Origin of the sequence: Ottowia sp. (assembly GCF_046348305.1) — a bacterium.
Lineage (GTDB): Bacteria > Pseudomonadota > Gammaproteobacteria > Burkholderiales > Burkholderiaceae_C > Ottowia.
On sequence record NZ_JAXMEM010000003.1, the window covers coordinates 735,961 to 791,693 of the forward strand.

General features: G+C 68.9%; 53 protein-coding genes and 2 tRNA genes (2 of these 55 only partly in view). 34 read left to right on the plus strand and 21 right to left on the minus strand.

What is annotated here, in order from left to right:
* Positions 1–408, plus strand: partial view of a DsbA family oxidoreductase gene (locus tag U1F38_RS03520; RefSeq protein WP_409985654.1) — the 3' portion only. It extends 246 nt beyond the left edge of the window; only the last 408 of its 654 coding nucleotides appear in the window; the start codon falls outside the window, past its left edge; the stop codon is at positions 406–408.
* Between the two features lie 25 nt (positions 409–433).
* Here U1F38_RS03520 and U1F38_RS03525 read toward each other — a convergent pair whose 3' ends face one another.
* The 5 genes from U1F38_RS03525 to U1F38_RS03545 form a co-directional block, all read right to left on the minus strand.
* Complete coding sequence (locus U1F38_RS03525) at positions 434–1,273, minus strand: zinc-dependent peptidase (RefSeq protein ID WP_409985655.1); 840 nt, start codon at positions 1,271–1,273, stop codon at positions 434–436.
* A 4-nt stretch (positions 1,274–1,277) separates the two neighbouring features.
* Positions 1,278–2,075 carry a UDP-2,3-diacylglucosamine diphosphatase gene (locus U1F38_RS03530; protein WP_409985656.1) on the minus strand — a complete coding sequence of 266 codons (798 nt, stop codon included), beginning with the start codon at positions 2,073–2,075 and terminating at the stop codon, positions 1,278–1,280.
* 10 nt (positions 2,076–2,085) lie between these two features.
* Positions 2,086–2,592: a peptidylprolyl isomerase gene (locus U1F38_RS03535; RefSeq protein WP_409985657.1), complete on the minus strand. Its 507-nt coding sequence runs from the start codon at positions 2,590–2,592 to the stop codon at positions 2,086–2,088.
* A gap of 11 nt (positions 2,593–2,603) precedes the next feature.
* Positions 2,604–3,284 (minus strand): peptidylprolyl isomerase, encoded by a 681-nt coding sequence (locus tag U1F38_RS03540; RefSeq protein ID WP_409985658.1) that lies wholly within the window; start codon positions 3,282–3,284, stop codon positions 2,604–2,606.
* Between the two features lie 94 nt (positions 3,285–3,378).
* On the minus strand, positions 3,379–3,927 hold the full coding sequence (locus U1F38_RS03545) for a tetratricopeptide repeat protein (protein ID WP_409985659.1): 549 nt from the start codon (positions 3,925–3,927) through the stop codon (positions 3,379–3,381).
* A 183-nt stretch (positions 3,928–4,110) separates the two neighbouring features.
* On the opposite strand from U1F38_RS03545, the gene cysS reads away from it, so the two are divergent.
* The 3 genes from cysS to U1F38_RS03560 all read left to right on the plus strand — a co-directional run bounded on the left by cysS (position 4,111) and on the right by U1F38_RS03560 (position 7,375).
* The gene (gene cysS / locus U1F38_RS03550) at positions 4,111–5,487 is read left to right on the plus strand and encodes a cysteine--tRNA ligase (protein ID WP_409985660.1); all 1,377 of its coding nucleotides are present in this window, start codon (positions 4,111–4,113) and stop codon (positions 5,485–5,487) included.
* Positions 5,488–5,533: 46 nt separating this feature from the next.
* On the plus strand, positions 5,534–6,184 hold the full coding sequence (locus tag U1F38_RS03555; protein WP_409985661.1) for a DNA-3-methyladenine glycosylase family protein: 651 nt from the start codon (positions 5,534–5,536) through the stop codon (positions 6,182–6,184).
* 216 nt (positions 6,185–6,400) lie between these two features.
* Positions 6,401–7,375 carry an acetyl-CoA carboxylase carboxyltransferase subunit alpha gene (locus tag U1F38_RS03560; protein ID WP_409985662.1) on the plus strand — a complete coding sequence of 325 codons (975 nt, stop codon included), beginning with the start codon at positions 6,401–6,403 and terminating at the stop codon, positions 7,373–7,375.
* 3 nt (positions 7,376–7,378) lie between these two features.
* On the opposite strand, the gene U1F38_RS03565 is transcribed toward U1F38_RS03560, so the two are convergent.
* Positions 7,379–7,672, minus strand: coding sequence for a YkvA family protein (locus tag U1F38_RS03565; RefSeq protein WP_409985663.1), 294 nt, complete (start codon positions 7,670–7,672; stop codon positions 7,379–7,381).
* A gap of 128 nt (positions 7,673–7,800) precedes the next feature.
* Here U1F38_RS03565 and tilS point away from each other — a divergent pair, with 128 nt between their 5' ends.
* The 4 genes from tilS to U1F38_RS03585 all read left to right on the plus strand — a co-directional run bounded on the left by tilS (position 7,801) and on the right by U1F38_RS03585 (position 10,621).
* Positions 7,801–8,799: a tRNA lysidine(34) synthetase TilS gene (tilS, locus tag U1F38_RS03570; protein WP_409985664.1), complete on the plus strand. Its 999-nt coding sequence runs from the start codon at positions 7,801–7,803 to the stop codon at positions 8,797–8,799.
* Between the two features lie 72 nt (positions 8,800–8,871).
* The gene (locus tag U1F38_RS03575; RefSeq protein WP_409985665.1) at positions 8,872–10,143 is read left to right on the plus strand and encodes an aspartate kinase; all 1,272 of its coding nucleotides are present in this window, start codon (positions 8,872–8,874) and stop codon (positions 10,141–10,143) included.
* Positions 10,144–10,180: 37 nt separating this feature from the next.
* Positions 10,181–10,273 (plus strand) — tRNA-Ser (locus U1F38_RS03580).
* 159 nt (positions 10,274–10,432) lie between these two features.
* Entirely contained in the window at positions 10,433–10,621 is a 189-nt protein-coding gene (locus U1F38_RS03585) for a stability determinant (RefSeq protein ID WP_409985666.1), read from the plus strand.
* Positions 10,622–10,700: 79 nt separating this feature from the next.
* Here the strand turns inward: U1F38_RS03585 and U1F38_RS03590 are convergent, their stop codons facing one another.
* Complete coding sequence (locus tag U1F38_RS03590) at positions 10,701–10,934, minus strand: cold-shock protein (RefSeq protein ID WP_409985667.1); 234 nt, start codon at positions 10,932–10,934, stop codon at positions 10,701–10,703.
* A 215-nt stretch (positions 10,935–11,149) separates the two neighbouring features.
* Here U1F38_RS03590 and clpS point away from each other — a divergent pair, with 215 nt between their 5' ends.
* The 5 genes from clpS to U1F38_RS03615 all read left to right on the plus strand — a co-directional run bounded on the left by clpS (position 11,150) and on the right by U1F38_RS03615 (position 17,574).
* Positions 11,150–11,494 (plus strand): ATP-dependent Clp protease adapter ClpS, encoded by a 345-nt coding sequence (clpS, locus tag U1F38_RS03595; protein ID WP_409985668.1) that lies wholly within the window; start codon positions 11,150–11,152, stop codon positions 11,492–11,494.
* A gap of 92 nt (positions 11,495–11,586) precedes the next feature.
* Positions 11,587–13,920 (plus strand): ATP-dependent Clp protease ATP-binding subunit ClpA, encoded by a 2,334-nt coding sequence (gene clpA, locus U1F38_RS03600; protein WP_409985669.1) that lies wholly within the window; start codon positions 11,587–11,589, stop codon positions 13,918–13,920.
* Positions 13,921–14,141: 221 nt separating this feature from the next.
* Positions 14,142–14,522: a VOC family protein gene (locus U1F38_RS03605; RefSeq protein ID WP_409985670.1), complete on the plus strand. Its 381-nt coding sequence runs from the start codon at positions 14,142–14,144 to the stop codon at positions 14,520–14,522.
* A 122-nt stretch (positions 14,523–14,644) separates the two neighbouring features.
* A complete protein-coding gene (gene sbcB / locus U1F38_RS03610) occupies positions 14,645–16,105 on the plus strand; it encodes an exodeoxyribonuclease I (protein ID WP_409985671.1) in 1,461 nt (486 codons plus the stop codon).
* A gap of 32 nt (positions 16,106–16,137) precedes the next feature.
* Entirely contained in the window at positions 16,138–17,574 is a 1,437-nt protein-coding gene (locus tag U1F38_RS03615) for a carotenoid oxygenase family protein (RefSeq protein ID WP_409985672.1), read from the plus strand.
* 25 nt (positions 17,575–17,599) lie between these two features.
* Here U1F38_RS03615 and serB read toward each other — a convergent pair whose 3' ends face one another.
* Both serB and U1F38_RS03625 read right to left on the minus strand, forming a co-directional pair.
* Positions 17,600–18,331 carry a phosphoserine phosphatase SerB gene (serB, locus tag U1F38_RS03620; protein ID WP_409985673.1) on the minus strand — a complete coding sequence of 244 codons (732 nt, stop codon included), beginning with the start codon at positions 18,329–18,331 and terminating at the stop codon, positions 17,600–17,602.
* 65 nt (positions 18,332–18,396) lie between these two features.
* Positions 18,397–18,990 carry a TetR/AcrR family transcriptional regulator gene (locus U1F38_RS03625; protein WP_409985674.1) on the minus strand — a complete coding sequence of 198 codons (594 nt, stop codon included), beginning with the start codon at positions 18,988–18,990 and terminating at the stop codon, positions 18,397–18,399.
* Positions 18,991–19,078: 88 nt separating this feature from the next.
* Between U1F38_RS03625 and U1F38_RS03630 the strand changes: the two genes are divergently transcribed.
* Positions 19,079–19,738 (plus strand): NAD(P)H-dependent oxidoreductase, encoded by a 660-nt coding sequence (locus U1F38_RS03630; protein ID WP_409985675.1) that lies wholly within the window; start codon positions 19,079–19,081, stop codon positions 19,736–19,738.
* Here U1F38_RS03630 and U1F38_RS03635 read toward each other — a convergent pair.
* The 5 genes from U1F38_RS03635 to mfd all read right to left on the minus strand — a co-directional run bounded on the left by U1F38_RS03635 (position 19,672) and on the right by mfd (position 25,610).
* Entirely contained in the window at positions 19,672–20,286 is a 615-nt protein-coding gene (locus U1F38_RS03635) for a hypothetical protein (protein WP_409985676.1), read from the minus strand. The two genes, U1F38_RS03630 and U1F38_RS03635, sit on opposite strands and share 67 nt — an antisense overlap.
* Positions 20,256–20,744, minus strand: coding sequence for a GAF domain-containing protein (locus U1F38_RS03640; RefSeq protein WP_409985677.1), 489 nt, complete (start codon positions 20,742–20,744; stop codon positions 20,256–20,258). The genes U1F38_RS03635 and U1F38_RS03640 overlap by 31 nt, the downstream gene beginning before the upstream one ends.
* 13 nt (positions 20,745–20,757) lie before the next feature.
* Positions 20,758–21,339 (minus strand): VOC family protein, encoded by a 582-nt coding sequence (locus tag U1F38_RS03645; RefSeq protein ID WP_409985678.1) that lies wholly within the window; start codon positions 21,337–21,339, stop codon positions 20,758–20,760.
* Positions 21,340–21,454: 115 nt separating this feature from the next.
* On the minus strand, positions 21,455–22,036 hold the full coding sequence (locus tag U1F38_RS03650) for a c-type cytochrome (protein WP_409985679.1): 582 nt from the start codon (positions 22,034–22,036) through the stop codon (positions 21,455–21,457).
* A 97-nt stretch (positions 22,037–22,133) separates the two neighbouring features.
* A complete protein-coding gene (gene mfd / locus U1F38_RS03655; protein ID WP_409985680.1) occupies positions 22,134–25,610 on the minus strand; it encodes a transcription-repair coupling factor in 3,477 nt (1,158 codons plus the stop codon).
* 232 nt (positions 25,611–25,842) lie between these two features.
* Between mfd and U1F38_RS03660 the strand changes: the two genes are divergently transcribed.
* From U1F38_RS03660 to ispF, 3 genes are all read left to right on the plus strand, one after another.
* The gene (locus U1F38_RS03660; protein ID WP_409985681.1) at positions 25,843–28,173 is read left to right on the plus strand and encodes a xanthine dehydrogenase family protein molybdopterin-binding subunit; all 2,331 of its coding nucleotides are present in this window, start codon (positions 25,843–25,845) and stop codon (positions 28,171–28,173) included.
* A 73-nt stretch (positions 28,174–28,246) separates the two neighbouring features.
* Positions 28,247–28,951, plus strand: a complete 705-nt coding sequence (ispD, locus tag U1F38_RS03665; protein ID WP_409985682.1) for a 2-C-methyl-D-erythritol 4-phosphate cytidylyltransferase — start codon at positions 28,247–28,249, stop codon at positions 28,949–28,951.
* Positions 28,948–29,460 carry a 2-C-methyl-D-erythritol 2,4-cyclodiphosphate synthase gene (gene ispF, locus U1F38_RS03670; RefSeq protein WP_409985683.1) on the plus strand — a complete coding sequence of 171 codons (513 nt, stop codon included), beginning with the start codon at positions 28,948–28,950 and terminating at the stop codon, positions 29,458–29,460. The genes ispD and ispF overlap by 4 nt, the downstream gene beginning before the upstream one ends.
* An 83-nt stretch (positions 29,461–29,543) precedes the next feature.
* On the opposite strand, the gene U1F38_RS03675 is transcribed toward ispF, so the two are convergent.
* Together U1F38_RS03675 and ompR are read right to left on the minus strand one after the other, a co-directional pair.
* The gene (locus U1F38_RS03675; protein WP_409985684.1) at positions 29,544–31,019 is read right to left on the minus strand and encodes an ATP-binding protein; all 1,476 of its coding nucleotides are present in this window, start codon (positions 31,017–31,019) and stop codon (positions 29,544–29,546) included.
* A 30-nt stretch (positions 31,020–31,049) separates the two neighbouring features.
* A complete protein-coding gene (ompR, locus tag U1F38_RS03680) occupies positions 31,050–31,781 on the minus strand; it encodes a two-component system response regulator OmpR (RefSeq protein WP_409985797.1) in 732 nt (243 codons plus the stop codon).
* Between the two features lie 192 nt (positions 31,782–31,973).
* On the opposite strand from ompR, the gene U1F38_RS03685 reads away from it, so the two are divergent.
* The 13 genes from U1F38_RS03685 (at position 31,974) to U1F38_RS03745 (ending at position 47,350) form a co-directional block, all read left to right on the plus strand.
* On the plus strand, positions 31,974–32,291 hold the full coding sequence (locus U1F38_RS03685) for a hypothetical protein (protein ID WP_409985685.1): 318 nt from the start codon (positions 31,974–31,976) through the stop codon (positions 32,289–32,291).
* Between the two features lie 118 nt (positions 32,292–32,409).
* Positions 32,410–33,336, plus strand: coding sequence for an alpha/beta fold hydrolase (locus U1F38_RS03690; protein ID WP_409985686.1), 927 nt, complete (start codon positions 32,410–32,412; stop codon positions 33,334–33,336).
* The gene (locus U1F38_RS03695) at positions 33,333–35,543 is read left to right on the plus strand and encodes a RelA/SpoT family protein (RefSeq protein WP_409985687.1); all 2,211 of its coding nucleotides are present in this window, start codon (positions 33,333–33,335) and stop codon (positions 35,541–35,543) included. Before U1F38_RS03690 ends, U1F38_RS03695 begins: the two co-directional genes overlap by 4 nt.
* 221 nt (positions 35,544–35,764) lie before the next feature.
* On the plus strand, positions 35,765–36,736 hold the full coding sequence (locus U1F38_RS03700) for an IS110 family transposase (RefSeq protein ID WP_409985785.1): 972 nt from the start codon (positions 35,765–35,767) through the stop codon (positions 36,734–36,736).
* A gap of 177 nt (positions 36,737–36,913) precedes the next feature.
* Positions 36,914–36,990 (plus strand) — tRNA-Val (locus U1F38_RS03705).
* Positions 36,991–37,072: 82 nt separating this feature from the next.
* Positions 37,073–37,549 (plus strand): VOC family protein, encoded by a 477-nt coding sequence (locus tag U1F38_RS03710; protein ID WP_409985688.1) that lies wholly within the window; start codon positions 37,073–37,075, stop codon positions 37,547–37,549.
* A gap of 125 nt (positions 37,550–37,674) precedes the next feature.
* Positions 37,675–39,504 (plus strand): FAD-dependent oxidoreductase, encoded by a 1,830-nt coding sequence (locus U1F38_RS03715; protein WP_409985689.1) that lies wholly within the window; start codon positions 37,675–37,677, stop codon positions 39,502–39,504.
* Positions 39,501–41,330, plus strand: coding sequence for a 2-oxoacid:acceptor oxidoreductase subunit alpha (locus U1F38_RS03720; protein WP_409985690.1), 1,830 nt, complete (start codon positions 39,501–39,503; stop codon positions 41,328–41,330). Before U1F38_RS03715 ends, U1F38_RS03720 begins: the two co-directional genes overlap by 4 nt.
* Positions 41,327–42,382 carry a 2-oxoacid:ferredoxin oxidoreductase subunit beta gene (locus U1F38_RS03725; RefSeq protein ID WP_409985691.1) on the plus strand — a complete coding sequence of 352 codons (1,056 nt, stop codon included), beginning with the start codon at positions 41,327–41,329 and terminating at the stop codon, positions 42,380–42,382. Before U1F38_RS03720 ends, U1F38_RS03725 begins: the two co-directional genes overlap by 4 nt.
* A 95-nt stretch (positions 42,383–42,477) precedes the next feature.
* Positions 42,478–42,972, plus strand: a complete 495-nt coding sequence (locus tag U1F38_RS03730) for a MarR family winged helix-turn-helix transcriptional regulator (RefSeq protein ID WP_409985692.1) — start codon at positions 42,478–42,480, stop codon at positions 42,970–42,972.
* A complete protein-coding gene (locus tag U1F38_RS03735) occupies positions 42,969–44,420 on the plus strand; it encodes an efflux transporter outer membrane subunit (protein WP_409985693.1) in 1,452 nt (483 codons plus the stop codon). The genes U1F38_RS03730 and U1F38_RS03735 overlap by 4 nt, the downstream gene beginning before the upstream one ends.
* A 100-nt stretch (positions 44,421–44,520) precedes the next feature.
* Positions 44,521–45,720 (plus strand): efflux RND transporter periplasmic adaptor subunit, encoded by a 1,200-nt coding sequence (locus U1F38_RS03740; protein WP_409985694.1) that lies wholly within the window; start codon positions 44,521–44,523, stop codon positions 45,718–45,720.
* A 79-nt stretch (positions 45,721–45,799) separates the two neighbouring features.
* Positions 45,800–47,350 carry a DHA2 family efflux MFS transporter permease subunit gene (locus tag U1F38_RS03745; protein ID WP_409985695.1) on the plus strand — a complete coding sequence of 517 codons (1,551 nt, stop codon included), beginning with the start codon at positions 45,800–45,802 and terminating at the stop codon, positions 47,348–47,350.
* Positions 47,351–47,443: 93 nt separating this feature from the next.
* Here U1F38_RS03745 and rsxB read toward each other — a convergent pair whose 3' ends face one another.
* Together rsxB and U1F38_RS03755 are read right to left on the minus strand one after the other, a co-directional pair.
* A complete protein-coding gene (rsxB, locus tag U1F38_RS03750; RefSeq protein WP_409985696.1) occupies positions 47,444–48,106 on the minus strand; it encodes an electron transport complex subunit RsxB in 663 nt (220 codons plus the stop codon).
* Between the two features lie 184 nt (positions 48,107–48,290).
* Positions 48,291–49,640, minus strand: a complete 1,350-nt coding sequence (locus U1F38_RS03755; RefSeq protein WP_409985697.1) for a polyhydroxyalkanoate depolymerase — start codon at positions 49,638–49,640, stop codon at positions 48,291–48,293.
* A gap of 183 nt (positions 49,641–49,823) precedes the next feature.
* Between U1F38_RS03755 and U1F38_RS03760 the strand changes: the two genes are divergently transcribed.
* From U1F38_RS03760 to U1F38_RS03770, 3 genes are read left to right on the plus strand one after another with little or no spacing between them, the layout of a single operon-like run.
* On the plus strand, positions 49,824–50,630 hold the full coding sequence (locus tag U1F38_RS03760; protein WP_409985698.1) for an MlaE family ABC transporter permease: 807 nt from the start codon (positions 49,824–49,826) through the stop codon (positions 50,628–50,630).
* A gap of 32 nt (positions 50,631–50,662) precedes the next feature.
* Positions 50,663–51,634 (plus strand): MlaD family protein, encoded by a 972-nt coding sequence (locus U1F38_RS03765; RefSeq protein WP_409985699.1) that lies wholly within the window; start codon positions 50,663–50,665, stop codon positions 51,632–51,634.
* Positions 51,631–52,296, plus strand: a complete 666-nt coding sequence (locus U1F38_RS03770) for a hypothetical protein (protein WP_409985700.1) — start codon at positions 51,631–51,633, stop codon at positions 52,294–52,296. Before U1F38_RS03765 ends, U1F38_RS03770 begins: the two co-directional genes overlap by 4 nt.
* A 225-nt stretch (positions 52,297–52,521) precedes the next feature.
* Here U1F38_RS03770 and rsgA read toward each other — a convergent pair whose 3' ends face one another.
* A complete protein-coding gene (gene rsgA, locus U1F38_RS03775; RefSeq protein ID WP_409985701.1) occupies positions 52,522–53,655 on the minus strand; it encodes a ribosome small subunit-dependent GTPase A in 1,134 nt (377 codons plus the stop codon).
* Complete coding sequence (locus tag U1F38_RS03780; protein WP_409985798.1) at positions 53,652–54,944, minus strand: M48 family metallopeptidase; 1,293 nt, start codon at positions 54,942–54,944, stop codon at positions 53,652–53,654. The genes rsgA and U1F38_RS03780 overlap by 4 nt, the downstream gene beginning before the upstream one ends.
* 104 nt (positions 54,945–55,048) lie before the next feature.
* On the opposite strand from U1F38_RS03780, the gene orn reads away from it, so the two are divergent.
* Entirely contained in the window at positions 55,049–55,639 is a 591-nt protein-coding gene (gene orn, locus U1F38_RS03785; protein WP_409985702.1) for an oligoribonuclease, read from the plus strand.
* Positions 55,640–55,661: 22 nt separating this feature from the next.
* On the opposite strand, the gene U1F38_RS03790 is transcribed toward orn, so the two are convergent.
* A protein-coding gene (locus U1F38_RS03790) for a hypothetical protein (protein WP_409985703.1) crosses the window boundary here: on the minus strand, positions 55,662–55,733 show its 3' end. It continues 633 nt past the right edge of the window; 72 of the gene's 705 nt are visible here — the last part of the coding sequence; its start codon lies off the right edge, out of view; it ends in the stop codon at positions 55,662–55,664.

The following is a 55,733-nucleotide window of genomic DNA, read 5'->3' on the forward strand; positions in this document are numbered from 1 at the left end:
CGCGGCGCGGCGGTGGGCTTTGCCTTCAACCCCGACGGGCGCGGGCGCATCGTCAACACCTTCAACGCCCATCGCTTGCTGCACTGGGCCGGGCTGGATGGCGTGGACAAGCAACTCGCGCTCAAGCGCGCCTTGCTGGAGGCCTATCACGCCCGCGCCGAGCGGGTCGATCACGACGAAGTGCTGCTGGCGGCCGTGCGCGCAGCGGGCCTGGACGAGGCGCGGGCGCGGCAGATTTTGGCGGGCGAGGAGTTTGCCGACGCAGTGCGCGCGGCCGAGCGGCGCTGGCAGATGGCGGGCATTCAGTCGGTGCCGGCGGTGGTCATCAACCAGCGCCACCTGATCTCGGGCGGGCAGCCGCCGGAGGTGTTCGAGCAGGCGCTGCGGCAGATCGCGGCGGCGCAATAGCTCTTGATTTGATAGCTGTCTGCGTTTATTGAACGGGCGCTGCCGGCTCTTTTTGCTTGAAGAACTCGCGCAAGCTGGCCGCGAGCGCCGGAAACTCCTGCGCAAAGCGCTCGGGCTCGACGAAGTGGGCCTCGCAGGCCACGGCAAAAAACTCGGCGGGGGCACTGGCGCCGTAGGCGTCCAGCCAGGGCAGGGGCTCGCCAAAGCGCTCGGCGCGGATCACCTGCTCGCGAAATGCGTGGTAGGCCGGCGCCCAGGTGCGGGCCCAGTGCGCCGCCGCTTCGCGTGCGCTGCGCGCGCCCATGAAGCCGCGTGGCAGCGGCGGCGCGCCGCGGGCGCCGCCGGCCTGCATGTCCATCTTGTGCACGAACTCGTGGATCACCACGTTGCTGGCCGCGCCCATGCCTTCGCCCTGCACCGCCGGCCAGCTCAGCATGACGGGGCCGTCCTGCATGGCCTCGCCGCTCAGCACCTCGGCATAGTGGTGCACTACGCCGGCGTGGTCCATCACCTGGCGGGGAGCGACGGCGTCGGCCGGGTGCATGACGATGCCGACGAAGTCGTCGTACCAGCCGAGCGCGTCCTCGGGGGTGTCGGGTGGCCCCAGGTGCAGCAGTGGCAGACAGGCTTGCGCGGCCACGGCCACGGCCATGGCGTCGGTGATGCGCAGGCCGTGCGCGCCGCTGAATTCCTTGTGCGCCAGAAAGTACGTGGCCAGGCGCCGCAGCCGGGCCTGGTCGCCCGCGCTCAAGCGTTGCAAGAAGGCGTAGTGCACCAGCGTGGCCTGCCACAGCCGCTCGGGAATGGGCTTGGGCGGGCGCACCGTGCGGCGCCACCAGCGGGCGAGGGCGGGCAGCAGGGGCAAGGCGCTATCCCGCCGCGTCGGGGTCCAGACGCGTGCGGGCGCCGTCCGCCGAGAGGCGCAGCACCTGGGCGCGGTGCGTGCGCGCGTCGATGTGCCAATCGCTCAGCACCACCTGCGTGAGCGCGTGCCCGTCGGCGCCGGTGCCCAGGGCGTGGTCGGCCGGCTGGTGCGTGTGGCCGTGGATCAGCATGGGCGCGTCGGCCGCTTGCAGCCATTGGCGCGCCAGCTCGGCGTTGGTGTGGGCGTAGTCAGCGGGTGCGGTGGCGGCGTGGTGGGCCTCGCTGTGCTCGCGCATCTGGCGCGCGATGGCCTGGCGCTCGGGCAGGGGGCGGGCCAGGAAGGCGCGCTGCCAGTCGCTGCTTCGCACCTGCTGGCGAAACTGCTGATAGGCCACGTCATCGGTGCACAGCAGGTCGCCGTGGCTGAGCACGATGCGCTGCGCGCCCAGCACCAGCACGGTCGGGTCGTCGGCCAGGTCGCGCATGCCGTGGCGCGCCAGGAAGTCGCTGCCCACCAGAAAGTCGCGGTTGCCGCGCATGAAGGCCAGGTCGGCCGGGCAGGCGTCCAGCACGCCGCCGCAGTGCGCCTCGAAGCTGCCGGGCGCGGCGGCGTCATCGCCGACCCAGACCTCGAACAGATCGCCCAGGATGATGACCGCGTCGGCGCGGGTCTGCGCCATGTAGCGCGCCCAGGCCTCGAAGGTGGCGGGCTCCTCGGGCTTGAGGTGCAGGTCGGAGATGAAATCGACCGTGCGCCAATGATCGGGTGCGTGCAGCAAGCCGAATGGGGGCACGGCCGTCATGGGGTGACGTTCAGACCTTCACGGCCTTTTCAATGACCACATCCTCGCGCGGCACGTCGTCGTGAAAGCCCTTGCGCGTGGTGGGCAGGGCCCGGATGGCGTCCACCACCTCCTGGCCCTTGACGACCTTGCCGAACACGGCGTAGCCCCAGCCTTGCGCGGTGGGGGCCTTGAAGTCGAGGAAGTCGTTGTCCACCGTGTTGATGAAAAACTGCGCGGTGGCCGAGTGCGGGTCGCTGGTGCGGGCCATGGCCACGGTGTAGCGGGCGTTTTTCAGGCCGTTGTCGGCCTCGTTGGTGACGGGCGCCTGGGTGGGCTTTTGCTTCATGCCGGGCTCGAAGCCGCCGCCCTGGATCATGAAGTTCTTGATGACGCGGTGAAACACCGTGTTGTCGTAGTGGCCGTTCTGCACATACGACAGGAAGTTGGTCACGGACTTGGGCGCTTTCTCGTGATCGAGTTCGAGCGTGATGACGCCGTGGTCCTTGATGTGCAGTTCGACTTGGGGCTTGCTCATGGAAACGTTTCTCAGTTGATGAGGGTGGCGGATTGGATGACGACCGGCTTTTGCGGCACGTCGGTGGGGAAGGGGCCGCCGGCGCCGGTGGGCTCGTCGCGGATCTTGTCGATGGTGTCCATGCCGCTCACGACCTTGCCGAACACGGTGTAGCCGAACAGGGCGGGGTGGTTTTCGACCTGGGCGCGCGGAATGTCCTTTTGCAGCTGGCCCTGGTATTCAAAGGTGACCGGGTCGCCCGCGGGCAGGATGACCGGGTCCAGCCGCGGGTTGTCGACCACGTTGATGAAGAACTGGGCCTTGGCCGAGTGCGGATCACTGGTGCGCGCCATGGCGAGGGAGCCGCGCACGTTCTTCAGGCCCTTGGCCAGTGCTTGCCGGCCCTCATGGATGACCGAGGCGCGCGTGGGCTTTTCCTTGTAGTTGGCGTCGAAGCCGCCGCCTTGCACCATGAAGTTCTTGATCACGCGGTGGAAGATGGTGCCGTCGTAGTGCTTGTCCTTGACGTACTGCAGGAAGTTGGCCACCGTCTTGGGCGCGGCATCGGGATAGAGCTCGACCACGAAGTCGCCGTCGGTGGTGACGAACTTGACTTTCGGGTCGGCGGCCAGCGCGGGCAGGGCGGTGGCCAGGGCGGCGGTGGCCAGCGCGGTGGCGGCCAGGCGGTTGAGCAAGCGGCGGGACAGGGTCATGACAGGGGTTTGAAGGAGAAAAAAGGACCGTGATTGGTGCGCGGCGCGGGGGCGCAAGTTCCCGGCGGGGGTCAGCCTGCGCTCCAGCCCACGCTCATTGCGCGGGCCGGGCGTTGTCGCCCCATTGGCCTTGCAGGGCTTCGATCTTGGCCGGCAGCTTCGGGTCGCCCGCGCCGTGCTGGCGCGCGCGCTGCAGGGACTGCAGGGCTTCGCGCGCCTGCACGTCGCCCAGGTTCTCCAGCGCGGTGGCGTAGTCGGGCTGAATGCGCAAGGCGTTCTGCAGCGCCTCGCGGGCCTGGCCCAGCTGTCCGCGGCCGGCGTAGAGCACGGCCAGGTTGTTCCAGGGCTCGGCCAGCTCGGGGTAGTCGCGCGTCAGTTGCAGCAAGATGGCCTGCGCCTCGTCCGGCTTGCCCGTGCGGCCCAGCACGTTGGCCTTGATGAAGCGCATCTGCGGATCGCGCGGGTGCGCGGCGATGTACTTGTCGGCCAGCTCGAGCGCCTCCTGGGTTTGCCCCGCGCCTTGCAGGCGCTGCACTTCGGCATAGTCGTCGGCGGCCCCGGCGCTGCCGGCGCCCAGCGCGCACGCGGCCAGCAGCAGGGCGGCCAGGCGGCGGGGCAGGGGCGGGAATGGGTGCGGTGGCATCGGCGGGCGGGCTCCGACGAGGCATCGACGGGCAGGTTCTATACTGCGGGCCATTGTAGCCAAGCAGGTCGATTGCGCGCCCATGCCACCGCGAGCCGCGCTTTCCCTCTTGACGGGCAGGCTGTGGCGTCCGACCATGTGCCCAATGGGCTCGCCTGCCCTCTGCGGTTTTCAGATTTCTCCATGACCCTACGGATTTACAACACGCTCTCGCGTGGGCTGGAAGTGCTTTCGCCCATCGAGCCCGGCCATGTGCGCATGTACGTGTGCGGCATCACGGTGTATGACCTGTGCCACATCGGCCACGCGCGCTCGGCCGTGGCCTTCGACGTGGTCCAGCGCTGGCTGAAAGCCAGTGGCCTGCGCGTCACCTTCGTGCGCAACATCACCGACATCGAGGACAAGATCATCCGCCGCGCGCTGGACAACGGCGAGACCATCCGCCAGCTGACCGACCGCATGATTGCCGAGATGTACCGCGACTTCGACGCGCTGGGCATCGAGCGCCCCACGCACGACCCGCGCGCCACCGACTACGTGCCGCAGATGCTGTCCATCATCGGCCGCTTGCAGGACAAGGGGCTGGCCTATCAGGCCGCCAGCGGCGACGTGAACTACGCGGTGCGCAAGTTTGCCGGCTACGGCAAGCTGTCGGGCAAGACGCTGGATGAACTGCAAGCCGGCGAGCGCGTGGCGGTGGATGACGGCAAGCACGACCCGCTGGACTTCGTGCTCTGGAAGTCCGCCAAGCCCACCGAGCCCGAGGGCGCCAAGTGGGACAGCCCCTACGGCCTGGGCCGGCCCGGCTGGCACATCGAGTGCTCGGCCATGAGCTGCGCGCTGCTGGGCGAGACCTTTGACATCCACGGCGGCGGGGCCGACCTCACGTTCCCGCACCACGAAAACGAGATCGCGCAAAGCGAAGGTGCCAGCGGCCAGCCCTTGGCGCGCTTGTGGATGCACAACGGCTTTGTCAACATCGACAACGAGAAGATGTCCAAGTCGCTGGGCAACTTCTTCACCATCCGCGAGGTGCTGGAGCAGTTCGACGCCGAGACGATCCGCTTCTTCATCGTGCGCGCGCATTACCGCAGCCCGCTGAATTACAGCGACGTGCACCTGCAGGACGCACGCGCGGCGCTGCGCCGCCTGTACACCGCGCTCGATGCCGTGCCGGCGGCCGAGGTGGCGATCGACTGGTCCAACGCGCATGCCGCCCGCTTCAAGGCGGCGATGGACGAGGACTTCGGCACGCCCGAGGCGGTGGCGGTGCTGTTTGAATTGGCCAGCGAGGTCAACCGCGCGCGCCGGCCCGGAGACGCGGGCCTGCTCAAGGCACTGGGCGGCTGCCTGGGCCTGCTGCAAGCCGACCCCAAGACTTTTTTGCAGGCCGGCAGCGCGCTGGATGCGGCGGCGATTGCGGCGCAGATCGAAGCGCGCGCCGCCGCCAAGAAGGCGAAGAATTTTGCCGAAGCCGACGCCATCCGCGCCGCGCTGCTGGCCGCCGGCATCGTGCTCAAGGACTCGCCCACGGGCACCACCTGGGAGGCGGTTCAGTGACCAATCTCATCAGCATGATTGGCCGCTTGCGCTGATGGAGATTGCGATGGCAGCTGCAAAAAAACAAGCAACCGCGTTGGAGACGCCCGCCTACTGGGCCGACGCCTGCGCGCACCTGACCAAGCGCGACCGGGTGTTGCGCCGGCTGATCCCGCATTTCGGCGACGCCTGCCTGAGCTCGCGCGGCGACGCCTTCATCACGCTGGCGCGCTCCATCGTGGGCCAGCAGATTTCGGTCAAGGCGGCGCAGTCGGTGTGGCAGCGCTTCGAGGCGCTGCCCCGGCGCATGACGCCGGCGGCGGTGCTCAAGCTCAAGGTGGACGACATGCGCGCCGCGGGCCTGTCGGCGCGCAAGGTCGAATACCTGGTGGACCTGGCGCTGCACTTCGACGCCGGCAAGATCCATGTGGGCGACTGGGTGGGCATGGACGACGAGGCCATCATCGCCGAGCTGGTGGCCATTCGCGGCATCGGCCGCTGGACGGCCGAGATGTTTTTGATGTTCCACCTGCTGCGCCCCGACGTGCTGCCGCTGGACGACGTGGGCCTGCTCAAGGGCATCAGCACCAATTATTTTTCGGGCGAGCCCGTCAGTCGCAGCGAGGTGCGCGAGGTGGCCCAGGCCTGGGCGCCCTGGCGCAGCGTGGCCACGTGGTACATGTGGCGCTCGCTCGAGCCCCTTCCAGTGGCGTATTGAGCACACCCCCGTTGCTCCACTCGCTGCGCGATGTTGCGCTTCCCCCCTCAAGGGGGCTTCGCCAGTGACCGGGGAGACCCCGGCCACGGCGATCGCTGGTATGGCCTGCTCCGCGACCATCGGGCTCTTGCCGCTACGTTCGCCGCAGGCGGTTTGATCGCCAAGGGTTACTGCATCCGGTAACATTGCCCCCGTTTCGACACTGAGGAGCCGCTTTTGGCCAAGAAGACCTTTCTGGATTTCGAGCAACCCATTGCCGATCTGGAAAACAAGATCGAGGAACTGCGCTACGTGCAGTCCGAAAGCGCGGTCGATATCTCCGAAGAAATCGACCAGCTTGACAAGAAGAGCCTGAAGCTCACCAAGGACATCTACAGTGACCTGTCGCCCTGGCAGATCACCAAGATCGCGCGCCACCCCGACCGGCCCTACACGCTGGACTACATCCGCGAGTGCTTCACCGACTTCGTCGAGCTGCACGGCGATCGCCACTTTGCCGACGACCAGAGCATCGTCGGCGGGCTGGCGCGCTTCAACGGCAACGCCTGCATGGTGCTGGGCCACCAGAAGGGGCGCGACACCAAGGAGCGCGCCGCGCGCAACTTCGGCATGACGCGGCCCGAGGGCTACCGCAAGGCGCTGCGCCTGATGAAGACGGCCGAGAAGTTCAAGCTGCCGGTGTTCACCTTCGTCGACACGCCGGGCGCCTTTCCGGGCATCGACGCCGAGGAACGCGGCCAGTCCGAGGCGATCGGCCGCAACATCTACGAGATGGCGCAGCTGGAGACGCCCATCATCACCACCATCATCGGCGAGGGCGGCTCGGGCGGCGCACTGGCGATTGCCGTGGCCGACCAGGTGCTGATGCTGCAGTATTCGATCTACTCGGTCATCAGCCCCGAGGGCTGCGCCTCCATCCTCTGGAAGACCAGCGACAAGGCCGAGGAAGCCGCCGCTGCCCTGGGCATTACCGCGCACCGCCTGAAGGCGCTGGGCCTGATCGACAAGATCGTCAACGAGCCTGTGGGCGGCGCCCACCGCGATGCGCGCCAGATGGGCGGGTTCCTGAAGCGCGCGCTGGCCGATGCCTGGCGGCAGGTGAGCGACCTGAAGGTGAAGGACTTGCTGGACCGCCGCTACGAGCGCCTGCAGGGCTACGGGCGCTTCACCGACACCAAAGCGGAACGTTGAGGCTCAGCGGGGATGCGGCGCAGCGCGCGCCGCAACCTTGGCGCGCAGCACGGCCATCAGCTCGGGCGGCAACAGGCGAAAGGCCAGTTGCAGCAGCAACCAGCCGACCAGGCCGTCGTCCAGCCAGCCCAGCACCGGGATGAAGTCGGACACCAGATCGATCGGACTGGCGACATACAGCACCGCCAGCACGATCGCCAACTTGGCGGCCTTGGGCGTGCGCGCGTCGCGCAGCAGGGCCCAGGCCAGCTGCAACTCCTTGCGCAGCATCGTCAGCAGTCGGGTCAGCTTCCACATGGCTTGAGTCCTTGGGGTGGTCTGGGCTGCAACGCCACTGCGCTGCGGCCCCAGCTCAACGTGGGGGCGGGTTGGCGGATGACAAGGCGGCGGCTTGCAGCAGGCATGCCCTAACATGCGCTCCGACCATGCCCGCGCCGTCGCCCCGCTTCGACCCCCACGACCTGGAGCAGGCCATGGATGCGTTTGCCGCCACCGCGCCCGCGCTTCCGCTGGCCGTGGCCTTCAGCGGCGGCGCCGACTCCACCGCCTTGCTGCTGGCCTGCGCCCAGCGCTGGCCGGGGCAGATCGAGGCCTGGCACGTGCACCACGGGCTGCAGGCGGCCGCCGACGACTTCGAGCGCCACTGCGCGGCGCTGTGCGTTCGCCTGCACGTGCCGCTGCGCGTGCGCCGGATCGACGCGCGGCATGCGCCCGGCCAGAGCCCCGAGGAGGTGGCCCGCACCCGTCGTTATGAGGCATTTGATGCCCTGGCGCTTGATGGGCAAGCGCGGGCGGCTATAAAAACAGTAGTCATCGCCCAACATGCGGATGATCAGGTCGAAACCATCTTGCTCGCCCTCTCGCGCGGCGCCGGCCTGCCAGGCATCGCCGCCATGCCGGCCCGCTGGCGGCGTGGCGATGTGGACTATGCACGCCCTTTGCTGGGCGTTCCGGGGCCAGCCATCCGCGCCTGGTTGCGCGCCCGCGGCGAGGGCTGGATCGAGGACCCGAGCAATGCCGACGCGCGCTTGACGCGCAACCGCATCCGCGCGCGCCTGCTGCCCGTGCTGGACGAGGTGCTGCCGGCCTTTCGCGCCACCTTTGCGCGCAGTGCCGCCCACGCCGCGCAGGCGCAGGACATCCTGGCCGAGGTGGCCGCGCAGGACCTGGCGGCCTGTGGCGTGCCGCCCCGTCTGGCAGCCCTGCGCGCGCTGGGCGCGGCGCGGCGCGCCAATGTGCTGCGCCACTGGCTGCGCACCGCGCACGGCCAGACGCCCAGCAGCGCCCAGCTGGCCGCGCTGCAGGCGCAGATCGAGGCGTGCCGCACGCGCGGGCACGGCATCGAGCTGAAGCTGGGGCAGGGCCATGTGCGGCGCGAGGGGGACGTCCTGCGCTGGGCGCCGGGCGTGCCCGGTCGCGCCTGAGCTGCCGCTAAAATCAGCGGTTTGCCGATTGGCGCGCGGGCGCCACGGCTTTCTGCAAGACAACCTCGAATCATGGCTTTGATCGTCCAGAAATACGGCGGCACCTCGATGGGCTCGACCGAGCGCATCGCCCAGGTCGCCAAGCGCGTGGCCAAGTGGGCGCGCGCCGGCCACCAGGTGGTGGTGGTGCCCAGCGCCATGAGCGGCGAGACCAACCGCCTGTTGGGCCTGGCCAAGGAGCTGGCGCCGGGCAAGCTCACGCCCGACTATTACCGCGAGCTGGACATGCTGGCCTCCACCGGCGAGCAGGTGTCGGTGGGGCTGCTGTCCATCGCGCTGCAGGCCGAGGGCCAGCCCGCCGTCAGCTACGCCGGCTGGCAGGTGCCGATCCGCACCACCAGCGCCTACACCAAGGCGCGCATCGAGAGCATCGACGACGCCAAGGTGCGCGCCGACCTGAACGCCGGGCGGGTGGTCATCATCACCGGCTTTCAGGGCATCGACGAGGCGGGCAACATCACCACGCTGGGGCGCGGTGGCTCCGACACCTCGGCGGTGGCGGTGGCGGCGGCGCTGAAGGCCGACGAGTGCCTGATCTTCACCGACGTGGACGGCATCTACACCACCGACCCGCGCGTGGTGCCCGAGGCGCGGCGCATGACGTCGATCAGCTTCGAGGAAATGCTGGAGATGGCCAGCCTGGGCAGCAAGGTGCTGCAGATCCGATCGGTCGAATTTGCCGGCAAATACCGCGTGCCGGTGCGCGTGCTCTCCAGCTTCACGCCCTGGGACATCGATGTGGCCGTCGAGGCCCAATCCGGAACGCTCATCACTTTCGAGGAAGACGAACAAATGGAACACGCCGTCGTATCGGGCATCGCCTTCAACCGGGACGAGGCCAAGATCTCCGTCTTTGGCGTGCCCGACCGCCCGGGCATCGCCTATCAGATCCTGGGCGCCGTGGCCGACGCCAACGTCGAGGTCGACGTCATCATCCAGAACGTCAGCAAGGATGGCAAGACCGACTTCAGCTTCACCGTGCCGCACCCCGACCTGGCGCGCACGATGGAGCTGCTCAAGGACAAGGTCGTGCCGCAGCTGGGCGCCGCCGACGTGGTGGGCGATCCGCGCATCTGCAAGGTCAGCATCGTCGGCATCGGCATGCGCAGCCACGCCGGGGTGGCGGCCAAGATGTTCCGCACCCTGAGCGAGGAGGGCATCAACATCCAGATGATCTCCACCAGCGAGATCAAGACCTCGGTGGTCATCGACGAGAAATACATGGAACTGGCCGTGCGCGCGCTGCACCGCGCCTTCGAGCTGGACATGCCGAAATCGGCCTGAACCAATGGCATAATGCGAGCTTCGCTTTGGCGGCGCTGGAGACGTGACCGAGTGGCCGAAGGTGCTCCCCTGCTAAGGGAGTATGGGGTGTAGAGCCTCATCGAGGGTTCGAATCCCTCCGTCTCCGCCAGCAGCCCAGCAAACAAGCGCCTTTCGGGGCGCTTTTTGTTTTTGGCCCACCATCGTGCCCACTTTGCGCATGGCCCCGGGCTTGGGATTGCCAAGGTGCCTCGGGCGCGCTTGGGTGGGTGGTGCTGGAAATTTTGTGGTGCTGGACTAAACTGTGCACATGAATGCCGTTTTTTCTCCCTTGGTCTCCGAGTTCGAGACCGCTGAGCAGGAAGCCAGCTACACGGCTTGGTTGAAAGCCAAGGTCGCTGCCAGCTTGGCTGATCCTCGGCCGGCCATTCCTCACGACGAGGTGATGGCCGAGATGGATGCGCTCATTGATGCCATGGCCGAGCAACGGAGCGTTTGATTGCTTCCAGTTTGCATCGCCGGCGCTGCCAAGAAAAACGGGCCCTCGGGCCCGTTTGCTTGTTTGGCGCGCGGCTCGCTCAGGGGCTGGACGGCGCCTCGCCGCCGCCCTCGGCCGCGCGGATGTTGGCGGCCAGCAGGCCCTTGGGGCCTTCGTTCACGTCATAGCTGACCCGCGCGCCCTCCTTGAGCGTCTTGAAGCCCTCCATGGCGATGGCCGAAAAATGGGCAAAGATGTCGGGCCCGCCGCCGTCGGGCTCGATGAAACCGAAGCCCTTCAGGTCATTGAACCACTTGACGCGTCCGCTGGGCATGCTCTGTTCTCCTCGATTGCTGGTATTTGTTGCGCCAAGCAGTGTGTAGCAGGCGCGCGACGCTTGTCAATCATGGTCATTCCGGGGGTGGGGCCGGCGGGCGGCATCGGCCCGCTCTTGCAAAGGCGCGCGTCGGACCGATCTACGGGGGCGTGAGAGCGGATGCGCCCGGCGCGCGCCCGCCAAGTTCAAGGCACGTCGATAAAATGGATTGCATGGCGATCACGCAACCGATTTCACCCCCTGGCACGCCGGCCGGCGACGACGCGGCCGTCGTGCTCGAGCGCGTGCCGCAAAAGGTCAAGCCGCCGCAAATGCACCAGGTGGTGCTGCTCAATGACGACTACACGCCGATGGAGTTCGTGGTGGTGGTGATCCAGGAGTTTTTCAGCAAGGACCGCGAGACGGCCACGCAGATCATGCTCAAGATTCACCTGGAGGGCAAAGGCGTGTGCGGCGTGTACACGCACGACGTGGCCGCCACCAAGGTCGATCAGGTGATGGCCGCGGCGCAGCAGGCCGGGCACCCCTTGCAGTGCGTGAGCGAACCGCTCGACTAGCGCCGGCATTGAATATGGGTAAACCTCCCCCACCTTTGCCAGTCAAAGCCCCGAGATCGTCGTAAGCTTGAGGCGTTAAAGGAAAGCACATCATGATTGCCCAGGAACTGGAAGTCAGCCTCCACATGGCCTTTGTCGAGGCGCGCCAGCAGCGCCACGAGTTCATCACCGTCGAGCACCTGCTGCTCGCCTTGCTGGACAACCCCAGCGCCGCCGAGGTGCTGCGCGCCTGCTCGGCCAACGTCGATGACCTGCGCAAGTCGCTGGCCGGCTTCATCAAGGACAACACGCCGCAGGTGGCCGGCACCGATGACGTGGACACCCAGCCCACGCTGGGTTTCCAGCGCGTCATCCAGCGCGCCATCATGCACGTGCAGTCCACCGGCAATGGCAAGAAGGAAGTCACCGGTGCCAACGTGCTGGTGGCCATCTTCGGCGAGAAGGATTCGCACGCCGTGTACTACCTGCACCAGCAGGGCGTGACGCGCCTGGACGTGGTCAATTTCATCGCGCACGGCATCCGCAAGAGCGACCCGCCCGAGGCCGGCAAGCCGGCCGAAGGCCAGCCCGGCGCGGGCGAGGCGGAAGAGGCGGCCAGCGAGAAGAGCGAAAAGGCCTCGCCGCTGGAGCAGTTCACGCAAAACCTCAACCAGCTGGCCAAGGACGGCAAGATCGACCCGCTGATCGGCCGCGACTACGAGGTCGAGCGCACCATTCAAATTTTGTGCCGCCGGCGCAAGAACAACCCGCTGCTGGTGGGCGAGGCGGGCGTAGGCAAGACGGCGATTGCCGAAGGCCTGGCCTGGCGCATCACCGAAGGCACCGTGCCCGAGATCCTGACCGAGGCCACGGTCTACGCGCTCGACATGGGCGCGCTGCTGGCCGGCACCAAATACCGCGGCGACTTCGAGCAGCGCCTGAAGGGCGTGCTCAAAAGCCTCAAGGACAAGCCGCACGCCATCCTGTTCATCGACGAGATCCACACGCTGATCGGCGCCGGCGCGGCCTCGGGCGGCACGCTGGATGCGTCCAACCTGCTCAAGCCCGCGCTGTCGTCGGGCCAGCTCAAGTGCATCGGCGCGACCACCTATACCGAATACCGCGGCATCTTCGAGAAGGACGCTGCCCTGTCGCGGCGCTTCCAGAAGGTGGACGTGGTCGAGCCGACGGTGCCCGAGACGATCGAGATCCTGAAGGGCCTGAAGAGCCGCTTCGAGGAGCACCACGCCGTCAAGTACGCCACGGCGGCGCTGCAGGCCGCGGCCGAGCTGTCGGCCAAGTACATCACTGACCGCCACCTGCCCGACAAGGCCATCGACGTGATCGACGAGGCCGGCGCGGCCCAGCGCATCGCCCTTGCCAGCAAGCGCAAGAAGACCATCGGCAAGCACGAGATCGAGGAGATCGTCGCCAAGATCGCGCGCATCCCGCCGGCCTCCGTCAGCAACGACGACCGCGGCAAGCTGCAAACGCTGGAGCGCGACCTCAAAAGCGTGGTGTTCGGCCAGGACCAGGCCCTGCAGGTGCTGGCTGCCGCCGTCAAGATGGCGCGCTCGGGCCTGGGCAAGGGCGACAAGCCGATCGGCAGCTTCCTGTTCAGCGGCCCCACCGGCGTGGGCAAGACCGAGGCGGCCAAGCAGCTGGCCTACATCATGGGCGTGGAGCTGATCCGCTTCGACATGTCCGAGTACATGGAGCGTCATGCCGTCAGCCGCCTGATCGGCGCGCCTCCGGGCTACGTCGGCTTCGACCAGGGCGGCCTGCTCACCGAGGCGATCAGCAAGAAGCCGCACTGCGTGCTGCTGCTCGACGAGATCGAGAAGGCGCACCCCGACATCTTCAACGTGCTCTTGCAGGTGATGGACCACGGCACGCTGACCGACAACAACGGGCGCAAGGCGGACTTTCGCAACGTCATCATCATCATGACGACCAATGCGGGCGCCGAGACCATGAACAAGGCCACCATCGGCTTCACCAACGCGCGCCAGCAGGGCGACGAGATGGCCGACATCAAGCGCCTGTTCACGCCCGAGTTCCGCAACCGGCTGGACGCCATTGTCAGCTTCAAGGCGCTGGATGAGCAGATCATCCTGCGCGTGGTCGACAAGTTCCTGCTGCAACTCGAGCAGCAACTGGCCGAGAAGAAGGTCGAGGTCACCTTCACCGACACGCTGCGCAAGTTCCTGGCCAAGAAGGGCTTCGATCCGCTGATGGGCGCACGCCCGATGCAGCGCCTGATTCAGGACACCATCCGCAAGGCGCTGGCCGACGAACTGCTGTTCGGTCGCCTGACCGAGGGCGGACGCCTGACGGTGGACCTGGACGACAAGGACGAGGTGCTGCTCGACATCACTCCGACGCCCAAGAAGGACCGCGCCAGGGCCGAGCCGGCCGAGCCGGAAGAGGAAGTGGCCGCGGACTGAGCGCCCGGCGCGTCAAGAAAATTGGCTGGTTGCTCAGGCAACCGGCCCTTTTTTTGTCCATCGGGTCGCTTCGGGTGCCTGACGTTGCCCGGGCGGGCGATGATGCACGGCGGACGGCCACGAGTCGCATGCACGACGCGGGGGCCCCCGCCCGCCGCGCCGTGCAGGTCGCTTGCTGCTAGCATGACCGCGCACTTCAACGTTCACGCACGAGGAAACCCATGTTCAGCCACGTCATGATCGGCACCAACGATCTCGAAAAATCCAAGCGGTTCTACGACGCCGTGCTCGCCGTCATCGGCGCCAAGCCCGGCCTGGTGGATCGCCATCGCGTGTTCTGGCGGGCCAACGGCGGCACGTTCAGCGTCAGCCAACCGATCGACGGCCAGCCGGCAACGCGTGGCAATGGTTCGACCATCGGCTTTGCCATGGCCAGCCCCGAGCAGGCCGACCAGTTTCATGCCGCCGCCATCGCCAACGGTGGCGTCGCCATCGAAGACCCGCCCGGCTGGCGTGGCGGCCCCGGTGGCATGTACCTGTGCTACGTCCGCGACCCGGACGGCAACAAGATCTGCGGCCTGCATCGCCCAGCCAAGGCTTGATGGGCAAACGGGCCCGCGGCGCACGCCAGAAAAGCGCAGACAGCTATTGAATAGATAGCAACGGGCGGATCGCCCACAGCCCGTTTCGCTGCACGGGCGCAGCCGGTTATGCTGGCGCCACGATGAGCCATCCGACCTTTCTCTGGCACGACTACGAGACCTTCGGCGTCAACCCGCGGCGCGACTGGCCGGCGCAGTTTGCCGCCGTGCGCACCGATGCCGAGCTGAACGAAATCGGCGAGCCGCTGATGCTGTACTGCCAGCCGCCGACGGATCGCGTGCCCGAGCCCGAGGCCTGCCTGATCACCGGCATCACGCCGCAGGAGTGCGCGGCCAAGGGTTTGCCGGAGCACCAGTTTGCCGACCGCATCAACGCCGCGCTGGGGCAGCCGGGCACCATCGGCGTGGGCTACAACTCGATCCGCTTCGACGACGAGGTGACGCGCTTTTTGCTGTGGCGCAACCTGATCGACCCCTATGCGCGCGAGTGGCGCGATGGCTGCGCCCGCTGGGACCTGCTGGATGTGGTGCGCTGCGCTCACGCGCTGCGACCCGAGGGCATTCAGTGGCCGACCGCGGACGACGGGAGCACCACGTTCAAGCTCGAGCGTTTGACGGCGGCCAACGGCCTCGCGCACGCGGCGGCGCATGACGCGCTGTCGGACGTGCGCGCCACCATCGCGCTGGCGCGCTTGATTCGCCAGACCAACCCCAAGCTGTTTGATTTTTGCCTGGCCCTGCGCAAGAAGGACCGCGTGGCGCAGGAGCTGGGCCTGCCCACCACGCTGCGCGAGGCGCGGCCGTTTTTGCACGTCAGCGGGCGCTTCGGCGCGGCGCGCGGCTGCATTGCCGTGATGGCGCCGCTGGCCATGCACCCCACCAACAAGAACGAGCTGCTGGCCTGGGACCTGAGCGAAGATCCGACCGAGCTGGCCGATCTGAAGCCCGACGCCGTGCGCGCGCGCCTGTTCAGCGCCACGGCCGACCTGCCCGAAGGCGTGGCGCGCCTGGCGATCAAGGGCGTGCACCTGAACAAGTCGCCCATCGTCATCGGCAACGTGGACACGCTTCGAACCCGCCGCCCCGATCTGGCCGAGCGCTGGGGCATCGATTGGGGCCTGGCGCAGACCCATCTGGAGCGGCTGCGCGCGCTGCCCGATCTGAGCGCGCTGTGGGCCCGGGTCTACGCGCGCCGCGAAGGCGCGGCCGCGGTGGACGTGGACGAGGATTTGTATGGCGGCTTTCTGGGGGACGCCGATCGCCGGCGGCTGAACCAGTTGCGCGGCCTGGGCGCGCAGGAGCTGGCGCTGGCGCGCACCGGCTTTGACGACGAGCGCCTGGCCGAGCTGCTGCTGCGCTACCGGGCGCGCAACTTCCCGCAGACGCTGAGCGACTCCGAGCAGGCGCAGTGGCAGGCGCACCGCAGCGCGCGCCTGCTGGCAGGCGAGGGCGGCGCGCTGACCCTTGCCGCGCTGTTCGATCGCATTGACGCCCTGGCCGAAACCACCGAGGATGAACGTGGCCAGGGCGTGCTCGAGGCCCTGTACGAATGGGCCGAGCAACTGGCGCCCGAGGACGCCTGAGTGTCCGCACGCACCCCCAGGAGCTTGATGCCATGTCCGCTACCCCCGACGCGCCGGCTTCAGCGATTGCGGGCTACACCGACGCGGGGCGCCGCCGCGGCTTTTACTCCGGCGCGCGCGAGATTGACGCCGCTCCGGTGGTCGTTGAAGGCCGCTTGCCCGACTGGCTGCACGGGCGCCTGCTGCTCAACGGCCCGGCGCTGTGGGAGCTGCCTCACGGCCAGTTCGAGCACTGGTTCGACGGCCTGGCCATGCTGCACCGCCTGCAGATCGGGCCGGGCGGCGTGCAGTACCGCAGCCGCTTCGTGCGCAGCCAATCCTACCTTCAGGCCATGGCCCGCGGCGCCCCCGCCACGGCCGAATTCGACACGCCCAGCCCGGCCTCGCTGTGGACACGCCTCGCCGGCGCGCCGGTGACCGACAACCCGGCGGTGGTGATGTCGCGCGTGGGCGCGCAGTGGATCGCCGTCACCGAGGCGCCGACGCTCATGGGCTTTGATCCCGGCACGCTGGCCACCACCGGGCCGCTGCCGCTGTCGGACGACGCGCACATCCACCTGATGGCCGCGCACGGCTTTACCGACGACGCGGGCAACTACTGGAACGTGGGCACGAAGCTCGGGCCCACGTGCGAGGTCAAGCTGTTCCGGCTGCGACCCGCCTCAAACCGGCGCGAGGTGCTGGCCCGCCTGCGCATGCCCAAGGCTGGCTACACCCACGCGTTTGCCATGACGGCGCGCCACGCCATCGTCTGGGAGACGGCGATGCGCGCGCAGCCGCTGTCGTTTCGCTTCAGTGCCAAGGCCTATATCCGCAACTTTCGCTGGGAGCCGGCCTCGGGTTCGCGCCTGCACGCCATCGCGCTGGCCGATGGCGCGGTGCGCAGCTGGGACGCGCCGCCGATGATGTGCTTTCACGCCGTGCAGGCCTGGGAGGACGGCGAGGCCCTGGTGGCCGAGCTGGCCACCTATGACGACGCCCGCGTGTTTGACGAGCTGCGCCTGGCGCCGCTGCGCCAGGGCCGGCCGCTGCGTGCCGTGCCGCAACTGACGCGCTACCGGCTGGAACCCGGCCGCAGCCAGGCGCGGGTCGAGCCCTTTGGCGCGGCCTTCGAGCTGCCGCAGGTGCACCCCGCGCGCTGGGGCCATGCGCGCGCCGGCATCGCCTGGGGGGCCGGGCTGGATGCGGGCGCGGACAGCCGCTTTTTCGACCGCACGCTGCGGCTGGACTTGCAAACCGGCGAAACACGCTGCTGGCAGCGCGAGCGCGCGACCCAGCTCGAGCCGCTCTTTGTGCCCCGCCCCGGCGCGCAGGCCGAGGACGACGGCGTGCTGCTGGTGCCCACACTGGCCGACGGCGATGAGGGCACGCGCATCGGCGTGGTCGATGCCGCCAGCATGCAGTGCCTGGCGCTGCTGCATGCGCCGCAGGTGATCCCGTTCGGCTTTCACGCCGCCTGGGTACCTTGAGCGTGGCGCCGCGGCAGGCGGCTTTTCAGCGCAACACGTCCAGCAAGCGATCCAGCCCGCCCGACTCGATCGAAACCATGGCCTGCGCGCGCACGGCGGGCTTGGCGTGGTAGGCCACCGACAGGCCCACCGCGTCCATCATGGTCAGGTCGTTGGCGCCGTCGCCCACGGCAATGGCCTGGGCGGGCTCGCAGCCGATCAGGCTGCACGTGTCCAGCACGGTCTGGCGCTTCATGGCGCCGTCGACGATGTCGCCCCAGCTTTGCGGCACCACGCGGCCCGTCAGCTGGCCGTGCTGGATCTCGAGCTGGTTGCTGCGCGCAAAGTCCAGCCCCAGCTGCCGGCGCACGCGCTCGGCAAAAAACGTGAAGCCGCCGCTCACCAGCAGCACCTTCAGGCCCGCGCGCTGGCAGGCCTGCACCAGCTCGGCCGCGCCCGGGTTCGGGCGCAGGCGCTCGCGCCAGACCTGCTCCAGTGCCTGTTCGGGCACGCCGGCCAAAAGCGCCAGGCGCCGGCGCAGGCTGTCCTTGAAGTCGCTGATCTCGCCGCGCATGGCCGCCTCGGTGATGGCGGCCACCTCGGCCTTGCGGCCGGCCGCGCCGGCAATCTCGTCGATGCATTCGATGTTGATCAGCGTCGAGTCCATGTCGAAGGCGATCAGCCGGAACGCGCGCAAGTCAAGCGGCGGCTGCACGCCGCGCACCATCAGGCCGGGGCTGATTTCGCGCGCTTCGGGCGCTGGGGACTGGGGCTTCATCTGCTTTTGATTTGATAGCTGATTGCGCTTGTCAGACAAGCGCTGGAGCACGAAACGACAATGAATTATCCACGCAAGCCGAGCAGGGCGCGCAGCGCGGGCTCCACCGCCTGCGGCGGCAGGTGGCCGGCCATCACCAGTTGCGCCAGGCCGTGCACCGTGCCCCACAGGGCGGCGCCCAGCGCGTCGGCGTCGACGTCGGGCACGCCGTCGGCCTGTTGCAGCGCGGCCACGCACTCGCGCAGCAGCGCCTCGTTGGCGGCGATGAGCGGGGCCGATTCGGCGTTGGGCGCGCCGGGCGGACACAGCTGGGCGTCGAACACCAGCGCAAAGGCGTTGGGCTGCGCGTGCGCGAAGCCCACATAGGCCAGGCCCAGGGCCAGCAGGCGCTCCATCGGCGCGCGGTGCCCTGCCACCGCGTCCTGCTGCGCCAGCAAAAAGCGGCGCATGCATTCGGTGCCGACGGCCTTCAGCAGGGCGTGGCGGTCGGCAAAGTAGTGGTAGGGGGCGGCATGGCTCACGCCGGCGGCGCGCGCCACCTCGCGCAGGCTGAGCTGCGCCGCCGCGCGCGTGTCCAGCAGGGCGAAAGCCGCGTCCAGCAGGGCCTGGCGCAGGTTGCCGTGGTGGTAGGGATGACCTGATTCGCTTGAACTTGACACGAGAAAGATTCTATTCGATACTGCGCTCAAGCCAATCTTTACATCGTCAAGATCATCGAATCCACCTCGTTTTTGAAAAGACACCGCCATGGCCGCCATCCTCGTCATCGACGCCCACCCCAACGCCGACTCGCTGTGCAGCGCGCTGGCGCGCCGCTACGTCGAGGGCGCGCGCCAGGCGGGGGCCGACGTCCAGGTGCTGACGCTGCGCGAGCTGCGGTTCGATCCGGTGCTGCACAAGGGCTATCAGGGCGATCAGCCGCTGGAGCCCGACCTTCAGCGCGCGCAGGCGATGATCCTGGACTGCGAGCACCTGTGCCTGGTCACGCCGCTGTGGTGGGGCTCGGTGCCGGCGCTGCTCAAGGGCTTTTTCGACCGCACGCTCCAGCGCGGCTGGGCCTTTCGCTACCTGGACAGCGGCAACCCGCTGGGCCTGCTGGCCGGCCGCTCGGCGCGCGTGCTGCTGACCACGGATTCGCCCGGCTGGTACCTGCGCTGGCTGCAGGGCGATCCGACGGTCAAGCAGCTGGTGCGCAGCACCCTGCGCTTTTGCGGCTTCAAGCCGGTGCGGGTGACGCGCTTCGGCCCGGTGCGCGTCAGCACGCCGCACGCGCGCACCGGCTGGCTCCGGCAGGCCGCCGACACGGGCGCGCAGGACGCGGCGCTGCCAGATGGCCGCGCTCAGCGCCCGGCCGCCGCCACGAACGGAAACACGCTGGCGAGCGCGCGGCGCTCCGGCAGCACGTAGACCACGCCCGCCGAGCGGCTGAACCAGGGATCGATGGTGCGGTCGTAAAAGCGCTCGGGCACGTTGATGCAGCCAAACGAGATGCGCTTGTCGGCCGCGCCCGGCGTGCGCAGGCGCTCGGGGCGGTGCTCGCCCGGCACGTTGCGCACGCGGTGCATGGACAGCGCGGCGTCGTAGTCCAGCCAGACGATGTCTTCGCCCTGGGCGTTGCGGCCCGCTTCGGTGACGTAGCGGCCGGCGGCGGTGATTTTCTCGGACGGCTTGACGTGCGACAGCGGCCGCGTGCCGATGTCGGGCGGTGCCACGTCGCCCGGCGCCTGGCCCACCAGCACCGGGCTTTGCCCCAGCAGGCGCCCGCGCGCGTCGAACACCCACACGGTGGCCGCGGGCTTGTCGACCACGGCAAAGGCGCGCCCACCGGCATCGCGGCTGCGCACCACGTCCTCGGCAAAGCGCTGCGCGCCGGCGTCGTCCAGCGCCCACGCGGCCAGCGGGGGCAAGGTCAGCGCCAGCGCGATCAGGCCAGCGCGCGCATGAATTCGGCGCACAGGGTCTCCATGCCCGCCGCGTCGACTTCATCGAAGCGCGCCAGGCGGTGGCTGTCCACGTCCCACACGCCCAGCAGCCGGCCATCGGCATGCACCAGCGGCACCACGATTTCGGACTGGGCCGCGCCGTCGCAGTAGATGTGGTCGGGGAAGGCCGCGACGTCGGGCACCAGTTGCGTTTGCCGCGACAGCGCCGCCGCGCCGCACACGCCGCGGCCGCGGGCGATGCGCACGCAGGCGGGTTTGCCCTGGAAGGGGCCGACCACCAGGCCATCGCCTTCGGCAAAGTAAAAGCCGCACCAGCTGATGTCGGGCAGGGTGTTGAACACCAGCGCGCTGAAGTTGGCCGCGTTGGCGATCAGGTTGCGCTCGCCGTGCAGCAGGCCCTGCACCTGGCTGGCCAGTTCGCGATAGAGCGCGGGTTTGTCGGCGGCGGTGATGGCAGGGGCTTCGAACATGCCCCGCATTGTGCTACGCGGCGTTGCTGACGGCGCCGCGGATCGGCGAAACCGGCTGATGTTGTTCGCGCCGCAAAAAGCCGTCGAGCGGGCCCGCCTGGCGGCGTGCCAGCAGCGCATCGGGGTTGAACTCCACGCCGATGGGGTTTTGCGCGAAGCCGGGGCCCGCCATGAAGGCGTTGGCCTTGTCGTTGCTGTCGAAGCACTCGACCTGGAACTCCATCTGATTGCCGTCGGGGTCGGCGTAGTACATCGACACGGTGATGCCGTGGTGAACGCACCAATAGGGATGGATGGCCTTGGCCTTGAGCTGGTCGTAGTGATCGAGCAATTGGTCGAGCGATGCATAGGTGTAGGCCACGTGATCCACCCCGATGAGCCCCTGCTTGTCGGTCTCGGTGTGTTGCGGGTCGATAACACCCAGGTTCACGAAGGCGAATCGATGATGCTCGTCGTCATAGGTCAGGAAAGCCAGCGCTGGATCCTGGTGCTGCACATGGGCGCCGAAAACGGCCTGGTACCAGGCCAGCATTTCTTCGAAGCGGCGTGTGCGATAGACGACGTGCGCGAACTTGTGGGGACGGGTAGAGGTCATGGGACACCTGGGGACATGGGTGGGTGGCGCGGGGCCGTGCGTTGGAGCGAAATGCCAGTGTCGCCCCGCGCCGGATCGGGGCTGGCAGTGAGCGAGGGGCCGGAGGTCGGCGCCCTCAGTGGCGGGCAACCGGCGCCGGCGGCAGGTAGTCCGGAACGCGGTTTGGCACCGCAGGCTGCGCCATCAGGTAGCTGAACATGGCATGCAGGTCGGCGTCGTTCAGCTGGCCAAAGGCCGGCCAGGGCATGGGTGGCATCAGCGGGCGGCCGCTGCCGGCGTGCTTGCCGGTGCGCATGGCCTGCACGAATTGCTCGGCCGTCCAGTCTTTCAAGCCGGTGGCGTCGGGCGTCAGGTTGGCAGCGTAGCTGACACCCCAGGGGCCCCAAAAGGCGGTGTTGGTGACCGCGCCGCCCCACATCCAGGGGCTGCCGGCGGGAAGGGTGGGCGCTTGCAGCACCATGCCCTGCGGATGACCCGACAGGCCGCGCGCCAGGTCGGGCTCGGGCCCCTGGGCACCCATCTTGAGCGGCGTGTGGCAGTCGGCGCAGCCCATGCCGTGCACCAGATAGGCACCGCGCGCCACCGTGGTGGCGTCGGCGGTTTGCGCTGACGCCGTGACGCCGAGACCGAGGCCGAGGCCAAGCGCCAGCGCGGCGGCCAGCGGGGGGGTGTGGCGGGATGGGGCGGGCGAGGGCATGCGGGTTCTCCTGAAGCGGATTCAACAATCTCCCTGGACAACGGCCGACAACAAACGCAGCAGTGTGCTCCCAAGCCCTGACAAATTCAAGGGGTATTCAGACGGGCGTCGCCTCAGCCGCGCGCACCGGCTGCCCCAGGCTGCGCAGCACGTCGCGCACCAGTTGCGCGCGCGCCATGGGATCGGGGAGTTGGCGCTCGATGCGCAGCTTGTCGTTGCCGGCCAGCTTGATGGCGCGGTTCTTCTGGATCAGATGGATGATGGCCATGGGGTCGATCGGCGGGTTGGGCCTGAAGTGGATGCTGATGGCGCCGGGCGCTGCGTCCACCTTGGTCACGCCGTAGGGCATGCTGGCCACGCGCAGGCGGTGCACGTCGATGAGGGTCTGCGCCTGCGGCGGCAGCTTGCCGAAGCGGTCGACGATTTCTTCGACCAGGGTGTCGATCTGGTCGTTGCTGCGGGCCGTGGCCAGTTTTTTGTAGAACGACAGGCGCAGGTGCACGTCGCCGCAATAGTCATTGGGCAGCAGGGCGGGGGCGTGCAGGTTGATGTCGGTGGCGGCCTGCATGGGGGCCAGCAAATCCGGCTCCTTGCCGGCCTTGAGCGAGCGCACGGCCTCGGCCAGCATCTCGTTGTAGAGCTGAAAGCCGATCTCCATCATGTTGCCGCTCTGGTTTTCGCCCAGCACCTCGCCGGCGCCGCGAATTTCCAGGTCGTGCATGGCCAGGTAAAAGCCGCTGCCCAGCTCTTCCATTTGCTGAATGGCTTCGAGGCGCTGGCCGGCCTGCTTGGTCAGGCTTTGCACGTCGGGCACCATCAGGTAGGCATAGGCTTGGTGGTGGCTGCGGCCCACGCGCCCGCGCAGCTGGTGCAGCTGTGCCAGGCCGAACTTGTCGGCGCGCGCGATGACGATGGTGTTGGCGGTGGGCACGTCGATGCCGGTCTCGATGATGGTCGAGCACAGCAGCACGTTGAAGCGCTGCGCCACGAAGTCGCGCATCACGTGCTCCAGCTGCCGCTCGGGCATCTGGCCGTGGGCGATGGCGATGCGCGCCTCGGGCAGGATTTTTTCCAGCGCCTGCTTTCGGTTCTCGATGGTTTCGACCTCGTTGTGCAAGAAGTACACCTGCCCGCCGCGCTTGAGCTCGCGCAGCACCGCCTCGCGGATGGTGCCGTGGCTCTCGCTGCGCACGAAGGTCTTGATGGCCAGGCGCCGCTGCGGCGCGGTGGCGATCACGCTGAGGTCGCGCAGTCCTTCCAGCGCCATGCCCATGGTGCGCGGGATGGGAGTGGCCGTCAGCGTCAGCACGTCCACCTCGGCGCGCAGGGCCTTCATCTGCTCCTTGTGACGCACGCCAAAGCGGTGCTCCTCGTCGATGATGAGCAGGCCCAGGTTCTTGAATTGCGTCTTGGTGCTCAGCAGCTTGTGCGTGCCGACGACGATGTCCACGCTGCCATCCTGCAGGCCCTTCAGGGCGGCGGTGGTTTCCTTGCCCGACGCGAAGCGGCTCATCTGCGCCACCTTGACCGGCCAGCGCGCAAAGCGGTCTTGCAGCGTCTGGTAGTGCTGCTCGGCCAGCAGCGTGGTGGGCGCCAGCAGGGCCACTTGCTTGCCGCCGGTCACGGCGACAAAGGCCGCGCGCAGGGCCACTTCGGTCTTGCCGAAGCCCACGTCGCCGCACACCAGGCGGTCCATGGGATGGGGCGAGATCATGTCCTGGATCACGGCGTGGATGGCCGCGCTCTGGTCCGCCGTTTCCTCAAAGCCGAAGTCGGCCGCAAACTGCTCGTAGTCGTGCGGCGAATAGCGGAAGGCGTGGCCCTCGCGCGCGGCGCGGCGGGCGTAGATGTTGAGCAGCTCGGCGGCGGCGTCGCGCACCTGCTCGGCGGCCTTGCGCCTGGCCTTTTCCCACTGGCCGCTGCCCAGCTTGTGCAGCGGGGCCTCGTCGGCCGACACGCCGGTGTAGCGGCCGATCAGGTGCAGCTGCGACACCGGCACGTAAAGCGCCGCGTGGCCCGCGTACTCCAGGTGCAAAAACTCCTGCGGCGCGGCGCTGCCGTCGGGGTTGGCGGTGCCCACGTCCAGGTTGACCAGGCCGCGGTAGCGCCCGATGCCGTGCTGCGTGTGGACGACGGGATCGCCCACCTTCAGCTCCGACAGGTCCTTGATCAGCGCCTCGACGTCGCTTTCCTGCTCCTGCCGGCGCCGGCGGCGCGTGGTGGTGCCCGCGGCAAACAGCTCGGTCTCGGTGACGAAGTCGATGCCGCCCTCCAGCCAGGCAAAGCCTTGTGCGAGGGCGGCGGTGGCAATGCCGGTTTTCTCGTCGCTGGCCTGGAACTCGGCCAGTGAGTCGAAGGCCGGCGGATTCAGCCCGCTGGCACGCAGAAAGTCGAGCAGGCTTTCGCGACGGCCCGCGCTTTCGGCCAGCACCAGCACGCGCTGCGCGGTGGCGCCGATGTGGGCGTGCAGGCGCTGCAAGGGGTCGTCGGCGCCGCGCTGGGCGGTCAGCTCGGGCAGCTTTTGCGCAAAGGCACTGTCGCCCACGTCCTCCACGCCCGGACGCAGCGCCAGTTGGGCCAACGGCTTGGCGGCCAGGTAGAAGTCCTCGGCCGACAGGAACAGCGCCTCGGGCGGCAGCACCGGCCGCTCGGGGTCGCCCTGGGCCAGCCGAAAGCGCTCGCGCGTGTCCTGCGTGAACTGCAAAAAGGCGGGCTCCAGATCGCCGTGCAGCACCAGCGTCGCCTGCTCGCCAAGGTAGTCAAACACCGTGGCGGTCTGCTCGAAGAACAGCGGCAGGTAGTACTCGATGCCGGCGCTGGCCACGCCGTTGCCCATGTCCTTGTAGATGCGGCTTTTGGTCGGGTCGCCCTCCAGCAGCTCGCGCCAGCGGTGGCGAAAGCGCGCCTGCGCGGCCTCGTCCAGCGGAAACTCGCGCCCCGGCAGCAGGCGCACGGCGGGCACCGGGTACAGGCTGCGCTGGGTGTCGGGGTCGAACGCGCGGATCGAGTCGATCTCGTCGTCGAACAGATCGACCCGAAAGGGCTGGGGCGAACCCATGGGAAACAGGTCGATCAGCCCGCCGCGCACCGCGTATTCGCCGGGGCTGACCACCTGCGTGACGTGCTGGTAGCCCGCCAGGGTGAGCTGGCTCTTGAGCGCCGCCTCGTCCAGCTTCTGTCCCTGCTTGAAGTCGAAGGTGTAGGCCGCCAGAAAGCTGGGCGGCGCCAGCCGGTACAGCGCCGTGGTGGCCGGCACCAGCACCACGTCGGTCTGGCGCTGGCGAATCGCCCACAGCGTGGCCAGGCGCTCGCTGATCAGGTCCTGGTGCGGCGAGAAGCTGTCGTAGGGCAGGGTCTCCCAGTCCGGAAACAGGGTGATGCGCAGCTGGGGCGCGAAGAAGGCCAGCTCGTCCTGCAGGCGGCGCGCGTCCGCCGCGTCGGCGGTGACGATGGCCGTGAGCTGGCCGGCCGCGGCCTCGCGTTCGGCCAGCCGGGCCAGCCACAGCGCGTCGCTGGAGCCGGATGGGCGGGGCAGGGCATGGCGTTTGCCGGGAATGAGTTTGGGCAGTTGCATCGACAGTGGAAAAGCAAAACGACAAAAACCCCCGGCCGGCTGGGACGGGGGTGATAAAGCTGATTCTAGTGATCCGGCGGCCCGCGTGGGTTTTCAAGCCAAATCGGGCTGCATCGCCTGCGGGACAAGCGCAAGCAGCTATCAAGAAAATAGCATTTTCGGCCGCATGCGCTGCACCCGGCAGCAGGCCGCCCTATAGTCCCGGCTTCACCGGCCCACCTGTCCGCTCACCATGACCGATGCATCCACTCCCGTCGCCGCGCGCTTTGGCAGCGGCCAGGCCGTGCGCCGCCTGGAGGACGATGCGCTGCTGCAGGGGCGCGGGCGCTACACCGACGACCTGGGCCAGCCCGGCGACGGTTGGGCGGTGTTCGTGCGCTCGCCGCACGCGCATGCGGTCATCCAGGGCGTGGAGGCGGACGCCGCCCGCGCCATGCCCGGCGTGCGCGGCGTGTTCAGCGGCGCCGATCTGCAGGCGGCCGGCGTGCCGCCCATGGCCACGGGCGCGCCCTTCAAGCGGGCCGACGGCAGCGACTGCGCCGGGCCCGAGCGCTACCCACTGGCGGTCGATGCGGCGCGCTTTGTCGGCGAGGCGGTGGCGCTGGTGGTGGCCGACAGCTTGCAGCAGGCGCGCGACGCCGCCGAGGCGGTGTGGGTGGACTACGCCGAGGCGCCGGCCGTGCCCAGCCTGGCGGCGGCTCTGCGTGCCGAGGTGGTGGTCACGCCCTTGGCTCCCGACAACATCGCCTGTGAGGCGCGCCATGGCGACGCAAAGGCCGCGCAGGCGGCCTTTGCGCGGGCCGCGCACATCGTCAAGCTGGACTTGACCCACCAGCGCGTGGCCGCGCTGACGCTGGAGCCGCGCAGCGTGCGCGCCGCGTGGGATGCGGCCAGCGGCCGGCTGGACATGCACCTGTCCTCGCAAATGCCCACCGGCGTGCGCGCGGCGGTGGCGGCCACGCTGGGCCTGGCGCCCGAGGCGGTGCGCGTGCGCGTGGGCGACGTCGGCGGCGGCTTTGGCATGAAGACCGGCGCCTACCCCGAAGATGTGGCCGTGGCCTGGGCTGCGCGCGCCACCGGCCGGCCGGTGCGCTGGGCGGCCGAGCGCAGCGAGGAATTTTTGAGCACCACGCATGGGCGCGATTTGCAGGCGCACCTTGAACTGGCGCTGGATGCGAGCGGCCGCATCCTGGCGCTGCGGGCTCATTCACAGGCCAACGTGGGCGCCTATGCGCTGACCACCGGCGTGGTCATTCAGCTGCTGATCGGCCCCTGGGTGCAGACCAGCGTCTATCACGTGCCGGTGATCGACTTTCACTTTCGCGCCGCGCTGACCCACCAGGCGCCCACCGGGGCGTATCGCGGCGCGGGCCGGCCCGAGGCCATCTTCAACATCGAGCGCCTGATGGACGAGGCGGCGCGCCAGACCGGCATCGACCGCGTTCAGCTGCGCCGGCGCAACTTCATCCGGCCCGAGCAGATGCCCTACACCAACCCCATGGGCCAGACCTATGACGTGGGGCGCTTCGAGCACGTGCTGGATCAGGCGCTGCCGCTGGCCGACTGGGACGGCTTTGCGGCGCGCGCGGCGCAGTCGAAAGCGCGCGGGCTGTGGCGCGGTCTGGGCATTGCCACCTTTCTGGAATGGACGGGAGGCAACGCCTTCGAGGAACGCGTCACGGTGGACGTCAAATCGGATGGCTTCATCGAAGTCTATTCCGCCGTCAACCAAATGGGCCAGGGCATTGCCACCTCGCTGGCGCAACTGGTGGTCGATGTCTTCGACGTGCCGATCGAGCGCGTGCGCGTGGTGCTGGGCGACACCGACCGCGGCAACGGCTTTGGCAGTGCGGGCTCGCGCTCGCTGTTCACCGGCGGATCGGCCATGCACAGCGGCGCCGAGCGCACGGTGCAAGAGGCCCGGCAGCTCGCCGCGCGCGAGCTGGAGGCCGCGCCCGAGGACATCCGCTACGCCGCCGGCCGCTTTGCCGTGGCCGGCACCGATCACGCCATCGACCTGTTCGAGCTGGCCGGCAAGCAGCCCAGGGGCCATATCTGGGTTGAGCACACGCACACCGTGGCGGGGCCCACCTGGCCCAACGGCGCGCACATCTGCGAGGTCGAGCTCGACCCGCAGACCGGCGTGGTGCAGCTGGTGGCCTATGCCAGCGTCAACGACGTGGGCCGCGTGGTCAACCCGCTGATCGTGCGCGGGCAACTGGACGGCGGGGCGGTGCAGGGCATTGGCCAGGCGCTGCTGGAGCGCGTGGTGTATGACGCGTCGTCCGGCCAGCTGCTCACCGGCAGCCTGATGGACTATGCCGCGCCGCACGCCGACGACATCGCCGCGCACTTCAAGACCGAGATGGACCAGTCCACGCCCTGCACCAACAACGCCATGGGCGTGAAGGGCGTGGGCGAGCTGGGCACCATCGGCGCCACGCCCTGCGTGGTCAATGCCGTGGCCGATGCGCTGGCGCGTGCCGGCCGGCCCGAGCTGGCACCCCGCCTGCAAATGCCCTTGAGTCCGGCGCGGCTGTGGGCGCTGCTGCAGTCGGCCTGATCGGTTTTCAAGCCAAATTGGCCGCGGGCGCCCGCCCATCAAGCGCAAGCAGCTACCAATACAATAGTGCACGATGCCCGCTGACGCCCCCCGCTGCTTTGCCCTGCTGCCCTGCGCCGGCAGCGGCTCGCGCGCCGGCACGGCGCAGCCCAAGCAGTACCACCCGGTGGCCGGCCAGCCGCTGGTGCGCCACACGCTGGCGGCCTTCGCCAAGGTGCCGCGCATCGCCCGCGTGCTGGTGGTGGTGGCGCCGGGCGACGAACGGCTGGACGATGTGGAGGCGCCGATCGAGGTGGCCCCCTGCGGCGGCGCCACGCGCGCCGAGAGCGTGCTCAATGGCCTGACGCACCTGCGGGCCAGCGGCGCCGCAGCGCATGACTGGGTGCTGGTGCACGATGCGGCGCGCTGTCTCGTCACGCCTGCGCAGATCGAGGCGCTGATCGACGCTTGCCAGGCGGATGCGGTGGGCGGCCTGCTGGCGCTGCCGCTGGCCGATACGCTGAAGGCAGCCGCTGCCGATGGCCGCGTCGACGCGACGCTGGCGCGTGCCGACAAGTGGCTGGCGCAGACGCCGCAGATGTTCCGACTGGGCGCGCTGCGTGATGCGCTGGCGGCGCATGCCGCGCAGGGCTTTGCCGGCATCACCGACGAGGCCAGCGCCATCGAGGCGACGGGCCAGCGGCCGCTGCTGGTGCGCGGCAGCGCGCAGAATTTCAAGGTCACGTATCCGGAGGACTTTGCCTTGGCCGAAGCCATCTTGGGGAGCCGCGGCGCATGAGCCCAACCCCCGCAACTCCCGCACCGAACGCGCCGCCGTTTCGCATCGGCGAAGGCTGGGACGTGCACGCGCTGGTGCCTGGCCGGCCGCTGGTGATCGGCGGCGTCACCATTGCGCACACGCACGGCCTGCTGGGCCATTCCGACGCCGACGTGCTGCTGCACGCCATCACCGACGCGCTGCTGGGCGCGGCCGGCCTGGGCGACATCGGCACGCATTTTCCGGATACGGACGCGGCGTTCAGGGGCGCCGACTCGGCCGCGCTGCTGGCCGAGGCGTTTGCCCGCGTGCAGGCCAGCGGCTGGCGCGTGGGCAATGTGGACGCCACCGTGGTGGCGCAGGCGCCGCGCCTGGGGCCGCACCGTGCGGCAATGGTGGCGCGCATCGCCGCGCTGTTGCAGGTCGATGCGGACCGGGTCAACGTCAAGGCCAAGACGGCCGAGCGCCTGGGGCCGGTGGGGCAGGGCGTGGCGATCGAGGCGCGCGCCGTGATGCTTCTGATTCGATAGCTGGCAACCCGCACGCAACGGGCGCGCAGGACCTGTGCGGCCATTTCATCCCTCGGCACGACACAGCCAGGGATGCCTTTTTTCTAGGCGCCGCTGGACGGAACGGAGCCGGGCGACGTGCTCTCGCCGCCCTCGGCGCGCCGCAGGTGGATCAAGACCATCAGCCCGCCGCTGGGGTTGTTGGCCAACTGCATGCTGCCGCCCATGCTCTCGATCATCTTGGCCACGATGGACAGGCCCAGCCCGGCGCCGGTGGCCGCGGTGCGCGCCGTGTCGCCGCGGAAAAACGGGCGCGTGAGCAGCGGCAACTGCTCGGGCGGCACGCCCGGGCCCTGGTCGCGCACGCGCAGCATGACCCAGCCGTCGTGCGCGGTGGCGGCGATGCGCACGCGTGCGATGCCGTCCTCGGGTGAGCGGCCGTAGCGGCGGGCGTTTTCCAGCAGGTTGGAGAGCACGCGCGAGAGCTCGATCTCGTCGCCGATCACGCGGTAGTGGGGGTTGATGTTGACGTCCACGCGCATGTCCTCGTGCACGGCGAAGGGCTGCACCCAGGCCTGCACCAGCTCGGCCAGCGGCAGTTTCTCCAGCGCGGCGCGATCGGGCCGGGCGTAGTCCAGGAACTTGCCGATGATGGCGTCCACCTGCGTGATGTCGGCGGCCATGTGCTCGCGTGCCTCGGCGTCGGGCACGCTCATCTCGGTTTCCAGCCGCAGCCGCGCCAGCGGGGTGCGCAAGTCGTGCGAGATGCCGGCCAGCATCTCGGCGCGGTCCTGCTCGATCTGCGAGAGCTGGTCGGCCATGCGGTTGAAGCCGATGTTGACCTCGCGCACTTCGGTGGACAGGGCGTTTTCGTCCAGCCGAGACTGTTGGTAGTTGCCTTCGCGCACGTGGGCAGCGGCGATCGACAGCTGCTTGAGCGGCCGGTTGATCAGGCGCGCCAGCAGCGCTGCGCCGATCACCGACAGCGCGCCCAGCGTGGCCAGCCACACCACCCAGGTGGGCCCGCCCAGCAGGGCGCCCACGCGCGAGCGGTCCATCAGCAGCCAGTACGAGTCGCCTTCGATCGAAAAGCCCACCCACAGGCCGGTCTCGCCGTTGACGCTGCCGGCCACCACGGTGCCCGCGCCCAGGCGCGCGACGAGCTCGTGGCTGATGTGGCGCTCCAGCTCGTTTTGCGCGAAGGCGGTGAACTTGTCGCCCGGCTCGCGCGGCAGGATGCGCACCTTTTCCTGATCGGCCATGGTCTTGATCAGCGACACGCGGGCGATCGCGTCCGAATGGATCAGCGCCGCGCGCGAGAGGTTGACCAGCGAGGCGATCTGGCGCGCGTTGGCGATCACGCGCGGTTCGTACTCCAGCGTGCGAAACAGCTGATACCAGCCGAAGGTGCTGCTTGCCAGCAGCACGCTCACCAGCAGGAAGGTGCGCCAGAACAGGCTGATGCTGACGCGCGGCGCGCTGCGCGCGCTCTCCAGCGGCGCATTGAGGGAGTCGCTGGCGTCGAGCGCAGCGGGCCGACTGGCGTCCAGGCCCGGCTCGTTCGGCACGGCCGCGGTCATGGCGCGCTCAAGACCTCGAAGACCGCGGGATCAGGCGTTGCCGTCGGGCACGAACACGTAGCCCACGCCCCACACGGTCTGGATGTAGCGCGGGCTGGCCGGGTCCTGCTCGATCAGCTTGCGCAGGCGCGAAACCTGCACGTCCAGGCTGCGGTCGAAGGGCTCGAACTCGCGCCCGCGCGCCAGTTGCGCCAGCTTCTCGCGCGACAGCGGCTGGCGCGGGTGGCGCACCAGCGCCTTGAGCATGGCGAACTCGCCCGTGGTCAGCGAGATTTCCTCGCCGTTCTTGTGCAGCGCGCGCACGCCGAGGTCGAACTGGAAGGGGCCGAAGCTGACCGATTCGTTCTCGGCCGAGGGCGCGCCCGGCGCTTCCTGCGGCGGGCGGCGGCGCAGCACCGCGTGGATGCGTGCCAGCAGCTCGCGCGGGTTGAAGGGCTTGCCGAGGTAGTCGTCGGCGCCCACCTCGAGGCCGACGATGCGATCCACGTCCTCGCCCTTGGCGGTGAGCATGATCACCGGGGTCTTGTCGCCCGCGGCGCGCAGGCGCCGACATACCGACAGGCCGTCTTCGCCCGGCATCATCAGATCGAGCACGATCAGATCGATCGTCTCGCGCAGCATGATGCGCGCCAGCGCCTTGGCGTCTTCGGCGACGATCACCTCAAAGCCTTCTTGCGTCAGATAGCGGCGCAGCAGGTCGCGAATGCGGGCGTCGTCGTCGACGACGACGATCTTGTCGGTGTGGTTGACTGCCTGGTTCATCTTGTGAATGGACTTGGGTTGGGGCACGTCGGCCGGATTTGTAACAGGCCCATTGTGACCTTGATGCAACGCGATCCGCGTCGCATCGGCCGATGATTTTCAGCATGTTACATCTGTTGCCCTGCCGACGGACGATGCGCAAGACGCATACGCACCCTGTGTGCGATCGTCGCCGGTGGCAGCAGGCACATCATGAAGTACACCCTGATCATTCTTTCCGCGGTCGGCGTTTTGGCGGGCGCGTTCGCCGCCTGGGCGCAGTCCGAGGCGGCCGACCCGCCCGCCAGCCCGCCGGTTGCCGACAAGGCGGTCGAGCGGGGGGCCGCGCGCTCGCCGCTGTGGATGACCGTGGAGGCGCAATACCGCCAGCGCGGCGCGGAACCCGGGGGTGACGATCGGCGCCTGACGCCGGACCAGCGCCTTGAGCTGCGCGAGCAAATCCGGCGCGGCATTGCACCGGGTGCATCAAGCGGCGAGCGCGGCGCCGGGGTGCAGGCGACGGCGCGCTGAGCGCGGCGCGGTCGGGCGCCGGCGCGGCTTGCGGCCCTGCGCGCGGGCCGCGGGCCGATTGTTTTAGGATGCCGAAAGCGGGTGTTTTGTCGCCCCGGTTTCCTGTCTCGCATCCACCATGTCCGAGCCCGCGCTGCATCACGTTTCCTGTCCCGAGCCCTCCGGTGGCCACCGCATGGCGTGGTGGCAATGGGGCGATGCGCGGGCGCCGCGCGTGGTGGTGTGCGTGCATGGCCTGACGCGCCAGGGACGCGACTTCGACGTGCTGGCCCGGGCGCTGCAAGCCCAGGCCCAGGCCGCCGGGCAGGGCGTGCGCGTGGTCTGTCCCGACGTCGTCGGCCGCGGCCAGAGCGACTGGCTGCGCGAGCCCATGGGCTACCAATACACCACCTACGTGGCCGACATGCTCACGCTGCTGGCGCAACTGCATGCGCAGGCGCCCATCACGCAACTGGACTGGGTGGGCACCAGCATGGGCGGCATCATCGGCATGCTGATGGCGGGCACGCCGGGCTTGCCGCTGCCGGTGCCCGTGGCGCGGCTGGTGCTCAACGACGTGGGGCCCGGCATCGAATGGTCGGGCATCCGGCGCATTCAGGCCTATGTCGGGCAGGCGCCCGCGCGCTTTGCGACGCCGGAGGACGCGGCCGCCTGGCTGCGCACGCTGTCCGCCGGCTTCGGCCCCATTTCGGACGCCGACTGGATGACCCTGACACGGCCCATGCTCAAGCCGCAGCCGGACGGCGGCTGGCGGCTGCACGACGACCCGGCGATCGCCACACCCATGCTCGAGTTGACGGCCGATGCGGTGGCGCAGGGCGAAGCAACGCTGTGGCAGGCCTATGAAAACACGCGCGCGGCGACCTTGTTGCTGCATGGCATCGAGTCCGACCTGCTGACGGCGGCCACCGTTCGCCGCATGTGCGCGTGCGGCCCGCGTGCGCGCCTGGTCGAGTTTGCCGGCGTGGGCCACGCGCCCATGCTGATCGACGACGACCAGGTGCGCGTGGTGCTGGAGTTTCTGACGCCCAAGGAGGCAGCATGAAGACCGCCAGCCTGTCCGTCGGCCAGGCCGGCGCGCCCGTGGCGGGCGTGGTGTCCGCCGTCAACGAGTCGGAAGCCCAAGCGGGCATGCGCGAGCGCGCGCGCGCCTTTGCCGAACCCCTGCTGGCCGGCGAAACCACCGCGTCGGGCGAAAACCTGCTGGCCCACGCCGACGCCGTGGCCGACATCCTGGCCGGCATCGGCGGCGCAGAGTCGATCCAGGCGGCTGCCTACCTCGGCTACGCCTGCGCGCAGCTCAATCGTCCGGAGGAGGTGATCGGCAAGGCTTTTGGCGAGAACTTCGCCCGCCTGGCGCTGGAGACGGCCCGGCTCGAGCAGTTGCAGCAACGCTCGCGTGCCGGCCGTGTCGATCAGCCCACCGACTCCGAGCAGGCCAGCCAGCAGACCGAGGCCGTGCGCAAGATGCTGCTGGCCTTCTCGCGCGATTTGCGCGTGGTGCTGCTGCGCCTGGCCTCGCGCCTGCAAACCCTGCGCTGGTGCGCGGCCCAGCGCCTGCCGCTGGCGCCCAGCGTGCTGCGCGAGGCGCACGAGGTGTTTGCGCCCCTGGCCAACCGCCTGGGCATCTGGCAGATCAAGTGGGAGATGGAAGACCTCATCTTTCGCGCCCAGGAGCCGGGTACCTACCGCGAGATCGCCCGCCTGCTGGACGAAAAACGCAGCGAGCGCGAGGCCGCGCTGGAGCAGCGCCGCGCCGAGATCGAGACCGCGCTGCGCGCACAGGGCATCAATGCCACGGTCAGCGGCCGGCCCAAGCACATCAGCTCCATCGTGCGCAAGATGCGCGGCAAGGGCCTGGACTTCGAGCACGTGTTCGATGTGCGCGCGCTGCGCATCATCGTGGTCAGCGTGGCCGACTGCTACGCCGCGCTGGACTGGGTGCATCAGCACTTTGCCCCCGTGCCCGGCGAGTTCGACGACTACATCGCCAAACCCAAGGTCAATGGCTACCAGTCGCTGCATACCGTGGTGCGCGACACCGAGGGTCGCGCGTGGGAGATCCAGATCCGCACCCGCGCCATGCACGAGCACGCCGAGCACGGCGTGGCCGCGCACTGGGCTTACAAGGAAGCGGGCGCCAAGGGCTACGCCGGCGTCAGTGCCGCCAGCCAGTACGACGCCAAGATCGCCGTGCTGCGCCAGCTATTGGCCTGGGAGCGCGACCTCTCCGGCAGCGCCGCCCAGCACGGCCTGCTGGACGACCGCATCTACGTGCTGACACCCGAGGCGGCCGTGGTCGAGCTGCCCGCCGGCGCCACGCCGGTGGATTTTGCCTACACCGTGCACACCGACCTGGGCCACCGCTGCCGCGGTGCGCGCGTGGACGGCGTGATGGTGCCGCTGAACACGCCGCTGGCCAATGGTCAGACGGTGGCCATCACCGCCGCCAAGGAGGGCGGCCCCTCGCGCGACTGGCTCAATGCCGAACTGGGCTATCTGGCCTCGGCGCGCGCCAAGGCCAAGGTGCGCGCCTGGTTCAACGCCCAGCACGCGCGCGAGACCATTGCCCGCGGCCGCGAGATGGTCGAAAAGCTCTTGCAGCGCGAGGGCCGCACCGCCGTTGCGCTCGACCAGCTGGCCGCCAGCCTGGGCTTCAAAACCCCTGATGCGCTGTTCGAGACCGTGGGCAAGGACGAGCTGTCGCTGCGCAGCATCGCCCACGCCCTGCACCCGCCCGAGCCCGCGCCCAGCGCCGACGCGGCCGTGCTGCAGCGCAAGACCGCGCAGGGGACGCCGGCGCGCGGCGGGGTGCTGGTGGTCGGCCTCGACTCGCTGCTGACCCAACCCGCGCGCTGCTGCAAGCCCGCGCCGCCCGACCCCATTGCCGGCTACGTCACGCGCGGGCGCGGGGTCAGCGTGCACCGACGCGACTGCCCCAGTTTTCGCGACCTGCAGGCGCGCGACCCGGACCGCGTCATCGACGTGGCCTGGAGCACGCCCGCCACCGGTCGCGCGCCGGCCTACCCGGTGGACGTGTCGGTCGAGGCGGTCGATCGCCAGGGCCTGCTGCGCGACATCTCCGATGTGTTCGCGCGCGAGAAGATGAACGTGATCGGCGTGCAGACCCAGTCGGTCAAGGGCTGGGCCTGGATGACTTTTACCGTCGAGGTGAGCGACACGGCGCGCCTGGCGCAGGTCCTGAAGCTGGTGCAAGACGTGGCGGGCGTGCGCCGGGCCCGACGCAACTGAGGTGAAACACCCCCGGTTTCCACTCGCTGCACGATGTTTCGCCCACCCCTTGTATCTTTGCAACTGCAGTCCTCGTTCAGTTGTCGTCAGTGCGCCAAACCTGCCTCCCCCTGGAGCCTTGAGTTCGACCTTGAGCAATCGGTCAACGCATTGACATCTTTCATCCAACCACGTAGCCCGAACAGTTGCCGATCATGAACATGCATGCACAAGGTGGGGTAGTGAGTGGCGTCGGTCGAGCCAACGCCGGTATTGATGTGTCCAAACTGCATCTCGATGCATGCGTGGGCGATCAGCATCGGCGCGTGCCCAACGACGCCGACGGGTGGCAGGAGCTGATCAATCAGTTCAAGAGCACCGATGTTGATTTGGTGGTCATCGAGGCCACTGGTGGCTACGAGCGTGAACTGGTGTGGGCGCTGCAACGTGCCGGCATTGCGGTCGCGCGTGTCAATCCGCGTCAGAGCCACGACTTCGCCAAGTCGATGGGTGAGTTGGCCAAGACCGACAAGGTCGATGCCCGCATCCTGCGCGACTTTGCCGACGTGTTGGCGCGCCACAAGGATCGAGCCAAATACATCACGCCTATGGAGGATGTCCGGCGCCAGGAGTTGGCAGTGCTGATGACACGGCGTCGGCAGCTCATCGAGATGCGAGTGGCTGAAGGCCACCGCTTGGAGCAGGCCAGCGCACGCGCCGCGCGCAGCATCAAAGCCGTCCTCGGGATGCTGGACAAGCAGATCGCGGCCATTGATGCGGACGCCGACTCGCACCTGGATCGACACTTCAAGCAGCAGCGCGCGTTGCTCGACAGTGTCAAGGGCGTCGGTCCGGTGGCGATTCTCACCCTGAGCGCGGCGCTGCCCGAATTGGGCCGGCTCAAGCGACGCCAGATCGCCAAGCTGGTGGGTGTGGCTCCCCTGGCCAATGATTCGGGCGAGCGCAGTGGCAAGCGTCGTATCTGGGGTGGGCGCGCCGAGGTGCGGGCCGTGGTGTACATGGCCGCGCTCTCAGCCATTCGCTACAACCCCGTGTTCAAGGTCTTCTATGAGCGTTTGCTACAAGCGGGCAAACCCAAGAAAGTGGCCATCGTCGCTTGCATGCGCAAGCTCTTGACGATTCTCAACGCCATGCTCAGAGATAAAACCGCCTGGGATCTGTCCAAGCATGAAAATTTCATTCAACAGACTTGACTTGAGAACACAGTTGCTCAAGGGGCATCGCCAGTGACCGGGGAAACCCCGGCCACGGCGATCGCTGGCATGGTCTGCTCCGCGGCCATCGGGCTGTTGGCGTTTCATCGGCTGCGGGCGGCGCGCAACGCCATGGAAACCTGATTTGCTATACTTGCCGGCTTCGAATCGATTTTCAGGCGCGTAGCTCAGTTGGTTAGAGCACCACCTTGACATGGTGGGGGTCGTTGGTTCGAATCCAATCGCGCCTACCAAAAAAATCAAGCACCTGGCAGCCCTGTCGGGTGCTTTTTTCTTGGCGGCACGCCCGCCTTGTCGTCAAGCATCGAGGTCATCATGTCCCGTCCATTCAAGGTTCTCGGCATTCAGCAAGTGGCCATCGGCGGCCCCGACAAGCGGCGCCTGCAAACCCTGTGGGTGGACATGCTGGGCCTGACGCCCACCGGCACGTTCCAGAGCGAGCGCGAGAACGTGGACGAAGACATCTGCGCCATGGGCAGCGGCCCGTTCAAGGTCGAGGTTGACCTGATGCAGCCGCTCGACCCCGACAAGAAGCCCGCCGTGCACGCCACGCCGCTGAACCACGTGGGCCTGTGGATCGACGACTTGCCCAAGGCCGTCGAGTGGCTGACGGCGCGCGGCGTGCGCTTTGCGCCGGGTGGCATCCGCCAGGGCGCGGCGGGTTACGACATCACGTTTATGCATCCCAAGGCCAACGCTGAGTTTCCGATCGCGGGCGAGGGCGTGCTGATCGAGCTGGTGCAGGCACCGCCCGAGGTGATCGCGGCTTTTGCCGCCCTGCAATCGGCCTGAGCGGTGCCCGGTCTCGACTTGGGGTTGACGAGAGCAGCGGCGGGCGCTCTCCGGGCGTAAACTGTTCGTTACACGCGTGCGGTTCGGCCGTGCGCCGACGATCGCTTGAGCCCGGAGACCCTTGCATGCGCGCGACGAACACCGGCGACCCCGCCTACTACCACAAGGTGGTGGATTGCCAATGGGCCTGCCCGGCCCATACCCCCGTGCCCGAATACCTGCGGCTGATCGCGCAGGGCCGCTACGCCGAGTCGTACATGGTCAACTGGGTGTCCAACGTGTTTCCGGGCATCCTGGGGCGCACCTGCGACCGGCCCTGCGAGCCGGCTTGCCGGCGCGGGCGGGTGGAAGAGGCCAACGCCGCCAAGCCCGAGCCGGTGGCCATCTGCCGCTTGAAGCGCGTGGCCGCCGACCTGAAGGGCGACGTGGAGGCGCGCATGCCGCAGCCCGCGGCGCAACCCAACGGCAAGCGCATCGCCTGCGTGGGTGCCGGGCCGGCTTCGCTCACGGTGGCGCGCGACCTGGCGCCGCTGGGCTACGCGGTGACGGTGTTCGACGGCGAGGCCAAGGCCGGCGGCTTCATGCACCAGCAGATCCCGCGCTTTCGCCTGCCCGAGAGCGTGATCGACGAGGAAACCGGCTACGTCTTTGCCTTGGGCGCCGAGTTCAGGAGCGGCCAGCGCATCGACTCGATGCAGGCGCTGCTGGCCGAGGGCTGGGATGCGGTGTTCGTCGGCAGCGGCGCGCCGCGCGGGCGCGACCTGGATATCCCGGGTCGCCGCGAGGCCGCCCGGCACATCCACATCGGCATCGACTGGCTGGCCTCGGTGTCCTTCGGCCACGTCAAGAGCATCGGCCAGCGCGTGGTCGTGCTGGGCGGCGGCAACACCGCGATGGACTGTTGCCGCTCGGCGCGCCGCCTGGGCGGCCAGGACGTGAAGGTCATCGTGCGCTCGGGTTTCGACGAGATGAAGGCATCGCCCTGGGAGAAGGAAGACGCCCAGCACGAGGGCATTCCGATCATCAACATGCATGTGCCCAAGGCTTTCGTGCACGAGGGCGACCGGCTGACCGGCATGACGTTCGAGATCGTGCGTGCCGAGCGCGACGCCAAGGGCCGGCGCCGTTTGGTGCCCACGGGCGAGCCCGAGGTGTTTGTCGCCTGCGATGACGTGCTGATCGCCGTCGGCCAGGAAAACGCCTTTCCCTGGATCGAGCGCGACGTGGGCATCGCCTTTGGCGAATGGGGACTGCCGGTGGTCGACGAGCGCACGTTTCAATCGACGCTGCCGCGGGTGTTCTTCGGCGGCGATGCGGCCTTCGGGCCCAAGAACATCATCACCGCGGTTGCGCACGGCCATGAGGCGGCGGTGTCGATCGACCTGTTTTTGACCGGGCAGGACGTGGCCCAGCGCCCCGCGCCCTGGGCCAACCTGGTGTCGCAAAAAATGGGCATCCACGAGTGGAGCTACGACCACGACCCCAGCAACGACCTGCGCTACAAGGTGCCCTGGGCCAAGGCCGAGGCGGCGCTCGCCAGCATCCAGGTGGAGGTGGAGCTGGGTTTCGACGCCCGCACCGCCTTCAAGGAGGCGTCGCGCTGCCTCAACTGTGACGTGCAGACGGTGTTCACGCCCAAGCTGTGCATCGAGTGCGATGCCTGCGTGGACATCTGCCCGATGGACTGCATCAGCTTCACCCTGAATGGGGACGAGACCGACCTGCGCGGGCGTTTGAGCGCGCCGGCGCTGAACCTGACGCAGGACCTGCTGGTGTCCGATCCGGTGACCACCGGCCGCGTGATGGTCAAGGACGAGGACGTGTGCCTGCACTGCGGCCTGTGCGCCGAGCGTTGTCCGACGGGAGCCTGGGACATGCAAAAATTCCTGCTGCACACCACCAAGGCTGGTGGCGCGGCCGGCACCATCGGCGTGCGCGAGGGGGCCGCAGCATGACGCAGATCACCGCCGTCAACGACTTCGTCATCAAGTTCGCCAACGTCAACGGCTCGGGTTCGGCCAGCGCCAACGAGCTGTTTGCCAAGGCCATCCTGCGCATGGGCGTGCCGGTCAGCCCGCGCAACATCTTTCCCAGCAACATCCAGGGCCTGCCCACCTGGTACGAGGTGCGCGTGAGCGAGAAGGGTTACCTGGGCCGGCGCGGCGGCATCGACATGATGGTGGCCATGAACCCGCAGACCTGGGCCGCCGACGTGGAGGAGATCGAACCCGGCGGCTACCTGCTGTATGACAGCACGCGCCTGCGCCCGCGCGAGGAGCTGCGCGACGACGTCACGGTGATCGGCATTCCGCTGACCGAGATCTGCAATGCCGTCTACAGCGACCCGCGCCAGCGCCAGCTGTTCAAGAACATCATGGCGCTGGGCGCGCTGTCGATGCTGCTGGACATGGACGTCGCCGTCATCGAGGCCTTGCTGGCCGAGCAGTACAGGGGCAAGGAAAAACTGATTGCCTCCAACGTGCAGGCGCTGAACCTGGGGCGCGACTTCGTGCACGAGAACCTGGCGCATCCCCTGCCCATCCGGGTGGAGCGCGCGCACCGCGTGGGCCAGCGCATCTTCGTCGATGGCAACACCGCCGCCGGCCTGGGGGCGGTGTACGGCGGCGCCACGGTGTGCGCGTGGTACCCCATCACGCCCTCCACCTCGGTGGCCGAGGCCTTCATGGCCTATTGCGCCAGGTTCCGGGTGGACGCCGAAGGCCGCCACCAATACGCCATCGTGCAGGCCGAGGACGAGCTGGCCTCGATCGGCATGGTGGTGGGCGCGGGCTGGAACGGTGCGCGGGCGTTTACCGCCACCTCGGGGCCGGGCATCTCGCTGATGACCGAGTTCATCGGCCTGGCGTACTTTGCCGAGATTCCGGTCACCCTCATCAACGTGCAGCGCGGCGGCCCGTCCACCGGCATGCCCACGCGCACCCAGCAGGCCGACCTGATCGCCTGCGCCTATGCCTCGCACGGCGACACCAAGCACGTGCTGCTGTTCCCTGAAGATCCGAAGGAATGCTTCGAACTCACCGCCGCGGCGCTGGACCTGGCCGACCGTCTGCAAACCCCGGTGTTCGTGATGACCGACCTGGACATCGGCATGAACCAGCGCCTGTGCGAGCCGCTGACCTGGGACGACGCGCGCCAGTACGACCGCGGCAAGGTGATGACGGCCAACGACCTGGAGACGCACGACTTCGGCCGCTACAAGGACGTGGACGGCGACGGCATCCCCTGGCGCACGCTGCCGGGCACGCATCCCACGCGCGGCAGCTACTTCACGCGCGGCACCACACGCGACGCCTATGCCCGCTATTCCGAGCGCGGCGCCGACTACGTCTACAACGTCGAGCGCCTGCTGAAGAAGTTCGCCACCGCCGCCACCCTGGTTCCGCCTCCGGTGCCGCGCCCGGCCGCCCGGCGCACGCGGCTGGGCGTGATCTTTTTCGGCTCCACCAGTTGCGCCATGCACGAGGCGCTGGACGTGCTGGCCGCCCAGGGCATCCACGTCAACGCCCTGCGGCTGCGCGCCTTTCCGTTTGCCGCCAGCGTCAATGAGTTCATCGCCGCGCACGAGACGGTGTTCGTGGTCGAGCAAAACCGCGACGCGCAGCTGCGCTCGATGCTGATCAACGAGCTGGAGATCAACCCGGCCAAATTGCAGCGCGTGCTGCACTTCGACGGCACGCCGATCACCGCGCGCTTCATCACCCAGGCCATCACCGACCACGTGCATGACGCCGTCGTCACCCCGCAGGAGGCCCAGCCATGACCTACATCGCCAAGCCCCGGCTGCACCACCCCTCGCTCACGCCCAACAAGGTGGGCTACACCCGGCGCGACTACGAGGGCAAGGTGTCCACCCTGTGCGCCGGCTGCGGGCACGACTCGATCTCGGCGGCCATCATTCAGGCCTGCTGGGAGCTGGACATCCAGCCGCACCGCGTGGCCAAGCTCTCGGGCATCGGCTGCTCGTCCAAGACGCCGGACTACTTCCTGGGCGCCAGCCACGGCTTCAACTCGGTGCACGGGCGCATGCCCAGCGTGCTGACCGGCGCCAACCTGGCCAACCGCGAGCTGCTGTACCTGGGTGTGTCGGGCGATGGCGACTCGGCCTCCATCGGCCTGGGCCAGTTCGCGCACGCCATGCGGCGCAACGTCAACATGGTCTATATCGTCGAGAACAACGGCGTCTACGGCCTGACCAAGGGCCAGTTCTCGGCCACCGCCGACAAGGGCAGCAAAAGCAAGAAGGGCGTCGTCAACAACGACAGCCCGGTCGATCTGGTCGGCCTGGCCATGCAGCTGGGCGCCAGCTTCGTGGCGCGCAGCTTTTCGGGCGACAAGGCGCAGCTGGTGCCGCTCATCCAGGCGGCCATGCAGCATGGCGGCGCGGCCTTCATCGACGTCATCAGCCCCTGCGTCACCTTCAACAACCACGCCGGATCCACCCGCAGCTACGACTGGGTGCGCGAGCACAACGAGGCCGTCAGCCGCATCGACCTGATCCTGGGCCGCCAGGAAATCACGGTGGACTACGCGCCCGGCGAGGTGATCGACGTCGAGCAGCACGACGGCACGATCCTGCGCCTGAAAAAACTGCACGCCGACTACGACCCGACCGACCGGGTTGCCGCCATGGCCTACATGCAGGGCCACGCGGCCAAGGGCGAGCTGGTGACGGGCCTGCTGTACCTGGAGGCCGAGGCGGGCGATCTGCACGCCGCACAGAACACCAGCGCCCGGCCGCTCAACAGCTTGGGTACGGCCGAGCTGTGTCCCGGTGTGGCGGCGCTGGACAAGCTCAATGCTGGCTGGCGCTGAAATTCCAGCGGCGACGAAAATTGACTTGACAATGTTTGCATAGGCAAACAATAATCGCGGCCGGTCTGCCCCCGCGTCGGGGCGGGCTCGCCGCCATGCCGCCCTCCGCCATCCAGTCCCTGCCATACGATTCGTCGCGGCCGCTGCGTGCCGAAGACGGGCTGATGTACATGCTGCGCGATGCGCTGCTGGCCGTCTCGCAGTGCGTCAACGAGCGGGCCGACCTGACCGGCTCCACCCTGCCTCAGTGGCTGCCCCTGCACAAGGTGCATGCGGGGCACGCCGACACGGTGGCCGAGCTGGCGCGCGTGTGCACGATCGATACCGGCGCGATGACGCGCCTGCTCGACCGCCTGGAGCGAAAGGGCTTGTGCCAGCGCGTGCGCAGCCAGAGCGACCGGCGCGTGGTGCACATCGAACTGACCCCCGCCGGCGTGGCCGTCGCCGAGCGCGTGCCGCACATCCTGTGCGAGGTCTACAACCAGGTGCTGGCCGGGTTTTCGCCGCAGGAGTGGGAGCAGCTGCGCACGCTGCTGCTGCGCCTGACCGAGGCGGCGCAGAACCTGCTTGCCCACGAGGACGCTTCATGAGTTTTTCACGTTCAAGCGCGCTGGCCGCGGCGCTGTTGGCCGGCTTGCTGTCGGGCTGCGCCGACCTCGGCGGCATTCAGCCGGGCGCCACGGTGCGCGATGCCGCCGCGCTGGGCCTGCCGGCGGCGTCCGCCGACGCCGTCCCTGCTCCCGCGGCCGACTGGTGGACCCAGCTGGGCGATGCACAGCTCGACCGTCTGGTGGCCCAGGCCTTGCAGGACAACCCCAGCCTGCACGTGGCCGCCGCCCGCGTGGCCAAGGCCGACAGCGCCATCGCCATTGCGCAGGCGGCCGATGCGCCGCAGGTCAGCGGCACTTTGGGACTGAACCGCCAGCGCTTCTCGGAAAACTACATCTATCCGCCCCCGCTGGGTGGTTCGGTGCAGAACCTGGGCAACGTGCAGGCTCAGGGCAGTTGGGCGCTGGACTTCTTCGGGCGCAACGCCGGCGCGCTGCAGGCTGCCGTGGGCCAGGCGCGCGCGGCCCAGGCCGAGCAGGGCGCCGCGCGCGTGCTGCTGGCGGCCAACGTGGTGCGCAACTACGTGCAATGGGCGCGGCTGCATGACCAGCGCGAGCTGGCGCAGCAGGCGCTGGCGCAGCGCCAGCAGATGCTGGGGCTGGTGCAGGAGCGCGTGCGCGCTGGCCTGGACAATCAGCTGGAGCTGCGCCAGAACGAGACCGGCCGCGCCGACACGCGCACCCAGATCGCCGCGCTGGAGCAGCAGATCGAGGCCACCGGCAACGCGCTGGCCGCCCTGCTGGGCCAGCCGCGCCTGCCCACCGACGTCACCGTGCCCAGGCTGGCGCAGCTCGGCACGCTGGCCTTGCCGCAACAGCTGGATGCCGACTGGCTGGGCCAGCGCGCCGACATTGCCGCCGCGCGCTGGCGCGTGCAGGCGACGCAAGGCGAGGTGCAGGTGGCGCGTGCGCAGTTCTATCCCAACATCAACCTGGCCGGCTTCGTCGGCCTGCAAAGCCTGGGCTTTGGCAACCTGTTGCACGGCGGCAGCCTGGAGTGGGGCGTGGGCCCGGCGCTTTCGCTGCCGATCTTCGAGGGCGGGCGCCTGCGCGCCAACCTGCGCGGACGCACGGCCGACGTGGACGCCGCCATCGAGAGCTACAACGCCACCGTGATCGACGCCATGCGCGAGGTGGCCGACCAGGCGCTGGCGCTGCGTGCGGTGGCGCGCCAGCAAGGCGAGCAGGCCCACGCCGTGGGTGCCGCCGAGGGCGCGTGGGACATCGCCCGCCAGCGCTACGGCGCCGGGCTGGGCACCTACCTGAACGTGCTGGTGGCCGAGTCCGCCGTGCTGGCGCAGCGCCGCCAGACGGTGGACCTGGCGGCGCAGGCGCTGCTGGCGCAGGTGGGCCTGGCGCAGGCCATGGGCGGAGGCTGGCAGCCGGTGCCCGCGCTCGACACCGAGCCGGTGGCCGCGTCGCGCTCCTGAGATACCGAAGAAAGAAAATCTTATGTCCGATTCATCAGAAACCGGCACCAATAGAGCGCCGACAGCTCCTGAAAGCGAAGCAGCCCCGGCGCAAGCCGCCATGGCTCCCAATGGCTCGCGGCGCAAGCGCCTGCTGCTGGGCCTGACCGCCGTGGTGGTGCTGTGCGGCCTGGCGTGGGGGCTGTATGACCAGCTGGTGCTGGCGCATTTCGAAGAGACCGACAACGCCTACGCGCAGGGCAACGTGGTGCAGATCACGCCGCAGATCGGCGGCACCGTGACGGCGATCTACGCGGACGAAATGGACCGCGTGCAGGCCGGCGCCCCGCTGGTCAAGCTCGATGGTGCCGACGCCCGCATCGCACTGGCGCAGGCCGAGGCCGCGCTGGGGCAGGCGGTGCGCCAGGTGCGCACGCTGTACGTCAACAACGCATCGCTGGCGGCGCAGGTGCGCTTGCGCGAGGCCGATGTTGGCAAGGCGCGCACGCAGCTGGCCAGCGCCGAGCAGGACCTGGCGCGCCGCCAGGGGCTGGCCGGCGGCGGCGCCGTCTCGGGCGAGGAGCTGGCGCATGCCAAGGCGCAGGTGACCGCGGCGCAAAGCACGCTGGCCGCGGCGCAGGCTGCCGTCAGCGCGGCCAGCGAGCAGCGCGCCAGCAACGAGGCGCTGACCGACGGCACGCCGGTGGAGCAGCACCCCAGCGTGCTGGCCGCCGCCGCCAAGGTGCGCGAAGCCTGGCTGTCCGTGCACCGCACTGCGCTGCCGGCGCCGGTGTCCGGCTATGTGGGCAAGCGCACCGTGCAGCTGGGCCAGCGCGTGGCGGCGGGGGCCCCGCTGCTCACCGTGGTGCCGCTGGACGAAGTCTGGGTGGACGCCAACTTCAAGGAAAACCAGCTGCGCCGCATCCGCATCGGCCAGCCGGTGCGGCTGACGGCCGACGCCTACGGGGGCAAGGTGGTGTATGACGGCAAGGTCAGCGGCCTGGGCATCGCCACGGGCGCCGCCTCGGCCCTGCTGCCCGCGCAAAACGCCACCGGCAACTGGATCAAGGTGGTGCAGCGCGTGCCGGTGCGCATCACGCTCGATCCGGCCCAGCTCAAGGAACACCCGCTGCGGGTGGGCCTGTCGATGGAGGCGCGCGTGGACGTGGCCGACCAGAGCGGGCCCGAGCTGGCCGGCGTGGCGCGCCACGAACCGCTGGCGCAGACGCAGGTTTTTGCCGACACCGACGCCGGCGCCGAGCAGCGCGTGCGCCAGATCATCGAGCGCAACCTGGGCCATCGCATGGCCAAGGAATCGTGATTGAATCGACCGCTGGCGCCCATGCAACGGGTGCAAGCAGCTATCAAAATAGTAGTATTCTGCCGATCGATCGCATTCCATGAGCACCCCTCACGTTGCCGCCCATCCGCCGCTGCAGGGCAGCGCGCGCGTGCTGGGCACGCTGGCGCTGTCGGCCGCCACGTTCATGAACGTGCTGGACTCGTCCATCGCCAACGTCTCGCTGCCGGCCATTGCGGGCGACCTGGGCGTGAGCCCGGTGCAGGGCACCTGGGTCATCACCAGCTTTGCGGTGGCCAACGCCATTGCCGTGCCGCTGACGGGCTGGCTGACGCAGCGCGTGGGGCAGGTGCGCCTGTTCATGACCAGCGTGCTCTTGTTCGTGCTCGCGTCCTGGCTGTGCGGCATGGCACCCAACATGCCCATGCTGATCGCGTTTCGCGTGCTGCAGGGCTTTGTGGCGGGGCCGATGATTCCGCTGTCGCAGACGCTGCTGCTGTCCAGCTATCCGCCCGAGAAATCGGGGCTGGCCATGGCCATGTGGTCCATCACCACGCTGGTGGCGCCCGTCATGGGACCGCTCTTGGGCGGCTGGATCACCGACAACATCAGCTGGCCCTGGATCTTCTACATCAACGTGCCGGTGGGCATGGTGGCGGCGGCCCTCACGTGGGCCATTTACCGCGAGCGCGAAACGCCCACGCTGCGCCTGCCGATCGACTTCGTCGGCCTGGCCCTGCTGGTGCTGTGGGTGGGCGCGCTGCAGCTGATGCTGGACAAGGGCAAGGAGCTGGACTGGTTCGCCTCGCCGCAGATCGTCAGCTTTGCCGTCGTCGCGGTGGTGGGCTTTGTTTTCTTCCTGGCCTGGGAGTTGACCGAGCAGCACCCGGTGGTGGATTTGTCGCTGTTTCGACGGCGCAACTTCTGGTCGGGCGCGCTGGCCACGGCGGTTGGATATGGTCTGTTCTTCGGCAACGTGGTCTTGCTGCCCTTGTGGTTGCAGCAGTTCATGGGCTACACCGCCACGCAAGCGGGCATGGTGCTGGCGCCGGTGGGCTTGCTGGCGATCGTGCTCTCGCCGGTGGTGGGCGTGACCATGCACCGGGTCGATCCCCGCCTGTACGTGACGGCGTCGTTCCTGGTGTTTGGCCTGGTGTTCTGGCTGCGCTCGCTGTTCACGGTGGAGACCGACTTCGTCACCATCATGATCCCCACGCTGATCCAGGGCATCGGCATGGCGGGCTTCTTCATCCCGCTGGTCACCATCACGCTGTCGGGCCTGCCCCCGTCGCGCATTGCGGCGGCGGCGGGCCTGTCCAACTTCACGCGCATCACGGCGGGAGCGTTCGGCGTGTCGATCGCCACCACCGCGTGGGAAGACCGCGCCACGCTGCATCACGCGCAATTGGCCGAGCACGTCAACGCCGCCCGCCCGGTGGTGGAACAGACGCTCGGCCAGTTGCAGGCGGGCGGCATGAATCACGAGCAGGCGCTGGGCTTCATCGACCGGCTGGTAACGCAGCAGGCCTACATGATCTCGACGCAGGAGATCTTCTACCTGTCGGCGCTGCTGTTCGTGGGGCTGATTCCGCTGGTGTGGCTGACGCGGCGGGTGCGCGGTGCCGCGGCCGATGCGGGCGGGGCGCACTGACCATCCCGCCCCCAGTCAAGACGCGTTGCACGGTGCGGCGCCCCGTCACTTGGCGGCGGCATCGCCGGCAACGGGCGCGAGCCCAGGCGTGGTTCAGGCGGCGGGACGGTTGCGGCGCGCGCGCGCCAGCGCGGCCTCGATCAACGCGCGCTTGCGCTCGTCGGGCGCGGTGTCAGGGGCGGCGCCCGCGTCCCCTGTGGCTGGCACGGGTGCGCCGCCGGCCTGGGGCGCGTCCGCCAGGCCGGGCGCATGCTGGCGCCGCTGCTGCGTGGCGGCGTAACGCATGCGGGCCGACTCGGCCTGCTCGGCGGACCAGGCGGCCCAGCCGGTGCGCTGGGCGCTGACGTTTTCCATGTGAATGCAGTCCACCGGGCAGGCGGGCACGCACAGCTCGCAGCCGGTGCAGTCGGTCTCGATCACGGTGTGCATGCGCTTGTGCGTGCCGACGATGCAGTCCACCGGGCAGGCGGCGATGCACAGGGTGCAGCCGATGCACCAGTCCTCGTCGATCCAGGCCACGCCGCGCGGGCCCTCCAGGCCGTTGGCCGGGTTGAGCGGCCGCTCGGGCTGGCCGGTCAGGGCCGCCAGTCGCCGCACGCCCTCGGCGCCGCCGGGCGGACATTGGTTGATGGCAGCCGCGCCGTCGGCGATGGCCTGGGCGTAGCCGGCGCAGTCGGGGTAGCCGCAGCGCGTGCACTGCGTTTGCGGCAAGGCGTCCAGCAGGCGCTCGGCCAGGGTTTTGAGGAGGATGGTCAAGGCTGCCGCAGCGCACTGCGCCGCATATTGCCCGTGTTGCGTGAAACCAAAAGAGTCCGTTGGCCGCGGAGCAGGCCGTACAAACGATCGCCGTGGCCGGGATCTCGCCGGACACAGGCGATGCCCCTGTGAGTGGAAATGCGCAACATCGCGCAGCGCGTGGAGCGACGGGGGTGCGGCAGATTCACGCGGCCTTGCGGGCCTCGTTGCCGCGCTTGGCCGCCGGCGCGCCCAGCTTGGTCACGGTGGCAGTGTGGGTGGCGTCGGCCGGCGGCGAGTTTTCGGCAATGAAGGCCTTCACGCGCGGGTACACCTGCTGGCGCCAGCGGCGGCCGCTGAAGATGCCGTAGTGGCCGGCGCCGGGCACCTCGTAGTGTTTGGTCGGCTTGTTCTCGATGCCGGTGCACAGGTCGTGCGCGGCGCGGGTCTGGCCGGAGCCGGAAATGTCGTCGAGCTCGCCCTCGATGGTGAGCAGGGCGGTGTCCTTGATGTCCTGCGGGCGCACGCGCTCGAGCTTGCCCTGGGGCGAGCGCACGTCCCAGGTGCCCTGCATCAGGCTGAAGTCCTGGAACACCGTCTTGATGGTCTCCAGGTAATAGTCGGCGTCCATGTCGAGCACGGCGTTGTACTCGTCGTAGAACTTGCGATGCGTCTCGGCGCTGGACTCGTCGCCGCGCACCAGGTCGCGGAAGTAGTCCCAGTGGCTGGTGGCATGGCGGTCGGGGTTCATGGCCACGAAGCCCGAGTGCTGCATGAAGCCGGGGTACACGCGCCGGCCCGCACCCGGAAAGTTGTGCGGCACGCGGTAGATCACGTTGTTCTCGAACCACGAGAAGCTGCGCTGCGTGGCCAGGTTGTTGACCTGGGTGGGCGAGCGGCGCGCGTCGATGGGGCCGCCCATCATGGTCATGGTCAGCGGCGTGGTCTCACCGCGGCTGGCCATCAGCGAGACGGCGGCCAGCACCGGCACGGTGGGCTGGCACACGCTGACCACGTGGCAGTTGCCGTACTTGGCCTGCAGGTGGCGGATGAACTCCTGCACATAGTTGATGTAGTCGTCCAGGTGGAACTCGCCCTCGGACAGGGGCACCAGGCGGGCGTTTTTCCAGTCGGTGATGTAGACCTTGTGGTCTTGCAGCATCGTGCGCACCGTGTCGCGCAGCAGCGTGGCGTGGTGGCCCGACAGCGGCGCGACGATCAGCACCGGGGGTTGCGTCTTGAGCTTGGTCAAGGTCGCGGGGTCGTCGGAGAAGCGCTTGAAGCGGCGCAGCTCGCAAAACGGCTTGTCGATTTCGATGCGCTCGTCGATCGCCACCTGTACGCCGTCCACCGGCACCTGGCGAATGCCGAACTCGGGCTTTTCATAGTCCTTGCCCAGGCGGTGGAACAGCGCGTAGGAGGCGGCCACGCGCTGCGACATCGGCAACTGGCCAAAGGGCATGTGCGGGTTGTTGAAGAGCTTGGCCGTGGCGTCGGCGATCTCGGCGAAAGGCTCGATGAGGGCGCGCTGCGCTTCGTAGATGTGGTAGAGCATGACGGCAGTCAGAAAGCAAATTGTTGCAATGCAATATAGCGCAGTGCGCAGCGCTTTGCACTGGGTTGCCGGGCCTAAAGCGCGTTGCGGGGGGCGTTTTCGTGATGGAGGCAACACCAACGTCTGTTCGGCACGTCGAGGGCCGTCCAGATGGCGCTGCGCACCCTCGCTATCATCGTCGCCATGATGACACCTGCCACGGCAGTCTCCAACGCGGTGCTCGGGGCCGGGCGCGGCGCTTGGCGCTGGCTGGGCGGCTGGTGGCAGGTGCTGTTCGTGGGCGCGCAACTGGCGGTGCTGACGCTGTCGCCGTCCAGCTGGCGCGGCCACCCGCGCGCGCAGGTGTTGCGCCAGATCGATGAAGCGGCCGCGCCGGGGCTGCCCGGGTTCACCCTGCTGATGGCGCTGTTCAACGTGGTGGTGATCCGCATCGTGGTGGTGACGGCCTTTGCCTACGGGCTCTCGCAGTACGCGCTGGACGCCGTGGTGCGGGTGCTGGTGCTGGAGCTGATCCCGCTGGCCGCGGCGCTGTACGTGGCGGTGGAGTACAGCATCGCCGGCGGCTCGCAGCTGTACAAGTGGCGGCGTGACGGCGGGCCGCAACGCCTGCGCGCCGCCGGCGGGGACCCGCTCGCGCACGAGGTGCTGCCGCGCGTGCTGGGCGCCATGTTCGCGGTGCTGCTGCTGGCCGCGCTCAGTTGCGTCATCTCGCTGGTGCTGACCTACGTGGCGGTGCACGGCTTCACCACGGCCGGCGTGGCCTCGTTCAACCGGGCGGTGGGGCACATCTTCAACCCGGCGGTGACCCTGATCTTCGGCCTGAAGACGCTGCTGTTCGCCGTGGCCGTGTCCTTGCTGCCTGTGGCCAATGCGCTGCGCGACATCGAGCACCGGCCTTCGCGCACCAGCGTGGAGCTGCAAGGGCTGGTGCAGATGCTGGTGCTGATGCTGGGCATCGAGATCGCGTCGCTGGTGGGCAATTACTATTGAGTGGCCCGGACAATCCGTCCGCGCCCGAACCCATGGCCCCTGCCGACCCCGACTCCACCGAAGCGCTGAACGCGCGGCGCCTGCAGTGGCGCGCGCTGCTGCTGCTGCTGATGATGGCGCTGATCCTGGTGGGCAGCGCGCTGTACCTGATGTGGGTGCGCGGCGCCTTCGAGGCCACGCAGCCGCTGTATCTGACCACCGACGATTCCGACGGCGTGTCGGTCGGGATGGACCTGACCTTTGCCGGCTTTCCAATCGGGCGCGTGCGCAAGATCGAGCTGGTGGGCAGCGGCACGGTGCGCATCCAGGTCGATGTGCCGGTGAAAGACGCGCACTGGCTGCGCGTATCCAGCGTCTACACGCTGGAGCGCGGCCTGGTCGGCGCCGCACGGCTGCGGGCGTTCACCGGCATCCCGGACGACGCGCCGCTGGCGGCCGGCGCCGAGCGCGTGGTGCTGCGCGGCGACGTGTCGGCCGAAATACCCAAGATGGTCTCCGACGCGCGCGACGTGCTGCAGAACGTGGCCCAGCTCACGGCCGACGATGGCGCCCTGGGCCAGACCCTGGTCGAGCTCAAGACCTTCAGCGGGCGCCTGAACAACGCGCAGGGCGGATTGGTGGGCGCGCTGACCGGCAACGCCGCCGACGCGCGCCGCGTGGGCGATTTGCTGGTGCAGGCCAACCAGGTGCTGCGGCGCGTGGATGCCGCCGTCGGCAAGGCCGACCAGCAGTTGCTGGGCCGCGAGGGCCTGGTGGCGGACACGCAAGCCACGGTGCGCCAGCTGAATGGCCTGTTGCAGGACGTGCGCCAGAGCGTGCAGAAGGTGGACGCGGTGCTCAAGGAGGTGCAGGGCGTGGCCGGCAATGCGCGCGAGGCCACGGTCAATCTGGGCGATTTGCGCGCCGACGTTGAATCCAGCCTTGGCAAGATCGACGCGCTGATCACCGAGCTGAACCGCAAGTGGCCATTTGCTCCCAGGCAGCAAGAGGTGACGCTGCCATGAAGCGGCGCTGGTTTGCTATTGCTGTGATAGCTGCCTGCGCTTTGTCGGCGTGCGCTGGAGGCCAGAAAGTACCGGATTGGAGCGTCAACGCCGTCGGTCACGTTGAGCGCTTTGCGGCGGCGTATTTGCGCGGCGACAGCCGCGTGGCCGGGCGTGAATTCCATCTGGCGCGCGCCGAGACGGCGCGCACCGGCCGCCCGGACCTGGTGGCGCGCGTCGAGCTCAATCGCTGCGCCGTGCAGGTCGCCAGCCTGGACTTCGTGCCATGCAGCGGCTTTGACGCGGTGGCGGTGGACGCCACGCAGGCCGAGCGCGCCTACGCCCGCTATCTGGCGGGCCAGGCCCGCGCAGCCGATGTTGCCCTGTTGCCTGCGCAGCACCGGGCCGTCGCGATGGGCGGTGGCGGTGTTGCCGGCATCGATGATCCGCTGGCGCGCCTGATCTCTGCCGCCGTGATGCTGCGTCAGCAGCACGCCGATCCGGCGCTGGTCGCGCTGGCCGTGGACACCGCCTCCGGCCAGGGCTGGCGCCGGCCGCTGTTGGCCTGGCTGGGCGTGCAGCGACAACTGGCCGAGGCGCGCGGCGATGCGGCCGAGGCGGCGCGCGTGCAGCGCCGCTTGGATCTGGTCGCGCCGGCCGACGGCCAGCCGGCGCGCCATTGAGCCATCGCACCCGGCCGAGCCCGCGGCGCGGGACGGGCGATCCGGCGCGGCCTGCGGCGAAACGGTGACATTCCAAGCGCTTGCGCTGGACACCGGCTGACATGGGCATCGGCATGTGCCCACTGGCAGATGGCGTGCATTCCGACGGACGCCGGCGGCAAGCGCTCCGGCTCGGGTGTTCGCAAGCCCGGCACTTGAGCGCGCCGGTTCGAGACAGCGGGCCGGTCATCGATGGACCGCGCTGATTTCGGCAAACAATTCGCTATAAATTTTGTATCTTCTTGCGCTGATCGGGTGCGGGCCATAAGCTGATTTGACTGCGGAAATCACGCCGCAGCCCGGCTCGTGCAGGTGCGTGCAGTTGTAGAAGCGGCACTCGGCCACGTGGGGCTTGATGTCGGGCATGTAGGCGGCCAGCTGCATCGGGTCGATGTGGCGCAGGCCGAATTCCTGAAATCCGGGCGAGTCGATCAGCGCGCTGCGCTGTGCGCGATCCAGCCAGTACCAGGTGGTTGCGGTGGTCGTGTGACGGCCGGTGTTCAGCGCCTGCGAGAGCTCGCCCGTGGCCGCCTGGGCGCCGGGCACCAGGCGGTTGATCAGCGTGCTCTTGCCGGCGCCCGAGGGGCCCAGGATCAGCGTGGCGCGGCCACGCAGGCGCTGGGCCAGCACCGCCATGCCGTCGTCGGGCACGCTGTTGGCTCCCTCTCCCGCCCGCGGGAGAGGGTTGGGGTGAGGGTGCAGCGGTGCTTCGCGTCCATCGCCGTCGTCCCTCACCCCAGCCGGTGCGGGCGGCGAGACGCCGCCGCTCTTCAGGCCGTCCAGTTCCGCGCAGGCGGAACTGGAGCCGCGGCCTTCAGCCCCAGAGGGGCGAGCGAGCGAGGCCTTGGCGCAGATCGCCAGCACCGCATACCCCATGGCCCGATACGGCGCCAGGCGCTGCCAGGCGCGGGCAAAGGGCGCTTGCAGGTCGGCCTTGTTCAGCACGATCAGCGGCTCGATGTGCGCGCACTCGCAGGCGATCAGCGCGCGCGCCAGCTGGTGCTCGGAGAATTCGGGCTCGGCGGCCAGCAGGATCAGCACTTGGTCCAGGTTGGCGGCAAAGGACTTGGTGCGCAGCTCGTCCTGGCGGTACAGCCAGTTGCGCCGGGGCAGGGTGCGCTCGACGGTGCCCTCGTCCTGCGAGGGCAGCCACTGCACGCGGTCGCCCACCACCACCTCCAGCTTCTTGCCGCGCGGATGGCAGCGCACGCGCGCGCCGCTGTCGGTTTCGACCACGCAGTGGCGCCCGTGGGCGGACACGACCAGGCCCTCGAGCAGTTCGCCGGGCGCTGCGGCGGGGGGGCGCGGGCGCCGGCTCAAGCGGCAGGCACCCGGGCGCCCAGGTGGGCGATGCGCTCGCTGGCCGGCGGGTGCGAGTAGTAAAAGCGCACGTACAGCGGGTCGGGCGTGAGCGTGCTGGCGTTGTCCTTGTACAGCTTGACCAGCGCGTCGCACAGCGCCTGCGCGCTGGACTGGCGGGCGGCGTAGGCGTCGGCCTGAAACTCGTGCCGGCGCGAGAGCGTGGCGGCCAGCGGCGAGACAAAGAACGTGAACACCGGCACCACGCCCACGAACAGCAGCAGCGCCAGCGCGTGGTTGGGCACCGCCCCGCCCATGCTCGCCGGCAGGTTGGGCGTGACGCCCAGGCCGGCGTAAAACCAGCTTTGCCCCGCCAGCCAGCCCAGCAGGGCCAGGCCCGCCAGGCTGAGCGCAAACAGCATGACGATGCGCTGCACGATGTGCCGGTGCTTGAAGTGGCCCAGCTCGTGCGCCAGCACGGCCTCCACCTCGGGCGGGTTCAGCTGCGTGAGCAGCGTGTCGAAAAACACCACCCGCTTGGCCGCGCCAAAGCCGGTGAAGTAGGCGTTGGCGTGCGCGCTGCGCCGGCTGCCGTCCATCACGAACAAGCCCTTGGCGGCAAAGCCGCAGCGCGCCATCAGGCTGGCCACGCGCTCGCGCAGCGCCGCGTCCTGCAGCGGCTCGAATTTGTTGAACAGCGGGGCGATCAGCGTCGGGTAGAGCACCAGCATGAGCAGCGAAAACGCCATCCAGGCGCCCCAGGTCCACAGCCACCAGGCATCGCCCGTGGCCTGCATCAGCCACAGCACGCCGGCAGCCAGCGGCACGCCGATGACGACGCCCAGCGCGACCGACTTGAGCAGGTCGGCCCACCACAGCCGCGCGCTCATGCGGTTGAAGCCGAAGCGCTGCTCGATGACGAAGGTTTGCCACCCGCTCGCCGGCAGTTCGATCAGACCATTGATGAGCGCAAAGGCCACCAACAGCGCCAGCGGCTGCACCAGGGGGCGCGGGCCCAGCCAGTCCAGCAGCGCGCCGTTGAGCGCGTCCAGCCCGCCCAGCAGCGTCCAGCCCAGCAGCACGGCGGCGCCCAGCAGCAGCTCCAGCAGGCCAAAGCGCAGGCGCGCCACCGTGTAGTCGGCCGCGCGCTGGTGGGTGCCCAGCGCGATCGCGCCGGCAAACTCGGCCGGCACGGCGCCGCGGTGGCGCGCCACGGCGCGGATCTGGCGCGAGGCCAGCCACAGCTTGGTCAGCACGTTCAGCAGCAGCGCGGCGCCGAACGCGAGGGTGGTCAGATAGGCGGCAGGCAGATCGATCAAGGAGCGGGCTCGCAAAGCAGGGTTCAGCCACGCAGTGTAGGGCCGCGCGCGCGGATGGGGGCGCATGGGCGCCGCGCCCGTGGACAATCCGGGGCATGACTGAAACCGCCCAAGCCCCCGAAGCCAGCGTCCAACTGGCCAAGTCCGAGCAGAACCTCGTCTGGCTCGACTGCGAGATGACCGGACTGGACCCGGAGAAGGAACGCATCATCGAAATTGCCGTGATCGTCACCGGCCCGCAACTGACGCCGCGCGTCGAAGGCCCGGTGCTGGTGATCCACCAAGGCGATGCGGTGCTGGACGCCATGGACAGCTGGAACCAGGGCACCCACGGGCGCAGCGGCCTGACCGACCGGGTCAAGGCGTCCACGCTGACCGAGGCGCAGGCCGAGGACCAGGTGCTGGCGTTCTTGCAGCGCTACGTCGGCAAGGGGCAGTCACCCCTGTGCGGCAACACGATTGGCCAGGACCGGCGCTTTCTGGTCAAGTACATGCCCCGGCTGGAGGCGTTTTTTCACTATCGCAACATCGACGTCAGCACGCTCAAGGAGCTGGCGCGGCGCTGGCGCCCCGAGGTGATGCAGGCCTTCAAGAAGCGGCAACTGCACACGGCGCTGGCCGACGTGCACGAGTCGATCGACGAGCTGGAGCACTACCGGCGCGAGTTCATCCGCCTGGTTGATTGAGCGCCGGGGGCGTGGGGCGGCGTCAGCGCAGCGTCGTGCGGGAGTCGTCCAGCGGCACCGGAAACGAGTCGGGCTGACCCCAGTCGGTGATGCG

Coding starts and splice junctions, on each gene's coding strand:
- U1F38_RS03530 (WP_409985656.1), bottom strand. CDS start 2,075: ATGACGGCCGTGCCCCCATTCGGCTTGCTGCACGCACCCGATCATTGG.
- U1F38_RS03535 (WP_409985657.1), bottom strand. CDS start 2,592: ATGAGCAAGCCCCAAGTCGAACTGCACATCAAGGACCACGGCGTCATC.
- U1F38_RS03540 (WP_409985658.1), bottom strand. CDS start 3,284: ATGACCCTGTCCCGCCGCTTGCTCAACCGCCTGGCCGCCACCGCGCTG.
- U1F38_RS03545 (WP_409985659.1), bottom strand. CDS start 3,927: ATGCCACCGCACCCATTCCCGCCCCTGCCCCGCCGCCTGGCCGCCCTG.
- cysS (WP_409985660.1), top strand. CDS start 4,111: ATGACCCTACGGATTTACAACACGCTCTCGCGTGGGCTGGAAGTGCTT.
- U1F38_RS03555 (WP_409985661.1), top strand. CDS start 5,534: ATGGCAGCTGCAAAAAAACAAGCAACCGCGTTGGAGACGCCCGCCTAC.
- U1F38_RS03565 (WP_409985663.1), bottom strand. CDS start 7,672: ATGTGGAAGCTGACCCGACTGCTGACGATGCTGCGCAAGGAGTTGCAG.
- tilS (WP_409985664.1), top strand. CDS start 7,801: ATGCCCGCGCCGTCGCCCCGCTTCGACCCCCACGACCTGGAGCAGGCC.
- U1F38_RS03575 (WP_409985665.1), top strand. CDS start 8,872: ATGGCTTTGATCGTCCAGAAATACGGCGGCACCTCGATGGGCTCGACC.
- U1F38_RS03585 (WP_409985666.1), top strand. CDS start 10,433: ATGAATGCCGTTTTTTCTCCCTTGGTCTCCGAGTTCGAGACCGCTGAG.
- U1F38_RS03590 (WP_409985667.1), bottom strand. CDS start 10,934: ATGCCCAGCGGACGCGTCAAGTGGTTCAATGACCTGAAGGGCTTCGGT.
- clpS (WP_409985668.1), top strand. CDS start 11,150: ATGGCGATCACGCAACCGATTTCACCCCCTGGCACGCCGGCCGGCGAC.
- clpA (WP_409985669.1), top strand. CDS start 11,587: ATGATTGCCCAGGAACTGGAAGTCAGCCTCCACATGGCCTTTGTCGAG.
- U1F38_RS03605 (WP_409985670.1), top strand. CDS start 14,142: ATGTTCAGCCACGTCATGATCGGCACCAACGATCTCGAAAAATCCAAG.
- sbcB (WP_409985671.1), top strand. CDS start 14,645: ATGAGCCATCCGACCTTTCTCTGGCACGACTACGAGACCTTCGGCGTC.
- U1F38_RS03615 (WP_409985672.1), top strand. CDS start 16,138: ATGTCCGCTACCCCCGACGCGCCGGCTTCAGCGATTGCGGGCTACACC.
- serB (WP_409985673.1), bottom strand. CDS start 18,331: ATGAAGCCCCAGTCCCCAGCGCCCGAAGCGCGCGAAATCAGCCCCGGC.
- U1F38_RS03630 (WP_409985675.1), top strand. CDS start 19,079: ATGGCCGCCATCCTCGTCATCGACGCCCACCCCAACGCCGACTCGCTG.
- U1F38_RS03640 (WP_409985677.1), bottom strand. CDS start 20,744: ATGTTCGAAGCCCCTGCCATCACCGCCGCCGACAAACCCGCGCTCTAT.
- U1F38_RS03645 (WP_409985678.1), bottom strand. CDS start 21,339: ATGACCTCTACCCGTCCCCACAAGTTCGCGCACGTCGTCTATCGCACA.
- U1F38_RS03650 (WP_409985679.1), bottom strand. CDS start 22,036: ATGCCCTCGCCCGCCCCATCCCGCCACACCCCCCCGCTGGCCGCCGCG.
- mfd (WP_409985680.1), bottom strand. CDS start 25,610: ATGCAACTGCCCAAACTCATTCCCGGCAAACGCCATGCCCTGCCCCGC.
- U1F38_RS03660 (WP_409985681.1), top strand. CDS start 25,843: ATGACCGATGCATCCACTCCCGTCGCCGCGCGCTTTGGCAGCGGCCAG.
- ispD (WP_409985682.1), top strand. CDS start 28,247: ATGCCCGCTGACGCCCCCCGCTGCTTTGCCCTGCTGCCCTGCGCCGGC.
- ispF (WP_409985683.1), top strand. CDS start 28,948: ATGAGCCCAACCCCCGCAACTCCCGCACCGAACGCGCCGCCGTTTCGC.
- U1F38_RS03675 (WP_409985684.1), bottom strand. CDS start 31,019: ATGACCGCGGCCGTGCCGAACGAGCCGGGCCTGGACGCCAGTCGGCCC.
- ompR (WP_409985797.1), bottom strand. CDS start 31,781: ATGAACCAGGCAGTCAACCACACCGACAAGATCGTCGTCGTCGACGAC.
- U1F38_RS03685 (WP_409985685.1), top strand. CDS start 31,974: ATGAAGTACACCCTGATCATTCTTTCCGCGGTCGGCGTTTTGGCGGGC.
- U1F38_RS03690 (WP_409985686.1), top strand. CDS start 32,410: ATGTCCGAGCCCGCGCTGCATCACGTTTCCTGTCCCGAGCCCTCCGGT.
- U1F38_RS03695 (WP_409985687.1), top strand. CDS start 33,333: ATGAAGACCGCCAGCCTGTCCGTCGGCCAGGCCGGCGCGCCCGTGGCG.
- U1F38_RS03710 (WP_409985688.1), top strand. CDS start 37,073: ATGTCCCGTCCATTCAAGGTTCTCGGCATTCAGCAAGTGGCCATCGGC.
- U1F38_RS03715 (WP_409985689.1), top strand. CDS start 37,675: ATGCGCGCGACGAACACCGGCGACCCCGCCTACTACCACAAGGTGGTG.
- U1F38_RS03720 (WP_409985690.1), top strand. CDS start 39,501: ATGACGCAGATCACCGCCGTCAACGACTTCGTCATCAAGTTCGCCAAC.
- U1F38_RS03725 (WP_409985691.1), top strand. CDS start 41,327: ATGACCTACATCGCCAAGCCCCGGCTGCACCACCCCTCGCTCACGCCC.
- U1F38_RS03730 (WP_409985692.1), top strand. CDS start 42,478: ATGCCGCCCTCCGCCATCCAGTCCCTGCCATACGATTCGTCGCGGCCG.
- U1F38_RS03735 (WP_409985693.1), top strand. CDS start 42,969: ATGAGTTTTTCACGTTCAAGCGCGCTGGCCGCGGCGCTGTTGGCCGGC.
- U1F38_RS03740 (WP_409985694.1), top strand. CDS start 44,521: ATGGCTCCCAATGGCTCGCGGCGCAAGCGCCTGCTGCTGGGCCTGACC.
- U1F38_RS03745 (WP_409985695.1), top strand. CDS start 45,800: ATGAGCACCCCTCACGTTGCCGCCCATCCGCCGCTGCAGGGCAGCGCG.
- U1F38_RS03755 (WP_409985697.1), bottom strand. CDS start 49,640: ATGCTCTACCACATCTACGAAGCGCAGCGCGCCCTCATCGAGCCTTTC.
- U1F38_RS03760 (WP_409985698.1), top strand. CDS start 49,824: ATGATGACACCTGCCACGGCAGTCTCCAACGCGGTGCTCGGGGCCGGG.
- U1F38_RS03765 (WP_409985699.1), top strand. CDS start 50,663: ATGGCCCCTGCCGACCCCGACTCCACCGAAGCGCTGAACGCGCGGCGC.
- U1F38_RS03770 (WP_409985700.1), top strand. CDS start 51,631: ATGAAGCGGCGCTGGTTTGCTATTGCTGTGATAGCTGCCTGCGCTTTG.
- orn (WP_409985702.1), top strand. CDS start 55,049: ATGACTGAAACCGCCCAAGCCCCCGAAGCCAGCGTCCAACTGGCCAAG.